This is a genomic window from Microbacterium sp. Leaf288 (assembly GCF_001422925.1).
In the GTDB taxonomy this organism is placed as follows: domain Bacteria; phylum Actinomycetota; class Actinomycetes; order Actinomycetales; family Microbacteriaceae; genus Microbacterium.
Genome location: NZ_LMNI01000012.1, coordinates 685,082 through 742,752, shown reverse-complemented (window position 1 = coordinate 742,752; position 57,671 = coordinate 685,082). Strand labels below are relative to the sequence as shown.

48 protein-coding genes (2 of these 48 running past the window's edge) are annotated in these 57,671 nt (G+C 70.1%); 36 read left to right on the top strand and 12 right to left on the bottom strand.

The genetic code is table 11. The features are described 5' to 3' along the window. Positions 1-1,054, bottom strand: the start of a protein-coding gene (locus ASF40_RS16900; RefSeq protein ID WP_056371108.1) for a S8 family peptidase. It extends 2,648 nt beyond the left edge of the window; 1,054 of the gene's 3,702 nt are visible here — the first part of the coding sequence; the start codon lies at positions 1,052-1,054; the stop codon falls past the left edge of the window. Positions 1,055-1,220: 166 nt separating this feature from the next. On the opposite strand from ASF40_RS16900, the gene ASF40_RS16895 reads away from it, so the two are divergent. Together ASF40_RS16895 and ASF40_RS16890 are read left to right on the top strand one after the other, a co-directional pair. Continuing rightward, positions 1,221-1,850, top strand: coding sequence for a ClpP family protease (locus ASF40_RS16895; RefSeq protein WP_056371106.1), 630 nt, complete (start codon positions 1,221-1,223; stop codon positions 1,848-1,850). Next, on the top strand, positions 1,847-2,449 hold the full coding sequence (locus ASF40_RS16890; RefSeq protein WP_056371105.1) for a ClpP family protease: 603 nt from the start codon (positions 1,847-1,849) through the stop codon (positions 2,447-2,449). The genes ASF40_RS16895 and ASF40_RS16890 overlap by 4 nt, the downstream gene beginning before the upstream one ends. A 25-nt stretch (positions 2,450-2,474) precedes the next feature. On the opposite strand, the gene ligD is transcribed toward ASF40_RS16890, so the two are convergent. Together ligD and ASF40_RS16880 are read right to left on the bottom strand one after the other, a co-directional pair. After that, on the bottom strand, positions 2,475-3,722 hold the full coding sequence (gene ligD, locus ASF40_RS16885) for a non-homologous end-joining DNA ligase (protein ID WP_056371103.1): 1,248 nt from the start codon (positions 3,720-3,722) through the stop codon (positions 2,475-2,477). Positions 3,723-3,768: 46 nt separating this feature from the next. Then, positions 3,769-4,107 (bottom strand): helix-turn-helix domain-containing protein, encoded by a 339-nt coding sequence (locus ASF40_RS16880; RefSeq protein WP_056371101.1) that lies wholly within the window; start codon positions 4,105-4,107, stop codon positions 3,769-3,771. 264 nt (positions 4,108-4,371) lie between these two features. Between ASF40_RS16880 and ASF40_RS16875 the strand changes: the two genes are divergently transcribed. After that, positions 4,372-7,494, top strand: a complete 3,123-nt coding sequence (locus ASF40_RS16875) for a S8 family peptidase (RefSeq protein WP_235560268.1) — start codon at positions 4,372-4,374, stop codon at positions 7,492-7,494. Positions 7,495-7,658: 164 nt separating this feature from the next. Here the strand turns inward: ASF40_RS16875 and ASF40_RS16870 are convergent, their stop codons facing one another. Next, entirely contained in the window at positions 7,659-8,087 is a 429-nt protein-coding gene (locus tag ASF40_RS16870) for a hypothetical protein (RefSeq protein WP_056371099.1), read from the bottom strand. 98 nt (positions 8,088-8,185) lie between these two features. Further along, positions 8,186-9,103 carry a Bax inhibitor-1/YccA family protein gene (locus tag ASF40_RS16865; protein ID WP_056371097.1) on the bottom strand — a complete coding sequence of 306 codons (918 nt, stop codon included), beginning with the start codon at positions 9,101-9,103 and terminating at the stop codon, positions 8,186-8,188. Positions 9,104-9,258: 155 nt separating this feature from the next. Here ASF40_RS16865 and ASF40_RS16860 point away from each other — a divergent pair, with 155 nt between their 5' ends. The 4 genes from ASF40_RS16860 to ASF40_RS16845 all read left to right on the top strand — a co-directional run bounded on the left by ASF40_RS16860 (position 9,259) and on the right by ASF40_RS16845 (position 13,853). Then, positions 9,259-10,269 (top strand): glycerophosphodiester phosphodiesterase family protein, encoded by a 1,011-nt coding sequence (locus tag ASF40_RS16860; protein ID WP_056371095.1) that lies wholly within the window; start codon positions 9,259-9,261, stop codon positions 10,267-10,269. Between the two features lie 96 nt (positions 10,270-10,365). Continuing rightward, on the top strand, positions 10,366-11,394 hold the full coding sequence (locus ASF40_RS16855) for an ABC transporter ATP-binding protein (RefSeq protein WP_056371606.1): 1,029 nt from the start codon (positions 10,366-10,368) through the stop codon (positions 11,392-11,394). Beyond that, complete coding sequence (locus ASF40_RS16850; protein WP_056371093.1) at positions 11,391-12,488, top strand: ABC transporter permease; 1,098 nt, start codon at positions 11,391-11,393, stop codon at positions 12,486-12,488. Before ASF40_RS16855 ends, ASF40_RS16850 begins: the two co-directional genes overlap by 4 nt. A gap of 141 nt (positions 12,489-12,629) precedes the next feature. After that, positions 12,630-13,853, top strand: coding sequence for a glycoside hydrolase family 26 protein (locus tag ASF40_RS16845; protein ID WP_056371091.1), 1,224 nt, complete (start codon positions 12,630-12,632; stop codon positions 13,851-13,853). A gap of 4 nt (positions 13,854-13,857) precedes the next feature. Here ASF40_RS16845 and opgC read toward each other — a convergent pair whose 3' ends face one another. Then, positions 13,858-16,275: an OpgC domain-containing protein gene (opgC, locus tag ASF40_RS16840; RefSeq protein ID WP_157549736.1), complete on the bottom strand. Its 2,418-nt coding sequence runs from the start codon at positions 16,273-16,275 to the stop codon at positions 13,858-13,860. 219 nt (positions 16,276-16,494) lie between these two features. On the opposite strand from opgC, the gene ASF40_RS16835 reads away from it, so the two are divergent. Both ASF40_RS16835 and ASF40_RS16830 read left to right on the top strand, forming a co-directional pair. Beyond that, entirely contained in the window at positions 16,495-16,980 is a 486-nt protein-coding gene (locus ASF40_RS16835; protein ID WP_056371087.1) for a MarR family winged helix-turn-helix transcriptional regulator, read from the top strand. A 368-nt stretch (positions 16,981-17,348) separates the two neighbouring features. Beyond that, the gene (locus ASF40_RS16830; RefSeq protein WP_056371604.1) at positions 17,349-18,539 is read left to right on the top strand and encodes a glycosyltransferase; all 1,191 of its coding nucleotides are present in this window, start codon (positions 17,349-17,351) and stop codon (positions 18,537-18,539) included. Between the two features lie 194 nt (positions 18,540-18,733). Here the strand turns inward: ASF40_RS16830 and ASF40_RS16825 are convergent, their stop codons facing one another. Next, positions 18,734-19,519, bottom strand: coding sequence for an alpha/beta fold hydrolase (locus tag ASF40_RS16825; RefSeq protein WP_056371085.1), 786 nt, complete (start codon positions 19,517-19,519; stop codon positions 18,734-18,736). A 341-nt stretch (positions 19,520-19,860) separates the two neighbouring features. After that, positions 19,861-20,904 carry a LacI family DNA-binding transcriptional regulator gene (locus ASF40_RS16820; RefSeq protein WP_056371083.1) on the bottom strand — a complete coding sequence of 348 codons (1,044 nt, stop codon included), beginning with the start codon at positions 20,902-20,904 and terminating at the stop codon, positions 19,861-19,863. A gap of 106 nt (positions 20,905-21,010) precedes the next feature. Here ASF40_RS16820 and ASF40_RS16815 point away from each other — a divergent pair, with 106 nt between their 5' ends. The 5 genes from ASF40_RS16815 (at position 21,011) to ASF40_RS16795 (ending at position 27,305) form a co-directional block, all read left to right on the top strand. Beyond that, a complete protein-coding gene (locus ASF40_RS16815; RefSeq protein WP_056371081.1) occupies positions 21,011-23,101 on the top strand; it encodes a beta-galactosidase in 2,091 nt (696 codons plus the stop codon). A 44-nt stretch (positions 23,102-23,145) separates the two neighbouring features. After that, positions 23,146-24,498 (top strand): ABC transporter substrate-binding protein, encoded by a 1,353-nt coding sequence (locus ASF40_RS16810; protein ID WP_056371079.1) that lies wholly within the window; start codon positions 23,146-23,148, stop codon positions 24,496-24,498. 110 nt (positions 24,499-24,608) lie between these two features. Beyond that, positions 24,609-25,568: a carbohydrate ABC transporter permease gene (locus tag ASF40_RS16805; protein ID WP_235560267.1), complete on the top strand. Its 960-nt coding sequence runs from the start codon at positions 24,609-24,611 to the stop codon at positions 25,566-25,568. After that, on the top strand, positions 25,565-26,491 hold the full coding sequence (locus ASF40_RS16800; RefSeq protein ID WP_056371077.1) for a carbohydrate ABC transporter permease: 927 nt from the start codon (positions 25,565-25,567) through the stop codon (positions 26,489-26,491). Before ASF40_RS16805 ends, ASF40_RS16800 begins: the two co-directional genes overlap by 4 nt. A 154-nt stretch (positions 26,492-26,645) precedes the next feature. Continuing rightward, on the top strand, positions 26,646-27,305 hold the full coding sequence (locus ASF40_RS16795) for a TetR/AcrR family transcriptional regulator (RefSeq protein ID WP_082497127.1): 660 nt from the start codon (positions 26,646-26,648) through the stop codon (positions 27,303-27,305). A 91-nt stretch (positions 27,306-27,396) separates the two neighbouring features. On the opposite strand, the gene ASF40_RS16790 is transcribed toward ASF40_RS16795, so the two are convergent. After that, on the bottom strand, positions 27,397-28,929 hold the full coding sequence (locus ASF40_RS16790) for an ABC transporter substrate-binding protein (RefSeq protein WP_056371073.1): 1,533 nt from the start codon (positions 28,927-28,929) through the stop codon (positions 27,397-27,399). A gap of 158 nt (positions 28,930-29,087) precedes the next feature. Between ASF40_RS16790 and ASF40_RS16785 the strand changes: the two genes are divergently transcribed. Genes ASF40_RS16785 through ASF40_RS16775 form a run of 3 tightly spaced genes read left to right on the top strand, consistent with a single transcriptional unit; the run spans position 29,088 to position 31,506 of the window. Continuing rightward, complete coding sequence (locus tag ASF40_RS16785; protein ID WP_056371599.1) at positions 29,088-30,119, top strand: Gfo/Idh/MocA family protein; 1,032 nt, start codon at positions 29,088-29,090, stop codon at positions 30,117-30,119. After that, on the top strand, positions 30,119-31,039 hold the full coding sequence (locus tag ASF40_RS16780) for a TolB family protein (protein ID WP_056371071.1): 921 nt from the start codon (positions 30,119-30,121) through the stop codon (positions 31,037-31,039). The genes ASF40_RS16785 and ASF40_RS16780 overlap by 1 nt, the downstream gene beginning before the upstream one ends. Continuing rightward, positions 31,039-31,506, top strand: coding sequence for a heme-degrading domain-containing protein (locus ASF40_RS16775; RefSeq protein WP_056371069.1), 468 nt, complete (start codon positions 31,039-31,041; stop codon positions 31,504-31,506). The genes ASF40_RS16780 and ASF40_RS16775 overlap by 1 nt, the downstream gene beginning before the upstream one ends. A gap of 42 nt (positions 31,507-31,548) precedes the next feature. On the opposite strand, the gene ASF40_RS16770 is transcribed toward ASF40_RS16775, so the two are convergent. Beyond that, a complete protein-coding gene (locus tag ASF40_RS16770; protein ID WP_056371068.1) occupies positions 31,549-32,511 on the bottom strand; it encodes a LacI family DNA-binding transcriptional regulator in 963 nt (320 codons plus the stop codon). Between the two features lie 162 nt (positions 32,512-32,673). On the opposite strand from ASF40_RS16770, the gene ASF40_RS16765 reads away from it, so the two are divergent. From ASF40_RS16765 to ASF40_RS16685, 17 genes are all read left to right on the top strand, one after another. After that, positions 32,674-34,197, top strand: a complete 1,524-nt coding sequence (locus ASF40_RS16765; protein ID WP_056371066.1) for a mannitol dehydrogenase family protein — start codon at positions 32,674-32,676, stop codon at positions 34,195-34,197. 29 nt (positions 34,198-34,226) lie between these two features. After that, a complete protein-coding gene (locus ASF40_RS16760; protein WP_056371065.1) occupies positions 34,227-35,231 on the top strand; it encodes an L-idonate 5-dehydrogenase in 1,005 nt (334 codons plus the stop codon). 43 nt (positions 35,232-35,274) lie between these two features. Beyond that, on the top strand, positions 35,275-36,675 hold the full coding sequence (locus ASF40_RS16755) for an MFS transporter (RefSeq protein WP_056371063.1): 1,401 nt from the start codon (positions 35,275-35,277) through the stop codon (positions 36,673-36,675). Between the two features lie 78 nt (positions 36,676-36,753). After that, positions 36,754-37,983: a D-mannonate dehydratase ManD gene (gene manD / locus ASF40_RS16750; protein ID WP_056371060.1), complete on the top strand. Its 1,230-nt coding sequence runs from the start codon at positions 36,754-36,756 to the stop codon at positions 37,981-37,983. After that, positions 37,973-38,632 (top strand): bifunctional 4-hydroxy-2-oxoglutarate aldolase/2-dehydro-3-deoxy-phosphogluconate aldolase, encoded by a 660-nt coding sequence (locus ASF40_RS16745; protein WP_056371058.1) that lies wholly within the window; start codon positions 37,973-37,975, stop codon positions 38,630-38,632. Before manD ends, ASF40_RS16745 begins: the two co-directional genes overlap by 11 nt. Beyond that, complete coding sequence (locus ASF40_RS16740) at positions 38,632-39,594, top strand: sugar kinase (protein WP_056371057.1); 963 nt, start codon at positions 38,632-38,634, stop codon at positions 39,592-39,594. Before ASF40_RS16745 ends, ASF40_RS16740 begins: the two co-directional genes overlap by 1 nt. A 46-nt stretch (positions 39,595-39,640) precedes the next feature. Continuing rightward, the gene (ppk2, locus tag ASF40_RS16735) at positions 39,641-40,459 is read left to right on the top strand and encodes a polyphosphate kinase 2 (protein WP_200919509.1); all 819 of its coding nucleotides are present in this window, start codon (positions 39,641-39,643) and stop codon (positions 40,457-40,459) included. Positions 40,460-40,576: 117 nt separating this feature from the next. Further along, on the top strand, positions 40,577-41,623 hold the full coding sequence (locus ASF40_RS16730; RefSeq protein WP_056371055.1) for a LacI family DNA-binding transcriptional regulator: 1,047 nt from the start codon (positions 40,577-40,579) through the stop codon (positions 41,621-41,623). A 131-nt stretch (positions 41,624-41,754) separates the two neighbouring features. After that, entirely contained in the window at positions 41,755-43,116 is a 1,362-nt protein-coding gene (locus ASF40_RS16725) for an ABC transporter substrate-binding protein (RefSeq protein WP_056371052.1), read from the top strand. A gap of 66 nt (positions 43,117-43,182) precedes the next feature. Beyond that, positions 43,183-44,217, top strand: coding sequence for a carbohydrate ABC transporter permease (locus ASF40_RS16720; protein ID WP_056371050.1), 1,035 nt, complete (start codon positions 43,183-43,185; stop codon positions 44,215-44,217). Further along, the gene (locus ASF40_RS16715; protein ID WP_235560266.1) at positions 44,214-45,104 is read left to right on the top strand and encodes a carbohydrate ABC transporter permease; all 891 of its coding nucleotides are present in this window, start codon (positions 44,214-44,216) and stop codon (positions 45,102-45,104) included. The genes ASF40_RS16720 and ASF40_RS16715 overlap by 4 nt, the downstream gene beginning before the upstream one ends. Next, complete coding sequence (locus tag ASF40_RS16710; protein WP_056371048.1) at positions 45,101-45,835, top strand: hypothetical protein; 735 nt, start codon at positions 45,101-45,103, stop codon at positions 45,833-45,835. Before ASF40_RS16715 ends, ASF40_RS16710 begins: the two co-directional genes overlap by 4 nt. Then, positions 45,832-47,955, top strand: a complete 2,124-nt coding sequence (locus ASF40_RS16705; RefSeq protein ID WP_235560265.1) for a glycoside hydrolase family 36 protein — start codon at positions 45,832-45,834, stop codon at positions 47,953-47,955. Before ASF40_RS16710 ends, ASF40_RS16705 begins: the two co-directional genes overlap by 4 nt. Continuing rightward, complete coding sequence (locus ASF40_RS16700) at positions 47,948-48,847, top strand: family 43 glycosylhydrolase (protein WP_056371046.1); 900 nt, start codon at positions 47,948-47,950, stop codon at positions 48,845-48,847. Before ASF40_RS16705 ends, ASF40_RS16700 begins: the two co-directional genes overlap by 8 nt. Beyond that, complete coding sequence (locus ASF40_RS16695) at positions 48,844-49,815, top strand: hydroxyacid dehydrogenase (RefSeq protein ID WP_056371044.1); 972 nt, start codon at positions 48,844-48,846, stop codon at positions 49,813-49,815. The genes ASF40_RS16700 and ASF40_RS16695 overlap by 4 nt, the downstream gene beginning before the upstream one ends. Before the next feature lie 25 nt (positions 49,816-49,840). Continuing rightward, complete coding sequence (locus tag ASF40_RS16690) at positions 49,841-51,421, top strand: glycoside hydrolase family 43 protein (RefSeq protein ID WP_056371042.1); 1,581 nt, start codon at positions 49,841-49,843, stop codon at positions 51,419-51,421. Positions 51,422-51,537: 116 nt separating this feature from the next. Then, positions 51,538-55,026, top strand: a complete 3,489-nt coding sequence (locus ASF40_RS16685; RefSeq protein ID WP_056371040.1) for an alginate lyase family protein — start codon at positions 51,538-51,540, stop codon at positions 55,024-55,026. Positions 55,027-55,123: 97 nt separating this feature from the next. On the opposite strand, the gene ASF40_RS16680 is transcribed toward ASF40_RS16685, so the two are convergent. Further along, on the bottom strand, positions 55,124-55,591 hold the full coding sequence (locus tag ASF40_RS16680; RefSeq protein ID WP_056371039.1) for an Hcp family type VI secretion system effector: 468 nt from the start codon (positions 55,589-55,591) through the stop codon (positions 55,124-55,126). A 107-nt stretch (positions 55,592-55,698) separates the two neighbouring features. Then, a complete protein-coding gene (locus tag ASF40_RS16675) occupies positions 55,699-56,559 on the bottom strand; it encodes an O-acetyl-ADP-ribose deacetylase (protein WP_056371037.1) in 861 nt (286 codons plus the stop codon). A gap of 56 nt (positions 56,560-56,615) precedes the next feature. Between ASF40_RS16675 and ASF40_RS16670 the strand changes: the two genes are divergently transcribed. Together ASF40_RS16670 and ASF40_RS16665 are read left to right on the top strand one after the other, a co-directional pair. Continuing rightward, a complete protein-coding gene (locus ASF40_RS16670) occupies positions 56,616-57,293 on the top strand; it encodes a response regulator transcription factor (RefSeq protein ID WP_056371034.1) in 678 nt (225 codons plus the stop codon). After that, positions 57,286-57,671, top strand: the start of a protein-coding gene (locus tag ASF40_RS16665; RefSeq protein ID WP_056371591.1) for a sensor histidine kinase. The gene runs 910 nt beyond the window's last position; 386 of the gene's 1,296 nt are visible here — the first part of the coding sequence; the start codon lies at positions 57,286-57,288; the stop codon falls past the right edge of the window. The genes ASF40_RS16670 and ASF40_RS16665 overlap by 8 nt, the downstream gene beginning before the upstream one ends.

The following is a 57,671-nucleotide window of genomic DNA, read 5'->3' as shown; positions in this document are numbered from 1 at the left end:
TCAGCGGGTCGGTGCCGTCGGTGGGGCCGCCGCCGAGGCTCATGTTGACGATGTCGGCGTTCTCGGCCGCCCACTCCATTCCCGCGATGATCCACGAGTCGTACCCCGACCCGCTGTCGTCGAGCACCTTGCCGATGATGAGGTCGGCCTCGGGGGCGACGCCAGGCCGCGTGCCGCCGGCACCTGCACCCGTGCCCGCGATCGTGGCCGCCACATGGGTGCCGTGGCCGACGCGGTCCGCGGTGCCCGACTCGCTGCCGGTGAAGTCGACGATCTCATCGAGCTGTCCGGTGAGGTCGGGGTGCTCGGCGTCCACGCCGGTGTCGAGCACCGCTACCGTGACACCGGTGCCGCGGTAGCCGGCATCCCACGCCGCAGGCGCGCCGATCTGCGGCACGCTGCGGTCCAGCGAAGCGCTCGCGCGCCCGTCGAGCCAGACCCGCTGGATGCCCCCGGCCATGCGCTGCTCGGCGCTGTGGCCGGGCATCTCGGCGACGGCGGCGCCCGGTGTGAGGGCATCCCAGACCGCGCCGAGCTCGTCGGCGTCGGCGGACAGCGCCGCTCCGTCGATGCTGGGCAGTGTGCGGACCTGTTCTGCGCCGGCGACCTCCATCGATGCGGCGCGCGTGCCGGGAGACCACGAGACGATGAGCGGCAGCGCGTCGAGGTCGGCGTAGCCGTCCTCGAGGAGGCTGCTCACCTCGAACAGGCGCTCGTCGACGAGACCGGAAGCGACGAAGGGAACCGCGTCACTGGGCAGCACCTTCAGCACGCCGTCGACCTGGAGGGTCTGGAAGGTGACCCGCTCGCGACCGGGACCGGGTGTCACCGTGGCGGCGTACCGGCCGCCGCCGGCATCGGTGACCTCGACGCGGTCGCCGGTGAGGAGCGTGACGGCGCGTGTGTCGCCGACCGGCGCGGTCGGCAGCGGGTTCGGGTTCGGGGAGGAGGGCTCCGCGCCGGAGGCGGCGGGAGCGACGAGGCCGGCGACGAGCGCGGTCGCCGACGCGATGGCCAGGACGGCCGGGACCAGAGCGCGATGTGGGGGACGCATGTGTCCGAGTCTGATGCGCAGACGCCGCGTGCGACCCCGCGCGGCCTGCCCAGAGTGCGACATGGCGCAACCGCGCCACGGCCTGCGCCGGCCCGCTCCGCCGTGGGCAGAGCCGCCGGGAGCGGAAACGGATGCTGCGCCCTCGGCGGGCGCGAAGGCTGGGGGCATGGCTGAAGACATCCGGGTTCCCCACTTCGGGACCGAGGCGCGACGCGAGCTGTTCCACCAGCGCGTGCTCGTGCTCGACGGCCCGCTCGACGACGACAACGGCACCCTGATCGCGACGCAGCTGCTGGCGCTCGCGGCTGAGGACGAGGCATCCGATATCGCCCTCTGGATCCACTCACCCGGCGGATCGGTGCCCTCGATGCTCGCGATCCGCGACGTCATGAACCTCATCCCCAACGACGTCGCGACCCTCGCGCTCGGCCTCGCGTGCAGTGCGGGGCAGTTCCTGCTGTCGGCGGGAGCGCGGGGCAAGCGCCGCGCGCTGCCGCACGCGCGCATCCTCATGCACCAGGGCTCGGCGGGTATCGGCGGGTCGGCCGTCGAGGTCGAGGTGCAGGCCGACGACCTGCGCCACATGCGCGACACCGTGCTCGGCCTCATCGCGGCAGACACCGGACAGAGCGTCGAGCGCATCTTCGAGGACTCGCTGCACGACCGCTGGTACACCGCCGCCGAGGCGCGGGACTACGGCTTCATCGACGGGATCGTCGATTCGTTCGCACAGGTGATGCCCCGGCGGCGACGGCCCGCAGGACTCGGACTCGGGCCAGCGGAGGTGGCGGCGTGAGCTCGTACACGATCCCCAACGTGGTTGCGCAGCATCCGCGCGGCGATCGCATCATGGACGTGTACTCGCACCTGCTCGCCGAGCGCGTCGTGTACCTCGGCACCGGCATCGACGCGGGCGTGGCGAACGCGCTCATCGCGCAGCTGCTGCACCTCGACGCCGACAGTCCTGACCGCGACATCCAGCTCTACATCAACTGCGAGGGCGGCGATCCCTCGGCGATGCTCGCGGTGTACGACACGATGCAGCACGTCCGACCCGACGTCGCAACGACCGTCGTGGGACAGGCGATCGGCGTCGGCGCCGTGATGCTCGCCGCCGGCGCGGCGGGGAAGCGCTCGGTGCTGCCGCACGCGCGCATCGTGCTGCATCAGCCGGCGGGCCAGGGGAGGGGCGCGATCCCCGACCTGATCCTGCAGGCCGACGAGCTCGTGCGCGTCCGCGGCGAGGTGGAGGAGATCCTCGCGAGGCATACGGGGCAGGATGCTGCGAAGCTGCGTGCCGACACCGACCGCGACCGCGTCTTCACCGCCGCCGACGCGGTCGTCTACGGCCTCGCCGACGCCGTCCTTGCACGGGCAGCGGCCCCCGTTCGCTGAGCGGAGGTCGCTCTGGCGCCCGGGATCAGCGGTCGAGGAGCGGGCCGGGCCAGGTCTTGCCCTCCCACGGGTCGTAGTCGGCGAGAAGCTCCTCCTGGGGCGGCCGGTCAGCCTCGGGCACGTGCTGGAGATTGACGCGAACGCGATACCAGAGCGAGCTCGAGCCGCGCATGCCGTCGATGAGCACGTCGGCGGGATGCAGCTGCTCCACCACGGCCGGGTGCGTGCTCTTCCACGCGTCGAGGGCCTGGACCGCCTCGGGCTTGGTCTTGGTCCGCGCGATCTCGATGAGCGGCATCGTCGACTGCCGCCGGCCCGAGCCGTCGCCGCCGCGCGGCGGCTTCTCGGCTGGTCCGAGTTCCTCGGCGAGCCGCAGCAGCCCATCGAGGGTGCCGACCGCGTCGTCGATGCCGACGTGGGGGTCGCCGATCTCGGCGTAGCGGCCGGGCACGGTGAGCACCGTGAACTCGGCCGGACGCCGTTCGCGCACCTCATCCCAGTCGAGCGGGGTGGAGACGCGTGCGTCGGGCAGCGGGCGGATCGAGTACGCGGATGCCACGGTGCGGTCTTTCGCGTTCTGGTTGAAGTCGACGAACACGCTCTCGCCGCGCTCCTCCTTCCACCATCGGGCGGTCGCGAGTCCGGGTGCGCGGTTCTCGACCTCGCGGGCGAGGGTCTCGGCGGCCAGGCGCACCTGCTTGTAGTCCCAGTGCGCAGCGATGCGGACGAGGATGTGCATGCCGCGCGAGCCGCTGGTCTTCGGCCAGCCGACGAGTCCGACGTCATCCAGCACCTCGCGGGCGACGAAGGCGACGTCGACGATCTGCGACCAGTCGACACCCGGCATCGGGTCGAGGTCGATGCGCAGCTCGTCGGGGTGGTCGAGGTCTTCGGCGCGGACGGGATGTGGGTTCAGGTCGAGACACCCGAGGTTGACGACCCACGCGAGGCCCGCAGCATCCCGGATCACCGCCTCTTCGGCAGACGTCCCGCGCGCGTACTGCAGAGTCGCCGTGTCGATGAACTCGGGGTGGTTCTCGGGGACGCGCTTCTGGAAGAACGGCTCCTGGTCGATGCCCCGCGGGAACCGCTTGAGCACCATGGGGCGGCCGCCCGCGCCGCGGAGCGCGCCGTCGGCGACCGCGAGGTAGTAGCGGACGACGTCGAGCTTGGTGATCCCCGGCTCGGGGAACACGATCTTCGTCGGGCTCGAGATGCGCACCTCGTGCCCGTCGATCTCGAGGATCTCGGCTTCCGACTTCGCGGGCGTCACTCGGCCAGGCTAGCGACGGCCCAGGACATCGACCAGAGGAGAGAAGTCACGCGGCGAGGGAGTAGGTGGCGCGGCATCCGACCGCCGCCCGCTCGGTCGCGCGCGAGCGGAGGTCGTCGACGACGCCCGCGGTCAGCTCGATCAGCGTCACCTCGAGGGCACCGGCGACGGCGGCGATCATCTCGCTCGACGGCTCCTTGAGGCCTCGCTCCATCTCGGACAGGTACTGCGGTGAGACCCCGGCGCGGTCAGCCGTGTCGGCGAGGCGCTCGCCGCGTTCATGGCGCAGAGTCCGCAAGCGCTCGCCCAGCGCGTCGCGCCAGAGCGGCTCGGGCTCGCGGGACGGACGCGGTGCCTTCGTCGGCAGCGGGATGATCTCGGCCATGCGCTCACGATAGAGCGCGAGCGCACCTGAAGCCGAGACGGTTCCGCTCTGAGCAGAATGCGATCGCCCCTCGACGGAGTGCTGTGCACGTTGTGCGCGTCGGGTGGCCGGATGTGCGTGATGCACGAAACGCCGATGGCTGAGGGCGGTGAATTGGGCGCTTTGCTCAACCTGGGAGAGCTCTGTTGATCTTTGAGGAGTTCGCGCATAGCGTGCCGCCGTACCCCTCGCTGTTCCCACACACACGAGAAGGCAGGCTCCCCCTTGTTGCGACGTTCTCTGGCGGTGGTCGGCGCGCTTGCGCTGGCGATCGCAACCCCCACTGCGGCGATGGCCGCCGCGCCCGACGACGACCCGTCGTCGCGCTTCGAGAAATCAGACACGAAAGGTCCGGTCGGCACGACCGCGCGTCCCCTGAGCGTCGGCGCCGATGGACGGGTCACCGTCATCGTCGAGATGGCCGGCGATCCGGTCGCCGTCGCCCAGGCGAAGAAGGGCAGCGATCTCAGTGCCGCCGAGCGCAAGGCCATCAAGGGCTCTCTGAAGAAGAACCAGGACGCCATCGTCGGCACGATCAAGGCGAAGGACGGCCGGATCGAGGCGACGATGCAGTCGGCCTACAACGGCATCCAGATGAACATCCCCGCCGACCAGGTCGACGCCGTGGCGGCTCTGCCCAACGTGGTCGCGGTCCACGCGGTGAAGACGTACACGCTCGACAACGCCGTGTCGGTGCCCTTCCTCGGGGTTCCGCAGGTGTGGGAGAACACCGGATTCACGGGCGAGAACATCAAGGTGGCGGTGATCGACACCGGCATCGACTACACGCACGCGAACTTCGGCGGCGTCGGCACGCCCGAGGCGTACACCGCCGCGAACGCGGCAGAGGCGCAGCCGGCCGACCCGGCGCAATTCGGCCCGGACGCGCCACGCGTGAAGGGCGGCTGGGACTTCGTCGGCGACGCGTACAACGCCGACCCCGCGTCGGAGGATTACGACCCTGTCCCGAAGCCCGACGCCAACCCGCTCGACTGCAACGGCCACGGCAGCCACGTCGCCGGCACCACCGCAGGCAGCGGCGTCACCGCCGCCGGAGACACCTATGAGGGGCCGTACGACGAGTCGACGGCGTCGGCCGAGTGGACGATCGGCCCGGGCGTCGCGCCGCAGGCCGACCTCTACGCGCTCCGCGTGTTCGGCTGCGGCGGCTCGACCGACGTGGTCGTGCCGGCCATCGACTGGGCCGTCGACAACGGCATGGACGTCATCAACATGTCGCTGGGCTCGCCCTTCGGCCGCGGTGACGACCCCGACGAGGTCGCCGCGGCGAACGCGATCGGCGCCGGTGTCGTCGTCGTGAAGTCCGCGGGCAACGAGGGCCCGAGCCCCTACCTCGCCGGCAACGGCGACGGCGTGGTCTCGGTCTCGGCCGTCGACAGCACGGCGACCTTCCCGGGTGCGCTGATCACCGTCGACGGCGTCCAGGTGCCGGCCATCAACGCGAACGGCGCGGTCCTGACCGGGCTTCCCGCGATGACGGTCAAGCGACTCGTCGACAACCCCGCCACGGCGAACGAGAACGAGGCGCTCGGCTGCTCGGTCGCGGCGTACAACTTCAACGGGGTCACGGTCGGCGGCAACCAGCTCGCGGTGTCCACCCGCGGTGTCTGCGCCCGCGTCGCGAAGGCGATCTTCGCGCAGCAGGCCGGCGCAGCGGCTGCCGTCATGGTCAACACCTCGAACGACTACCCGCCGTTCGAGGGCGAGATCACCGAGAACCCCGACAACGGCGACGACTACACGGTCACCATCCCGTTCCTCGGCGTCCGCTCGTCCGACGGCGCGACCTTCGTCACGAACAAGCCGGCGACCGTCGCGCCCGCCCCCCTCGACAACCCCGGATTCCGCGGCTACGCGTCGTTCAGCTCGAGCGGACCCCGCAGCGGTGACAGCGCCCTGGGCGTGGATGTCGCGGCACCGGGTGTCTCGATCGTCTCGACCGGCGTCGGCACCGGCAACGGCCCGGCGACCATCTCGGGAACGTCGATGGCCGCGCCGCACGTGGCAGGCGTCGCGGCGCTCGCCGTCGAGGCGCACCCGGCCTGGACGGCAGCGGAGGTCGCGTCGGTGCTCGTGTCGACCGCCGACCCCGACAAGGTCGTGGGCCAGAACCTGGTCCGCGGCGGCGTCGGGCTGGTCGATGCCGCGCAGGCGGTGTCGCAGCAGGTCACCGCGACGGGCGACTCGTTCCGGACGGACGACGGCAAGCTGCGCGAGACCGCGCTCAGCTTCGGCTTCCAGGAGACCGCCAAGACCTTCCAGGGCAAGAAGACGGTGACGCTGACGAACTACGGCAGCGAGCCGGTGACGTACAGCGTCAGCACGGAGGCATCCGCCCAGTCGGAGGCCGCGACGGTCACGGCGAGCCCGGCTCAGGTCACGGTGAAGCCCGGTCGCTCCGAGAAGGTCACCGTCGATCTCACCGCTCCGGCAACGGCGGTGGGCAGTTCCGGTGCGGGCGGGTTCGCCTTCTCCGAGTTCTCAGGCGACGTCGTGCTGACGTCGGCGAGCGACACGCTGCGGGTCCCGTACCTGCTGGTGCCGCGCGCCACGACTGATGTGTCGGCGTCGGGCGATCTCAAGGTGACGAAGAAGAACACTCCGGTCGACGGCGACGTCTCGCTCACCCTGAAGAACAACCGGGGCGCCTTCGCGGGCGACGCGGACTTCTACACGTGGGGCCTCGAAGACAAGAAGGACGCGCCCAAGTCGTTCACCGACACGGGCTACGACCTCAGGGCCGCCGGCGTGCAGTCGTTCCCCTGGGACGACAGCGGCGACCAGCTGCTCGTCTTCGCCGTGAACACGCACAACCGCTGGTCCAACGCGGCGGCGAACGAGTTCGACGTCGTCATCGACACGAACGGCGACGGCGAGCCCGACTGGATCGTGTTCTCGGCCGACGGCGGCCTCGTGACCGCGGGAGACGCCAACGGCATCTCGCAGGTGTTCGAGTACGAGATCGCGACGGGTGAGGTGTTCGCGGCCGGGTTCAACGCCGCGGCCCCCACCGACAGCAGCACGATCCTGCTGCCGGTGCTCGCGAGCGACCTCGGCATCACGTCGGGAGCGTTCAGCTACACCGTGGAGAGCTTCTCGTCGGTCAATGACGGCTCGGACGCGATCGACGGCATGGCGACCTACGACCCGTGGGCGCCCGCGTTGACGAACGGGCAGTTCGAGTCGGTCGCCATCGGCGGCACGGTCGACGTGCCGGTCACCGTGAACGGCGCCGCCTTCGGTGCGCAGAAGCCGCTCGGTGTCATGGTCGTCGTGATGGACAATGCGGCGGGACCGGGCGAAGCGCTCCTGGTGAAGGCCAAGTAAGCCGCACGACACGAGGTGGCGTCCCGTCGCAGGGCGGGGCGCCACCTCGTTGCGTGAACCGGGAAAGGATGCTGCTGCCCAGGCGCGCAGCTGGGCCCACGCGCCCGGAGGCTCCCGCCAACGCGCCAGCGTTGCCGGGAGGGGGCGTGGGGACCGTTCCCGGTTCAGCGCGTGCAGAGTTTGGGCGAGTCCGTCGTGCCGAACCGGTAGTCGTAGGTCGTGCCGTCGACCTCGACGACGACCCGCATGCCGTCGACGATCGCCTGCGTGTAGGAGACGCCCGGGGACGGGCAGCCGAGGGCGCCGTTGTTCCACGTGACGGCGTGGGCCGAGACGAGCTCGGGTGTCCCGGTGACGCCGCGCTCGGCGAGGTCGGCGACGATCGCGTCCCAGCGCGCGGCCGGCACCGCGACGGGTTCTCCTGTCGGTGCGATCGGGCCGCGGGTGGTCGCCTGGAAGGGTGCGCGCGTCGGTGTCGGCTGGGCGGGGGCCGGCTCGAACGGCGTGGGCTCGGTCATGGGGGCTCCTCCGCATCCGGTGAGGCAGACGAGCAGCAGCGCCCCCGCGCCGAAGGCCGTACGACGTCTGGCCATGCCACTCCTCGAATCGGCTTCAGCCTAGGCGTGACGCCGGCGGAACAGAACGGCCGCCCGGAGAACCGGGCGGCCGTTCGAAAGCGAAGCGCGGGGCGTCAGTTGCTGCCGCGCGCGATCGCGAGGATGCGCAGGATCTCGAGGTACAGCCAGACGACGGTCACCATGATGCCGAACGCGCCGAGCCAGCCGAACTGACGGGGAGCGCCGTTGCGCACGCCCTGCTGGATGCTGTCGAAGTCGAGCACGAGCGAGTACGCCGCCATGATGACGACGAGCACTCCGATGATGACGCCGAGCGGGATCCCCATGAACTTCTCGCTCAGCAGGCCGAACGCGCCACCGGCGATCGGGACGTTGAAGAGCATCAGGCCGATGTTGATCAGCGAGAACACCAGGTAGCCGATCATCGCGATCATGAAGACCTTGGTGGCCCGCTTCGACGCGCGGATCTTGCCGCTCGCGAACAGCGCGAGGGTGACGCCGACGACGGCGAAAGTGGCGAGCGTCGCCTGCACGACGATGCCGGGCCACAGGAACTCGAAGAACGCCGAGATCGCGCCGACGAAGAGACCCTCGAAGGCGGCGTAGCCGAAGATGAGTGCCGGGCGGATCTTCTTGCGCGACGTGAAGATCACCACGAGCGACAGCACGAAGCCGCCGAGCGCACCGATCATCCAGGGGAGGATCGACGGGTTCGGGTTGGTCGGCGTGACGCCCGCCATCGTCCACACCCAGCCGACGGCCGCGGTGACGAGGAGGATGGCGAAGAGGCCGACGGTCTTCCAGATGGTGTCTTCGTACGACATGCGGCCGGTCTCGACGGCACCTGCGGACGGTGCCGCGTACATGCCTTCGAGCTGCGCCTGGGCCGCAGCATCCGTTCCGGCACGCTGCGCCGTCGCGAACTGCGTCTGCCCGCCCAGGTTCGCCGCCTGCGAACCGCCGGGGTAGGTCTGAACGGCCTTCGGGTCCTGGAAGGCCGGGTTGTTGAACGCGGGGTTGTTGAGGGCCACTGCTCTCACACTCCAATGTCAAGGGAATCCCAGCACGATGCTGTTGATCAACACTATCCGACGGGCCGTGACCGGGCACGGGTCCGTGCTGTGAGAGGACTATGAACGGTCCCACGCCCCCGGGCGCCACGGGTGCTCGTGGTTACGCTGAAGCGGTGCCCCGTCGTCATCCCCTCGTGATCGGACACCGCGGCGCGCCCGGGTACCGACCCGAGCACTCGCGATCGTCGTACGCGCTGGCCTTCGAGATGGGCGTCGACGCGGTCGAACCGGATGTCGTGGTGTCGAAGGACGGCGTGCTCGTCGTGCGCCACGAGAACGAGATCTCGGGGACGACCGACGTGGCGACCCGCCCCGAGTTCGCCGACCGTCACACGACGAAGTACGTGGACGGCGCCGAGCTGACCGGCTGGTTCACCGAGGACTTCACGTGGGACGAGCTGTCGACCCTGCGCTGCCGCGAACGGATCTCGGACGTGCGGCCCACGAGTGCGAGCTTCGACGACGAACAGCCGGTGCTGCGGCTGCGCGACGTGCTCGACGCGGCGCGCGACGCCTCGCTCGAGTTCGGCCGCGAGATCGGCGTCGTGCTCGAGATCAAGCACGCGACGTACTTCGCGTCGATCGGGTGGGATGTCGCCGCGCTCGTCGACGCCGAGCTCCGCGAGGCGGGCTGGGCGTCGGGGGAGCTGCCGCTCACCATCGAGTCGTTCGAGTCGACGGTGCTGTTCGCGCTCCAGGAACGCGGCATCCGCGGGTCCTACGTGTATCTGCTGGAAGACGCGGGGCGCCCGTTCGACCTGTTCAGCGCACACGGCAAGGCGTCGTTGACGTACCGGCAGACCGCCGCACCCGAGGGGCTCGACGGGCTCGCCGGGCGCGTGGACGGGATCAGCGTCGACAAGCGCACCATCCTCCGCCCCGACCGGCTCGGTCGCACCGCCGGCCCGTCGCGCGTCGTCGCCGACGCGCACGACCGCGGGCTGCGCGTGTTCACGTGGACGTGCCGTCCCGAGAACCGGTTCCTGATCGGACAGTTCCGCACGCGCGGCGGCCCGGCCGCGTTCGGCGACTGGGAGTCCGAGTGGGCGGTCATCCGCGAGGCCGGCGTCGACGGCGTCTTCGTCGACCACCCCGACCTCGGCGTGGAGTTCTTCCGCTCCTGAGCTCGTCGCCGGTTCAGGTGGAGCGTGTCTTGACACTCGAAGTCTCTTCAAGGCGTGGCGGGCCGGCGCCGGGTCGCTAGGGTGGGGCGCGTGAGCATGCCGAGTCCGGCCCCTCAGGCCCCGGGAATCCCCGCCGAGCCCGGCATCGTCGTGCAGGGCGTGCGTCGCGCGTTCGGCGAGGTGCAGGCCGTCCGCAACGTCACGCTGAGGGCTCACGCCGGCCGGGTCACCGGTCTCGTCGGCCCGAACGGCTCGGGCAAGACCACGCTCCTGCTGATGCTCGCGTCCCTGCTGGCGCCCGACGCCGGCTCGATCCGCATCGACGGCGTCGACCCCGTCACCGACCCGCAGGCGGCCCGGGCGCTGCTCGGCTGGATGCCCGACGCGCTCGGCGCCTGGAACTCGCTCACGTCCCGCGAGACGCTGGCGGTCACCGCGAGGCTGTACGGGATGCCGCGGGCCGAGGCATCCGTCCGCGCCGACGCCCTGCTGGGCGAAGTCGGCCTGGTCGACCTCGCCGACGCCCCCGCCCGCGTGCTGTCCCGCGGGCAGAAGCAGCGCCTCGGACTCGCGAGAGCCCTCGTGCACGACCCCCGCGTGCTGCTGCTCGACGAGCCGGCCTCGGGTCTGGACCCGCAGGCCCGCATCGACCTGCGGCTGCTGCTGCGGCGGTTCGCCGCCGAGGGGCGCACCGTGCTGGTGTCGAGCCACATCCTGTCCGAGCTCGAGGAGGTCGTCGACGACGCCGTCTTCCTCATGGCCGGTGTGACCGTCGACCCCGCCCGCGTCGAGGCGGCCTCGCGCCGTGCGCGCCCCTGGCGGGTGCGGCTGGCGGGGGCCGAGGCATCCGTCGCCGTCGAGCAGGTGGCGGGCGCACTGCGGATCCCGGCCGAGAGCCTCGGTGTCGACCGCCGCGACGTCGTGGTGTCGTTCGAATCGGAGGATGCCGCGGCCGGGGCGCTGCGCGACCTCGTCGGCGCCGGACTCGACGTCGTGGAGTTCGCGGCGGCGCAGGGCGCACTCGAGCGCACCTTCCTCGACCTCGGCGACGGACGACCGCCCCAAGCCCCACCACCATCCGAACCCCCGGCACCGGGCGAGGACGAGAGCGAGGCGACGTCGTGAGCGGTCAGCGACTCGGCACCATCGTCGGCCTCGAGCTGACGCAGCGCACCCGCAGCATCGCCTGGTACGTGCTGCTCGGCGTCTTCGCCGTGCTGCTCGCGATCGTGACCGGGCTCTCGTTCCTCGCGTGGGGGTCGGCGTACCGGCCGGGCGGCGCGATCTACTCCACCATCGTCTACATCACGCTGCTGCTGGTGGTGCTCGTCTCGCCCACGCTGAGCGGCAACGCGATCAACGGCGACCGGGACGCCGCGACCCTCGCACCCGTTCAGGTCACACTGGCGAGCACCCTCGAGATCCTGATCGGCAAGTTCCTCGCCGCCTGGGTCACGGGCCTCGCGTTCGTCGCGGTGTCGGTGCCGTTCCTCGTGCTTGCGACGCTCGGGGGCGGGGGAGCGCCGGCGACGATCACGGTGTCGCTGCTGGTGCTCGTCTTCGAGGTCGGCATCATCTCGGCCATCGGGGTGGCGCTCAGCGGCATCCTGTCGCGTCCGCTGTTCTCGGTCGCGACGACGTACCTCGTGGTCGCGGCGCTCGTCGTCGGCACGCTCATCGCGTTCGCGCTCGTCGGCATGACGATGCGGTCCGAGGTGACGAGCCACTTCCGCTCGATCGAGTACGACCAATACACGGGTGACGGCTACCCGTGTCTGCCCGGCGAGACGCCCAGCGACGAGAATCCGTGTGACGACGACATCGAGGTGCGGTGCGGTGAGTGGGAGACGTCGACGCACGAAGTCCCGCGGTTCGACCAGGTGTGGTGGCTGCTCGCCGCGAATCCGTTCGTGATCCTCGCCGACGCGACGCCGACGCAGTACGACGAGTACGGCAACCCGAACGACCTGTTCGGCCAGATCAAGTTCGGCGTGCGGGCGGCTCAGCAGCCGCCCGAGCTCGAGCAGCGCTGGGACGACTGCACGCCCGGGTCGCAGGGCGACCAGCGCACGCCGGCGGAGGTCGTCGACCAGTCGACGCCGAGCTGGTTCGTCGGCATGACGCTGCAGCTGCTGCTCGCGGCGGGTCTGATGTGGTGGGCGTGGGCGCGGACGCGCACCCCCGTCGGCCGTCTGCCGGCGGGGACGCGCATCGCGTGACGCGCGGAATTCCTCAGGAAGCCCTCAGGCCATCGTCCCCGGCCGCCCCTCACGGCGGCCCGCGGGTACCCTGACCTGACGCGGCCCGGGGATCGTCCCCGCGAATCTGGGGGGGGGATGCACCGCGAGGAGGGGACTCCGATGTCTCGTATCCGTACCGGCGGAACGGCAGTGGCGGTGGCCTTCGGCCTCCTGCTCGGGGTGATCGCCGTGCCCGGGCCCGCGAGCGCAGCGACCGGAACGCTCGCGCTCTCACCCAGCGCCGGGCCGGTCGGCACCAGCGTGACGGTCACCGGCGCCGGCTTCGGCAAGAAGCGCGCCGGAACCGTGACGGCGGGCACCGCGACCGCGACGTTCACGACCAGCGCGTCGGGAACCTTCCGCGCCACGGTGATCATCCCGGCGACGACCACGCCGATGCTCGCGGTGTCGGCAACGGCGGGCGACGCAGCGGCGACGGCATCCTTCGCCGTGCCGCAGCCGGCGCCCGTCGCCCCGGCGATCAGCACCGCACGGCTGCGGTTCGGCGTCACGACACCGGGCGGCGCGAGTGCGAACGGCGAACTCGATGCGGTCGCCCGGCTCGTGGGCGAGAGCCCCGGCCTGGTGCTCTCGTACTACGACTTCGCGCAGTCGCCGCCGATCGCGGGGCTCGACAGCGTCGCGGCGAGGGGCGCCACGAGCATTCTCACGTGGGAGCCGTGGCGGTGGGGTGGTGGCGTCACGCAGCCGGCGTACTCCAACGCGCAGGTGATCGCCGGAGCCTACGACGCGTACCTGCAGCAGTGGGGCGCGGCGCTCGCCGCCTGGGGCAGGCCGCTGTACGTGCGCTACGCGCACGAGATGAACGGGAACTGGTACCCGTGGAGCGACGGCGTGAACGGGAACGCCCCCGGCTCATACGCGGCGGCGTGGCGGCACGTGCACGACGTCGTGACCGCTGCAGGAGCCACGAACGTGCAGTGGATGTGGAGCCCGAACGTGCCCTACACCGGTTCGACGCCGCTCGCGTCGCTCTATCCGGGCGCCGAGTACGTCGACGCCGTCGCGCTCGACGGCTACAACTGGGGCGTGTCACAGGCGTGGAGCAGCTGGATCACTCCGGCACCGCTGTTCGGTGACGGGCTCGCCCAGCTCCGTGCGCTGGCACCCGGAAAGCCGATCATCGTCGCCGAGACCGCGTCGGCCGAGGCGGGCGGGTCGAAGGCGACGTGGAACGCCGACCTCGTCGCCCACTTGGCGAACCAGCCCGACGTGACGGGCCTGGTCTGGTTCCACCACGACAAGGAGGTCGACTGGAGGATCGACAGCACGCCGGGTTCTGCATCCGCTCTCGCCTCCGCACTCGCCGCCCGACGCGGCTGAGCCGTCAGCGCGGGATGATGCGGAACAGGAAGCGCTTCTTCACCATGACCCACATCAGTCCGAGGATCACGATGTAGGCGATCGTGTTCACCAGCAGGTCGCCTTCGTGCAGGAGCGGGATGTTCGCCACGATCAGCACGAACACCAGCTGCATGATGAAGACGTACAGCGTGGTCTGCCCGAGCGGGATGAAGAACCACCCCACCGCACGGTTGATCGGCTTCCACAGCACGCTGAACAGGGCGTAGATCGTGACGGTGACCAGCAGCGCGTTGAGCACGCGGCCGGGGTCGAGGTAGGTCCGCTCGAACCACGCCCCGTACACCCCGGAGAACGTGTTCGGCGCAACGACCCCGAGCCTGACATCGAGCGTGCTGGACAGGTAGGGGTTGTTCCACGAGAACACCATCAGGCCCACGGTCGCCAGGACGCAGATGGCCAGGGCCGCGCGTCCCCACCGGGTGGTGAACCAGTCGACGATCGCGGTCCGGTGATAGCCGGCGACCATGCCGGTCACGAAGAGCGCCTGCCACGTCAGCAGCGGGAAGGAGTCCTCGAACTGCGACGGCAGCAGGCGGAGATGAAGGAACGATTGGATGCTGTACACCGCCCAGCTCGTGACCAGCACCACGATCCACCAGCGTCGTGACAGCGCCCACAGGATCAGCGGCGAGACGACCAGCATCACCACGTAGAAGCCCAGGACGTTGACCTGCCATGGCCCCATCCGCAGCAGCAGGATGTCCACGAACACGCTCGGGTCCACCGGGTACTCGAAAAGCCGGTCGAACCCGGAGTAGAGGTCGTACACGCGCCCCGTCGCCTCTGCACCCGCGGCGCCGGTGCCCTCGTCGATGAAGGTGGTGGCGGGTGTCGCGTTCAGGAAGGGAAGGAGGCTCAGCAGCCCGACCACCAGCACGACGCCGAGCGCCGCCACGTAGATCTTCCCGGCGCGGCGTTCGATCAGCGACGTAGTCTCGCCCATGCCGTCCCGCTCGATCTTCGGGCGATAGACCATGCCCAGCACGACACCCGAGAGCAGCACGAACAGCTCGGCGCCCGACACGATGCCGATCGCCTCCTGGGACACGTTCTGGAACAACGAGACCATCCCCAGGTGGTTGACGAGGACGAACACGATCGCGATGCCGCGCAGGAGGTCGATGCGCAGGTCCCGGCGCGAGGGTCCGTCGTACGCGAGACCGCTGCGGCTGCCCCTGGTGAAGCCCCACATCAGCAGTGCGACGGTCGCCGCGAAGATCGCGGCGGCGATGAGCCACCCGGCGAGCCCGCCGATCGTCGTGCCTGTCGCGAGACTCGCGGGCGCGCGCCCCGACGGCGAGTACACGGGCCCGAACACCAGGCCGCCGGCTTCGGCGTCCGCCAGGAACGCCTCGACGAGCTCCGGGGACGCGCTGATGCTCCAATCGATCGACGCTCGTCCGACGTCGCCGCGCGTCGAAGCGGCGTCACGCCAGACGACGGCGTCGAGCGCGGGGAAGTCATCGACCGCGGCGATGACCTGGCGCCACCACTGCTGCTTGATCTCGAGCTCGCCTCTACCGCCCGCGCCGGCAGCGAAGAAGGCGCCGGTCTCGAGCATGAGGGGGCGATCCCGCGACGCGAAGCGGTCGACGAATGCCAGGTTCCCGTCCCCCTGGAGGTGGCCGGCGAGAGCACCGGGCGGCGGTGCGGCGTTGACCGCCGCACCACCTTCGCTCGGGTCGTGGTAGGCCTGAAGCCCGACCCAGTCGGCGTACCGGTCCCCGGGGTAGTAGGGGCCGTAGGGGTCATCGGCGGAGGTCACCCGACCGTCGCGGTCGGTGTCGAGTTCGGCCGTCGCGGCAGGATCCGCACCGAAGGGGTATCCGACGCCTGAGGTCGGCGACCAGACCATCGCCGCGCCGGGGAGCCCGGAGTGCACGGCGTCGGCCAGCACACGGAAGGCGGCGACGTACGCGCTCGGCTGCTGCCCCCAGGAGACCCACGGGGCGTTCATGCCCGGCGCGAACCGGACGTACAGCGGCACGTCGGTGTCGACGCGCGCCCGCGCGACGGCCTCGACGATCTCGTTCGCATCGGTCTTGTCGAACTCGGCGAGCTCTCCGTCCGGTGCGATCGTGACAGTGGGCAGCGCCCCGACGCCCGCAGCCTGCGCGACGAACTGATCGAGGTACGAACGTTCGGCGGCCGAGAGCGGGTACCTCGTGACGTGCTCCAGAATGGCGGGCGTGCGGCCCAGGCGTTCGGCCTCCAGCGCGGCGGTGTCGACGCTCCAGTCGATCGTCGTGCCGAAGTAGGCGCCGCCCGAGGCGGGGCTGAGCGAGACGCCGGACGAGGGCGAAGGGTCGGGCGCGGCGGCTGCGGAGGCGGGAGCTGCGAGAAGACCGACCACGACTGCGGCTGCGGCTGCGGCTGCCATCCGGAGAGCGACCGCGCGGAAACCGTCGAGCATCGGGCGGTGGTCCTTTCGAGGAGGGCGTTTCCGGACGATGACGATGGCTTCGGGCTGCCTGGTCTCGATCGTAACGAACGAGACGCCGGCACCGAGCAGCGACAGGTGCGACAAGGGCTTCGCGCGCGAATACGAGGCGCGGGGGTTCAGCCCACTTGTCGCCACAAGTATTCCTAGAATCGGAGAATGAACAGGCCGCGGTTCTACACGGGCGACGAGCAGGACATGTGGGTGCCGTTCGCCGCACTCCTCGAACTGCTCCCACGCGAACTCGACGCCCAGCTCCTGCGTGACGAGGACCTCACGCACTTCGACTACTTCGCGCTGTCGATGCTGTCGAACGCCGACGACCACCGCCTCCAGATGAAGGAGCTCGCGTCGATGACGAATGCGACGCTCCCGCGCCTGTCGCACGTGATCTCGCGGCTCGAGGCGCGCGGCCTCGTTCGACGGGAGCGCAACGCCTCCGACGCACGCGCGACCGACGCCGTCATCACCGCGAACGGCCGCCGCAAGGTGCTCCAGGCGACACCGGGCCATGTCGAGACCGTGCGCTCCCTGCTGCTCGACGTGATCTCGCCCGAGCAGGCGGAGCAGCTGCGGGAGATCACCGCCGCCGTGCTCGCCCGGCTCGACCCCGACGGCCGGATGGCGGCGAGCCGCCCGCGCTGACCCGCCCGCGCTGAGCCGCCCGCGCTGAGCCGCCCGCGCTGGGGCGCCGCGCTGGGGCGCCGCGCTGCGCCGGGCCGCCGCCGCGAGCGTTCACATCGCGTGCTCTCACCGAGAGCACGCGTTGTTCGCGTTCGGATCTCGTGATCTCGGTGAGAGCACGCGATATGGACGAGGGGGAGCGCACAGACGCGCAATTCGAAGACCCCGCGTGCGTCGAGCGTTCACCCGATGCACCCCGGCTGTTCATCGACATCGAGGCGCGCGGCCCCGACGATGGATCGACCGGCACCGGCGCCGACAGTGACCGGCCGGAACGAAGGTTTCCGGCATCCGATCCGTCCGTCGTCCCTCCCCCCGAGAGGTGCCACATGACCCTTCGCGTGCTGTCCCTGTACGAAGGCTTCTTCGCCGGCGGGGCGAGGATCCTTCACTCCGACGTCGTCGCCGGGCTCCACGCCGGTGGCGAGCAGGCCCATGCGGTGCTGTCGCTGTCGGCGCAGGCGCGCCGGGACGCCACCGTCCAGTTCGCCCACGACGACCCTCGCTACCGGCGGCTCGCCGCGGCGGGCGTCGAGATCACTGCGCTGGGCGGCACGGCCGGCGCGGATCCGATGGATCCGTCCTCGTTCCGCGAGCTCGACCTGCACCGCGCCGCCGAGGCGATCGCGCAGGCGGATGTCGTGCTCTCGCTCAAGGAGCAGCCGCTCGGTCTGCTGCTGGCGTTGCGCGCCCACGGGCTGATGCCGTCGGTACCCGTCACCGCCTGCCTCCACCGCTCGGATCCGACCCACTCCGGACCGGCGCTCGGATGGCTCCGCGAGGCGGCCGAGACCGGGCTCCTCGCCGCCACGATCTCATGTGCACGCTCGACCGACGAGGTCTACGCACAGCACCTGCCCTTCGGCCTCGATCGTCGGGTCGTGCCGAACGGCATCGACATCGACGTGTTCGGTCCGGCCGCCGACGACTTCGAGTGCATCGCGCTGCGCGCAAGCATCGGCATCCCGCTCGATGCTCCCGTGGTACTCCTCGCCGCCCGGTTCGATTCGATGAAGGACCCGGGGCTGTTCCTCCGCGCGGCCGCGCGCCACGCCGCAGCGCGGCCGGATGCGCACTACGTGCTGTGCGGCGCGGGCATGACCCATGACAACGCGGGCTTCGCTTCGCTGATGATGGATGCTGCGGCCCCCGCAGATCGCGTGCACGCCCTGGGCATCCGCGGCGACATGCCGGCGCTGTACCGGATCGCCGACATCGTCGCGCTCACGAGTGCGTTCGGGGAAGCATCGCCGCTGTGCCTGCTCGAGGGGGCGGCGTCGGGCGCGACGCCGGTCACCACCGACGTCGGCGACGCGGCGCAGAGCGTCGAAGGGTTCGGGCTCGTGACACCGCGCGATCCCGACGCCATCGCCGCCGCCTGGGAGGCCGTGCTGCACGATCGGGCGAGCTACCGCGATGCCGCGCTCGCCGCCCGTCCGAGCCTGTCGCGCGGCCGGATGATCGACGAGTACCGCCTGGCGATCGAGAGCCTGGCCGAGCGGCGCCGCCTCGCGGCCTGACGGTCGTGGCGTGCGGGGCGGGGTCGACGTCTGCGCCGCGCTCGGGGCGTTTGGCCTCTGCGTTTCGACTCGCACGCTCGCTCAACGACCGCGTCCCTCGCTCGCTCAACGACCGGGAGGCGGCGCCCGCGACACGAGAGGGTCGCTCGCTCAACGAGGGGAGGCGGCGTCCGCGACAGGTGAGGCTCGCTCGCTCAACGCCCGGGAAGGAGGCGCTCGGCCAGGACACGCGCCGTCGCACCCGGGTCGGGGCGGTGCATGACCGACTCGGGGACGACGACGAGCTCGGCCCCGTCGATCTCGTCGGCCAGGCGGTCGGCGGCGGTGATCAGCAGCGGAAAGGTCTGGGCTCCGCGCAGCACGGTGACCGGGGCCGAGACCGAGAGCGTCTCTGCGCTCGGCGTCGACGCGACGCGCACGAGGTTGGTGTCGTACACCGTGGACTGCGCGAGCGGGACGAGCGCGGCGAACTGGTCGCTCGCCCGGATCTGCTCGACCATCTCGCGCGGCAGGCCGACGCCCTCGAGCTGGAAGGTCACGATCGCCTCGTCGGCGCGGCCGTCGTCGACGAGGGCCTGCAGGCGCTCGGCGAGGTCGTCGGCCGGCTCGTCGACGCCGAACCGCAGCGGCGGCTCCGACAGGAACAGCGCCTGCACCGGAACCCCGCGGGATGCGGCGAACAGCGCCAGCACTGCGCCCGACGAGTGCCCGAGCACGGCCGCATCGCCCCCGACCCCGTCGATCACCGCGGCCAGGTCTTCGACCTCTTGCTCGGGCGCGGAGTCCCGCGCGTCTCCGCTCGAGCCGCGCGCGCGGCGGTCCCACGTGATCGCCCGGAAGCCGGCATCCGCCAGGGCCGTCGCGAGTCCCGCCGCATCGGCGGCCGTCGACATGGCGCCGTTCACGATCACGACGGTCGGTCCGTCACCGCTCTCGTCGTAGGCGATGGGGGTTCCGTCGGCAGAGGTCACGATCTTCATGGGCGCCAGCCAACCACCGGCGTCCGACATGCGACAGGGGCGCAGCATCCGCCGCCCGTCCGATTCAGCGCGACCGGATCGCGAGGAACCGGATCGGCACCTCGATGAGCTCGACGGGCCCGTGCGCGGCCTCGCCGTCGAGATCTCTCGCAGCATTCCCGCGACGCCACTCTTCTGCTCCGCAGTCACCTTCGGCGGTCGGAGCGCCCGAAAGGCCGCCGAAAGCGACTGCGGAACATCAGGAGAGTCCGGCGCGGGTGCACAGAGTCGGAGGATTTCGGCGACACGCCGGCGACGGATGCCTCGCCGCGGCGTGTCGCGCATTCTCTCCGATTCTGTGCTCAGCGGGCCGGGGCCGGGCCGGAGGATTCTCGCACCACGACGTGCGGGATGTCGATGGGCACGGGGCGCGCCGGAACCCCCTCGATCTGGCCGATGAGGGAGGCGACCGCTTCGCGGCCGCGCGCGACGTGGTCGACCCGCAGGGTGGTGAGCGGTGGGTCGATGTAGGCCGACTCGGGGAGGTCGTCGACGCCCACGACGCTGACGTCGGCGGGAACACGGAGACCGCGTCGCTTGAGGGCGAGGATGGTGCCGATGGCCATCTGATCGTTCGCCACGACGTACGCGGTCGCGTCGGGCAGATCCGAGAGGCCGGCGATGGCGTCGTAGCCCGATCGGGCGGACCAGTCGCCGGTGAGCTCGCCGGCGTGGACGAGGCCGAGGTCCTCGACCGCCGCGGCGAACGCGCGCGCCCGATTGCGGCCCGCGGACCAGTTCGCCGGGCCGGCCACGTGGGCGAGCCTGCGGTGCCCGAGGTCGCGGAGGTAAGCGATGAGGGCCGGCATGCCGACGCGGGAGACGTCGGTCTTCGCCAGGCGGGTGTCGTCGGCCTCGCTGTGGACGTAGGTGGGCATCGTGAAGTGCGCGGCCTCGAACGCGTGGACCATCTCGTCGGTCGACGCGAGGGCGAGGACCCCGGCGAGGGTGTTCGGCCCGATCAGTGCGAGGGACTTCGCGATCGAGTCGCGGTCGTGGGCGTCGAGCGAGATGACGTCGAGCACGTAGCCCGCCTCGCGTGCTTCCATGGTCGCGCCGTGGGCCGTGAGACTGGGGCCCGTCTCGGACTCGTCGTGGACGAGGGCGCCGATCCGGTGGGACCGCCCGGACTTCAGGCTGCGGGCGGACAGGTTCGGCTGGTAGTCGAGCTCGACGAGTGCTGCCTCGACGCGCGCCTTGGTCTCGGGGCGGATGCCGGGGTAGCCCGTGAGGAAACGGCTGACCGTCTGGTGCGACACTCCGGCCACCTGCGCGACGTCGTAGATCGTCGCGGCGCGCGCCGACGCCGAAGGCGTCCCCAGTTGCGGTTGGGTCTCTTTGCTCACGATTCCCGATTGTCCCTTGACAACTCGATGTTATCGAAAACATACTAGCTCCGCCCTGATGTTTCCGAAAACATCCACCCCGCTCTCGACGACAACGGAGTCCCTGATGCACCTCGACCGATCCGGCATCCTCTTCGGCGCCGCGTACTACGCGGAGTACCACCAGAGCGACCGCGTCGATCAAGACCTCGACCTGATGAAGCAGGCCGAGTTCACGGTCATCCGGGTGGGCGAGTCGGTGTGGTCGACGTGGGAGCCGCGCGACGGCGAGTTCGATCTGGAGTGGCTGCAGCCGGTGCTCGACGGCGCGCACGCCCGTGGCATCGCGGTGGTGCTCGGCACCCCGACGTACGCCGTTCCGCCGTGGCTGCAGACCGCGTACCCCGAGATCGCTGCCGACGTCCGCACCGGCGAGCCGATGCCCTGGGGCGCCCGCCAGGAGGTCGACTACTCGCACCCGGCCTTCCGCTTCCACGCCGAGCGCGTCATCCGCGCCGTCGTCGGCAGGTACGCGTCGCACCCTGCGGTCATCGGCTACCAGGTCGACAACGAGCCCGGCATGGTGCTCTTCCACAACCGCGGCTCGTTCCAGCGGTTCGTGCGGCGGCTCGCGGCCCGGTACGGCGACGTCGAGACGCTCAACCGCGAGTGGGGGCTCACCTACTGGTCCCACCGTCTGTCGGACTGGTCCGACCTGTGGACGCCCGACGGCAACTCGCTGCCGCAGTACGACCTCGCGTGGCGCCGCTACCAGGCCGAGCTCACGACGGAGTTCATCGCCTGGCAGGCCGAGATCGTGCGCGAGTACTCGAGCCCCGAGCAGTTCGTGACGACGTGCATCGCGTATCCGCGCCCGGCGCTCGACGACGAGAAGCTCGTCGAGGCGCTCGACGTCACGGCGGGCAACCCGTATTACGCGATGCAGGACCACCTCGACGCGACGAAGGATCTGGCCGCGGTCACGCCGTGGACGACGAGCGGCGTCCCCGCGATGTTCCGCCAGGCCGACCGGCTGTTCTCGTCGAACCAGGCCCGCTTCCTCGTGACCGAGACCGACGCGCAGTCCATCGGCGGGTCTGAGTTCAACCTCCCTCCCTATCCCGGGCAGCTGGCGCAGGCGGCGTTCGCGTTCGTCTCCCGTGGCGCGGCGATGATCGAGTACTGGCACTGGCACACGCTGCCGTACGGCACGGAGACCTACTGGGGAGGCATCCTTCCCCACAGTCTCGAGCCGGGCCGCGTCTACCGTGAGCTCGCGGCCGTCGGTGCGGACTTCGCGGCCATCGGCGACCTCCTCGACGGCTACGAGCCCGATGCCGACGTGGCGATCCTGTGGTCGAACGACTCGCGCTTCGCCCTGGAGTTCTTCCCGACGTTCCCCACGGCGACGGGGCAGCCCGATCGCACCAGCTACACGCGCATCTTCGACGCGTACTACCGCGGAGTCATCGACGGCGGCGCACAGGCGCGGGTGCTGCATCCCGATCAGGCGCTCTCCTGGGGCGCGAAGGACCTGGCGGCACGGTTCCCCGTGCTCATCGCGGCCGGCATCTACGTCGCGACCGACTCCCAGCTCGACCTGCTGCGCGAGTACGCCGCCGCCGGCGGCCACCTCATCGTCGGCATCCGCACCGGTTACGGCGACGAGGAGGCACGGGCGCGCGTGAGCATGGCTCCGGCGCGGCTGACGGATGCTGCGGGCGTGAGCTATGAGGAGTTCTCGAACCTGCGCGACCCGCTGCCGGTCACGTCCGAGCAAGGCCTCGCCCTGACCGACGGCGCTGCGGCGACCCTGTGGGCGGATGGGCTTGTCACATCCGATGCCGACACCCTCGTGCGTTACGTGCACCCGCGATTCGGCGACTTCGCGGCGGTGACGAGCCGGGCGCACGGCGATGGACGCATCACCGTGGTCGGCACCGTCCCCTCGGCCGAACTGGCGGCCGACCTCGTGCGCTGGGCCGCGCCGGCGACCGTCGCCGACGCGATCGCGCCGGAGCGGGCGCTTCCGGTCACGGTGAGCTCGGGCTCGCTCCCGGACGGCCGCCGTGCGTGGTTCGTCTTCAACTGGAGCGGCGAGCCGCAGGCGTTCACGCCCGCCGTCGACCTCGCGGACGCCGTCACGGCGGAGGAGCTCTCCGCCGGCACCGAGATCTCCCTTCCGGCGTGGTCGACACGCTGTCTCGTCGGAAGGTGAGCACCCAAGGGGTCACGCGACCCCACCGAGAAGAAAGAGCAATCATGAAGAAGGCACGCAGAACAGCAGCGACGCTGACCGTCGGCGCGGCCACGGTCGCGGTGCTCCTCACGGGGTGCGCCCCGAGCGGCAACGACGGCGGCGGCGCGCAGGGCCCGATCACGCAGGATCAGATCGACGAGGCGATGAGCACCCCGACGGAGCTCACCTTCTGGACCTGGGTTCCCGACATCCAGAACGAGGTCGATCTCTTCGAGGAGAAGTACCCCGACATCTCGGTGAAGGTCGAGAACGTCGGCCAGGGCCTGCCCCACTACCAGAAGCTCCGCAGCGCGATCGAAGCGGGCGAGGGTGCCCCGGATGTCGCGCAGATCGAGTACCAGTACATCCCGTCGTTCGTGCTTCCCGAGTCGCTCCTCGACCTCACCCCGTACGGCGCGGACGACCTCGCCGACGACTACGTCGGATGGGCGTGGAACCAGGTGTCGCCGGGCGACGAGGTGTGGGCGATCCCGCAGGACGTCGGCCCGATGGGCAACCTGTACCGCGAGGACATCCTCTCGGCGGCGGGCATCACCGAGGCCCCGGCCACGTGGGACGACTACGCGACCGCCGCGAAGGCCGTCAAGGACAGCACGGGCTCGTACATCTCGAATCTCGGCGCGACGCAGGCCGGGCAGATGATCGGGTTCTTCTGGCAGGCGGGCGTCAAGCCGTTCGGCTACGACGGCAAGGAGACCGTGACGATCGACGTCAACAGCGACGAGGCGAAGAAGGTCGCCGACTACTGGACCGGCCTGATCCAGGACGACCTCATCTCGACCGACGTCGACTTCAACGACAACTGGTACCAGGGCCTGGCCAGCGGCAAGTACGCCGGATGGCTGACCGCCGCGTGGGGGCCGATCTTCCTCCAGGGCACCGCCAAGGACACGTCGGGGCTGTGGCGCGCCGCGCCGCTGCCGCAGTGGAACGCCGGTGACGAGGTCTCGGGCAACTGGGGCGGATCGTCGGATGCCGTGCTGGCGTCGAGTGAGAACCCGATCGCCGCGTACGAGCTCGCGAAGTTCATCAACAACGACCAGGAGTCGGCGATGATGCTCGCGACCGAGCAGTTCCTCTACCCGCCGCAGGTGTCGGTGCTCGAGGACCCGGCCTTCGTCGACCAGGAGTCGGAGTTCTACGGCGGCCAGCAGGTCAACAAGCTGTTCGCGGAGATCTCCACGACCGTCGACACCGACTTCCAGTGGCTCCCCTTCATGGACTACGTGTACTCCACCTATGAAGAGACCATGGGCACGGTGATCGCGGCCAAGGGCGACATCAGCGGCGCCCTCGACGCCTGGCAGGACCAGCTCGTCTCGTACGCAGAGGACCAGGGCTTCACCGTCAAGTGAGCCCGAAGGGTGCCCGCCTGCCCTGCGCGGGCACCCTTCGCCTCGGCCGATCGCACCGCAGCCGTGACGCGATCGGGCGGTCCGCAGCATCCATTCGAAAGGAGACTCCCGTGGCGAACGCAACAGCATTGCCGGCCGCGCGTCCCGCAGCGCCCGCGAAGAAGCGGCGCACCAGCCCCACCAAGCGCAAGCAGTACCGCGCGGCCTACCTGTTCCTGCTGCCCTTCTTCATCGTGTTCATCACGATGCTCGTCGTCCCGCTCGTCTACGCGGGGTACCTGAGCCTGTTCGAGAGCAAGCTCATCGGCGGCGAGGTGTTCGCGGGCCTGAACAACTACGTCCGTGCGCTGACCGACCCGCAGTTCTGGGGCGGCCTCGGCAGGGTGGCGCTGTTCTTCGTCGTGCAGGTGCCGATCATGCTCGGCCTCGCACTGTTCTTCGCGCTCGCGCTGGACACGTTCCTGGCGCGGGGGTCGAAGGGCATCCGCCTCTTGATCTTCATGCCGTACGCCGTTCCGGCGGTCGTGGCGACGCTGATGTGGGGCTACCTGTACGGTCCGGACTTCGGTCCGATCGCCCAGATGGCGCGGGCGCTCGGATTCGGAACCCCCGACTTCCTCTCGCCGGGGAACATCCTCGGCTCGATGATGAACATCGTCACGTGGGAGTTCGTGGGCTACAACATGATCATCATGTACGCGGCGCTGCGTGCGATCCCGGGGGAGCTCTATGAAGCGGCCGAGATCGACGGGGCCGGCCAGTTCCGGCTGGCGTGGAGCATCAAGATCCCCGCCATCCGCCCGGCGATCCTGCTGACCGTCATCTTCTCGGTGATCGGGTCGTTCCAGCTGTTCGCCGAGCCGAGTCTGCTGAACACCATCGCCCCCGACGCGATCACCAACGGCTTCACGCCGAACTACTACGCGTTCAACGTCGCGTTCATCAACCAGGAGCTGAACTACGGCGCGGCTCTCGCGTTCCTGCTCGGAATCGTGATCGCGATCGTCTCGTACTTCGTGCAGCTCGGATCCGAGCGATCCGCGCGCCGTGAGCGGAAGGGGCTCGCATGACCTCCACCGAGACCCGCACGCTGCTGACCGGCGAAGGGCTGCGCTTCCCCGACCGGCCGCTGACGTCGTACAGCCGCTCCCGCCGGCGCAGCTGGCTGCTGACGGTCCTGCTGTGGCTGTGCGTGCTGTACTTCGTGCTGCCGCTGTGGTGGCTGCTCGTGTCGTCGACGAAGGACAACTCCGCGCTGTTCTCCACCTTCGGGCTGTGGTTCGGCGGCGAGCTGTCGCTGTGGGACAACCTGCAGACGCTGTTCACGATCCGCGGCGGACTGTTCACCCGGTGGCTCATCAACACGGTGGTGTACTCCGTGACCGCGGCGGTCGGCGCCACGCTGCTGTCGGCGATGGCGGGCTACGCCTTCGCGAAGTACGAGTTCCCCGGCAAGAAGGTGCTCTTCAGCGCGACCCTCGGCGCGATCATGATCCCGCTGACGGCTCTCGCCCTGCCGACGTACCTGCTGTTCGCGCGAGCCGGGCTGACCGACACCCCGTGGGCCATCATCATCCCTTCGCTCGTCAGTCCGTTCGGGGTGTACCTGATGCGGGTGTACGCGGCCGACGCGATCCCCGACACGCTCATCGAGTCGGCGCGCGTCGACGGGGCGGGCGAGTTCCGCACGTTCTGGCAGGTCGGCTTCCGGCTGCTCGGGCCGGGGCTCGTGACGGTGTTCCTCTTCTCGCTCGTCGCGACGTGGAACAACTACTTCCTGCCCCTGGTCATGCTGAACTCGTCCGAGCTGTATCCGATCACCGTCGGCCTCGCCCAGCTCCAGGCGGCGGCGTCCGCGGGCGGCGGCACGCAGGCGCTGTTCTCGACCGTGATCACCGGCTCGTTCGTGTCGATCCTGCCGCTGATCATCGCGTTCCTGTTCCTGCAGCGGTACTGGCAGTCGGGCCTCGCCACGGGAAGCGTGAAGGGCTGATCGCGCGCGGATGACGGATGCTGCGCCGCAACGCCGTGCGGGAGGCTGGATGCGCCGGCCTCCCGCACCCCTCGCCCCGATCGCACGACCCTCGGGGCCGGTCTTCCCGCCCGCGCAGACGCACACGGCCGCGCTCCGCCCGTAGGGTGGGCACATGAGGCAACCGTCGTATGCGAAGGGCATGGCGCGGCGCGACGAGATGCTCGCGGCGGCGATGCACGCCATCGCGGGGGCCGGTTTCCGGCGGCTCAGCCTGCGCGAGATCGCGCGCGAGAGCGGCGTCGAGGCCGCGCACCTCGTCTACTACTTCGGCTCGCGCGACGGACTGCTCCAGGCCGTCATCGAGAGATGGGATGCCGACACCCAGGCTGCGCGCGCCGTCGAGGCCGTGCCCGACCGGCCCCTCGACTTCCTCGTCGAGCATGTGCGTCTCAATCTGTATGTGCCCGGGTTCGTGCACCTGCTGCACTCGTTCGCCGCCGAGGCCGTCGCGCCCGACCACGAGGCGCACGCGTTCTTCCGCGAGCGCTACGAGCGCGTCGCGCAGCAGATCGCGGAGGGGATCACCGCGGAGCAGGATGCCGGCTTGATCCCGCCCGATCTCGATCCGGCGGACGAGGCGCAGCGGCTCATCGCCGTGTCGGACGGCGTGCAGCTGCAGGCGCTGCTCGACGAGCGGATCGATGCCGTCGCCCTGCTCGCCGGCGCCGTCGAGGCGCTGCGGTCGCTGGCCGACGACCCGGCCGTGCGGTTGAGCGACGAGTCCGTGCCGCAGCTGGCCTCGCTCCGCAAGGGCATCGCCGCGTCCGCCTGACCCCCCCCGAACCGTGTGCGGAGAACCGCGGAGTCGAGAGTGCACACGACGGCCCCGGCGCGATGTCGCGCCGGGGCCGTCGTGCCGCTGATCAGTTCGCAGGGGAGAACCCGAACAGCGACGGGTAGGAGTTGGTCGGCCACATCGCCACGGCCGTGCCGGTGTCGTGCGCGAAGCTGCCCTGCTTGCGGTACCAGGGCGCGAACCACGCCTGGTCCGTGATGTAGGCGTTGAGGTCCTTCGTAGCCTGTTCCGCCTCCTCCGGCGTGCCCAGCTGGATGGTCGAGATGTAGTCGTCGACCTGCGGGTCCTGGGAGTGGAAGGGGTTGAAGGTCGCCTCGGGGGCGATCATGAAGTTGATCAGCTGCCAGTCGGGGTTCTGCTCGAGTGACATCCAGGTGGCGGGGTATTTCGGGGCGAGCATGTCGGTGATGAAGTTGCCTGTGCCGGGGTCGGTGTAGTCGACGGTGATCCCGATGTCGGCCAGCTGCTGTGCGACGAGGTCGAAGGTCGTCTGGAACGCCGGAGTCGACATCATGGCGAGGGTGAAGCCGTCGGGGTAGCCCGCTTCGGCCAGGAGCTTCTTGGCGCCTTCGGGGTCGTACTCGTAGGTGCTGTCGAGGGCCTCGTCGTAGCCGACGGATGTCGTCGGGAAGACCTGCTGCGTGAGGGTTCCGTAGCCGGCCTGCAGGACGTCCAGCAGCGCCTCGCGGTCGAAGGCCATGTTGATGGCCTGCCGCACCCTCACGTCGGCGAGCTCCGGTGCCATCGCCCCGGACCGATCGAGCAGGATGAGTCCGTGGAAGTCGAGTTCGTTGGACGCGACCTCCCAGCCTGACGCCGACACCTCGTCGATCGCGTCGTTGTTGACCAGCGGCAGCCCGTTGGCTTCGCCGGCCTTCATCGCGTTGAGGGCGGCGGTCGGGTCGTCGATGACGTTGATCGTCAGGCTGTCGTAGTGGACGGCGTCGGGGTTCCAGTAGTCCGGATTCGCCGTGTAGACGTAGGTCGTTCCCGTGACCGACGCCGCGCTGTCGAGCACGTACGGGCCCGAGCCGACGGGGGAGGTCGCCGACGACGGGTCGTCGAAACTGGACGGGGCTTGGATCAGGCCTGGGGCGATCGACAGCAGATTGATGAGGGAGGGGTCGGGTGCGGGCTGGGTGATGGTGACCGTCGTCGCGTCGACGGCTTCGAACTCCTTGCCGGCGAAGGTCGCCGCCTGCGGTGCCGTCCCGTCACGGAAGCGCTCGAGGCTGGCAGCCACGGCGACGGCATCCAGTGCGGTGCCGTCGCTGAACACGACGTCGTCGCGCAGGGTGAGCGTGAGCACCGTGCTGTCGTCGTTGTACTCCCAGTCCGTCGCCAGCCAGGGAATGATCTCTCCGGCGGCGTCCTTCTGCAGCAGCGTGTCGTACACCGCCTGGAAGAACACGCTCCGGTTGCCGTACTCGGCGCCCTGGCCGACGTCGTAGCTCGTGGGCGACGCGATCGCGATCAGCGTGAGTCTTTCCGCGCGCCCTGAGTCGCTCGTGCCCCCGCCGTCGCCATCTCCGCCGGCGCAGCCGGCGAGGGTGAGCGAAGCGACGATCGCGAGGGCTGCTGTGGCCTTCCAACGGAACATCCTTGGTCCCTTCTCGTGGAGGTGATCCGTCATTGGACCGCCATCGCCGGAGAAGCTATCAGCTTGTTTTGAACATTGTCAAAGATTAGTTCGCTGATTGCCGAGAAATCTTTTACGATGCTAAAGTCATCGCGTCGCCGATGACCGAAGGAGTGTCGATGCTGCCCAGATCCCTGCCCGAACCGGAGCTTTTCCTTCCCGAGAGGGGCGAACCCGCGCTGCGCTGGGGTGTCCTCGGTGCCGGCTGGATCGCGGGGTTCTTCGTCGCCGCCGTGCAGAAGCACACCGCGCAGAAGGTGGTCGCCGTCGCCGCGCGCGCCCAGGCCAAGGCCGAGAGCTTCGCCGAGGCGCACAGCATCCCGACCGGTCATTCGAGCGTCGACGCGCTGCTCGACGATCCGGGCGTCGACGTGATCTACGTCGCGGCACCGCAGAGCGAGCACCTGTCGCTCGGACTGCGCGCGATCGCCGCCGGCAAGCACGTGCTCATGGAGAAGCCGCTCGCCACAAGCGCCGCCGACGCGCAGCAGCTGGTCGACGCGGCGCGTGCCGCCGGCGTCTTCCTCATGGAGGCGATGTGGACGCGGTACCTGCCGCAGACGCGGATGATCCGTCGCGTGATCGACGAGGGGATCCTCGGCGACGTCCGCAGTGTCATCGCCGACCACGGCCAGCCGCTCGCCGACGACCCGGGTCACCGGCTGCTCCGGCCTGGCACGGGCGGCGGAGCACTGCTGGATCTCGGCATCTATCCGATCCAGCTCGACTCGATGGTGCTGGGCGAGCCGACGTCGATCACGGCCGTCGGCTCGCTGACCCCATCAGGGGTGGACGCGACCTCGACGGTGGTGCTCGGGCACGGCGAGGAGCAGTCCACGCTGATGACCTCGATCCTCACGCGCACGCCGACCGTCGCATCGATCTGCGGCACGACCGCGCGGATCGACATCGAGGGGCCGTTCCACATCCCGACCGCGATCACCCTGCGCTCGCACGATCTCTTCGAAGAGCCCGTCGTCTGGCGTGACCCGACCGGGGTGGGGCTCATGGACGGGCTGGCCTGGGAGGCGACCGCCCTGGCCCGCTACGTCGGGGAAGGCCGCGCGGAGTCCCCGCTGCACACGCACGCCGAGACCGTGTCGATCCTCGCGACGATCGACGAAGCGCGCCGGCAGCTGGGCGCGCGCTGATGGGCTGGGCACGTACGCTCGCCGACGGGCAGGTCGCCCGCGTCCACGTGTACGACCTCGCGACGGGGGAGAGCACGGTGGTCCACGTCGACCGCGAGGTTCTCGTCGAGGCGCCGAACTGGACGGCCGGCGGCGACCTGATCCTCAACGGCGACGGGATCCTCTGGCGCATGCCCGCCGACGGCTCTGCACCGCCGGCTCCGGTGCCGATCGAGAAGCTGCCGGAGCTCAACAACGACCATGTGCTCGCACCTGACGGCGACACGATCTATGTGTCGGCGAACGACGGCCACCTCTATGCGGCGTCCCTCACGACCGGTGCGGTGCGGAAGGTGACGCCGGACGGCAGTCCGCACTGGCATTTCCTCCACGGGGTCAGCCCCGACGGCGAGCAGCTGGCATACGTGGCGCTGAACCCCGCGAACGGCTGGGACAGCGGCACCATCCGCGTGATCGATGCATCCGGGTCGTGGGATGCGGCGCTCACCGAAGGTCGCGGGCCCGACGACGGCTCGGAGTATGCGCCCGACGGCGAGTGGGTCTTCTTCAACACCGAGCGGTTCACCGAAGCCCCCGGGCATGCGCAGATCGCCCGCATCCGTCCGGATGGCACTGGGCTCGAGCAGCTGACCTTCGACGAACGGGTCAACTGGTTCCCGCACATCGATCCCACGGGCACCCGAGCGGTGTTCCTCAGCTTCCCCGTCGGCACGGAAGGCCACCCCGCCGACCTGCCCGTACAGCTGCGGGTGGTCGATGACATCTCGCAGACGGATGCGTGGACCCGGGCTCGCGTCGCCGTCGAGCTGTTCGGAGGCCAGGGAACCATCAACGTCAACAGCTGGTCACCCGACGGCACGCGCTTCGCTTATGTGGACTACCCGATCGCCAGCGCCGGCGACGGCGAGAAGGAGGAGTGATGGAACAGGATCTCGTCGCAGCGCTGGAAGCGGGGGAGGCCGAGCTCACCTGGGATCGGTTCGGCACGGACGAAGCGTGGCGGCTGGGCAGCGCGGTGCGCGCGCTCGCGGAGGAACGCGGGCACGGGGTCGCCATCGACATCCGCCGCGTGAACGGGATGATCCTGTTCCGCAGCGCGCTGCCCGTCGTCACGGTGGATCAGGACGACTGGATCCGGCGCAAGAGCGCGGTGGTGTTCCGCTTCGAGACGAGCTCGGCGCTGTTCGCCGCGCGGATGGCGGCCGCGGGCTACGACCCCACCGCCGTCGGGTGGCTGGCGGCCGGCGACTACGCGGTGACCGGCGGCTCGGTGCCCATCCGGGTTCGCGGAGCCGGCGTCGTCGCCGCGCTGACGCTGTCGGGGCTGTCGTCCGAGGGGGACCACGCGCTCGCCGTGGAGGGGATCCGCGCGACGCTCACGACGTGACGCGCACCCGCGCGGCGCGCGGGCGCGGCGCCGTCGGGGACCTCACGCGGCCGGCGCGCCCGTCGAGCCGCGAACGATCAGCTGCGAGTTGAGGACCGCTGCCTCCTCGGGTGGGGTGCCGGCCATCGCCTGCAGCAGGAGGTCGACGGCGAGGGCCCCGCTTCTGCCGATCGGCATCCGCACCGTCGTCAGACCCGGCGTCACGGCTCCCGCCATCTCGATGTCGTCGATGCCGACGATGCTGATGTCTTCGGGGCACGAGCGGCCGAGGTCCGACATGCCGGCTTCGACACCGAGCGCCACGAGGTCGTTGTATGCGATCACGGCTGTCGCGCCGCTCGCGGCCGCGGGCGCCGCCGCGGCGCGTCCGCCCTGGATGGACGCGGCGTGGTGGCTGAGCCGCGTGAGACGGATGCCGAAGCTCTCGCACGCGCGCGCGACCGTGTCGGATCGCCGGCTGTCGGCCCACGATCCGAGAGGCCCGGCGGCATAGGCGATGTGCCGGTGGCCGAGCGCCGCCAGGTGCTCGACCGCCTGCCGAGGTCCGTGCTCGGCGTCCATCAGCACGCACGGAGCACCCGCGAGGAGCCGGTTGATCACGACGTACGGCGTCTCGCCGACGAGGGCCAGCACGTCTTCGTCGGGCAGGCGAGGAGAGCACAGCAGCATGCCGTCGAGCTTGCGCGCGCGCTCGATCTGCTCGCGCTCGCGCCGCAGGTCCTCATCCGCGTCGAACAGCACGATCCGATGGCGGCCGTGCCAGGCCTGACCCTCGATCGCCTTGAGAAGTGTGGCGTACACGGGGTTCGCCACATCGGGGACGATGACGCCGATCGTGCGCGTGGTCGTCGCGGCCTGCGGAGTCGCGTACCCGAGGTCGCTCGCGGCGCGGAGCACGCGATCCCGCGTCGCGACCGCGAGGCGGTCGGGCTCCCCGAATGCGCGCGAGGCCGTCGCGACAGAAACGCCCGCGCGCCGAGCCACGTCGGTCAATGTCGCCGTCATCCCGCGTTCCGATCTCGAGCCCAGCCAGCGTTCCCATCATGGCTCATGCCGATGTGATGCAACGCCTTGACAAACATTGTACAAACCCTGCACACTCTTTTCCATGACGATCACCGAGGATCCCTCGACTCGACGGACGAGCGCCCCCGCAGGAGCGACGGCATGACCGCCGCCCGGCTCGGCCGGAGCCTTCCGACGACGGTCGCCGTTGCCGATGCGCCCCGCTCGGCGGGAATCCTCCACCTCGGTCTCGGCAGCTTCCACCGTGCGCACCAGGCCGTGTACACGGCCGCTGCGCTCGCCGCAGGAAGCGGCGATGATTGGGGGATCGTGGGAGTCGCGTCGCGATCGCGATCTGTCGTCGACGCGATGCGCGTGCAGGACATGCTCTACGCCGTCGCCGAGATCTCGCCGGCGGGAACCCGACTCGCCGTTCCCGCCGTCCACACCGACGCGTTCGTCGCCGCGGATGAACCCGACCGGGTCGTGCAGGCCATCGCTGATCCGGCGATCCGCATCGTCACGCTCACCGTGACCGAGAACGGCTACAGCTACTCGCCCGCGACCGGCCACCTCGACGTCGCCTCTCCGGTCATCGCGGCCGACCTGCAAGGCGGCAGTCCGGCATCGACGATCGGTCAGCTCGCACGTGGCATCCAGCGGCGGGCCGCGGCATCCGGTGCTCCGCTCACGGTGCTCAGCTGCGACAACCTGGCGGCGAACGGATCGCACACCCGCCGGCTCGTGCAGGAGTTCCTGCAGAGCCTGCCGGGAGCCGAAGGGGCCGAGGCGCTGGCGTTCCTCGACGAGCGCGTGTCGTTCCCGTCGAGCATGGTCGACCGCATCGTCCCCTCGACGACCCCCGAGCTGCGGACCCGCGTGTCCGGGCTGCTGGGTGCGCGCGATGACATCCCCGTCCCCGCGGAGCCCTTCACGATGTGGGCGATCGAGGACGACTTCCGCGCCGGCCGCCCGGCGTGGGAGGCCGGGGGAGCCGTTTTCACCGATGAGGTCGGCAGGTACGAGCAGATGAAGGTGCGGCTGCTCAACGGCACGCACTCGCTCATCGCCTACCTCGGCGCGCTCCGCGGGGTCGAGACCATCCCCGAGGCGATCGGCCTCGCCGACATCGACGCCGCCGCCCGGATCGTCCTCGCGGACGAGTACGCGCCGTCGATCGAGATGCCGTCGGGCGTCGACTTCGACGACTACCAGCGCGAGCTGTTCGAGCGCTGGGGCAACACCGCTCTCGGCCACCGCACGACGCAGGTCGGCACCGATGGATCGGTGAAGCTCCGCCAGCGCATCCCCGAGCCCGCCGTGCGGGCCCTCGAGAACGGGACGATGCCGCACCTGATCGCGCTCACGGTCGCGTCGTACCTGTCGTGCCTCGCCCCGCTTCCGGGCTTCCAGCCGGGTCGGTTCGCCGATGCGATGACGGATGCTGCGCGCCCTCGTCTCGCGGAAGCCGCCGCGGGCGCGCGCAACGGCGAGGGCGTCGCCGACGCCGCGATCGCAGGGCTGCAGCTGTTCGGCGAGGAGCTCGCGGGTCGTCCGGCGTTCATCACCCGCGTCGGCGAGCTCATCGACACGATCACCGGCGGTGGTGTGGAGGCGGCGGTGGCCGACAGTGTGGCCGCCGCGCAGGCCGAAGCATCCGGCATCCGTCACGAGGTCTCGGCATGACCGCGGCACAGCACCAGGAAGGAGGCGCCATGAAGGCGCTCGCGATCCACGGCAAGGAAGACATCCGCTGGGAGGACCGCCCGCTTCCCGAGCCCGGTGAGGGCGAGGTGCGCCTGCGCGTCCGGTTCGTCGGCATCTGCGGGTCCGACCTGCACTACTACTTCCACGGCGTCAACGGCGAGTACGCGATCAAGGAGCCGCTCATCCCGGGGCACGAGCTGTCGGCAGTCGTCGACCTCGACCCGTCCGGGCGGCTCGAGCCCGGCACCCCGGTCACCGTGCATCCCGCCCGCTACGGCGCGCCGGTCCCGGGACTCGAGGACCACCCGCATCTGCGGCCCGGGGGCGACTACTTCGGCAGCGCCGCGACCACGCCGCATCGTCAGGGCGGCGCCGCGGAGTACCTCGTCGTCGAGGATCACATGATCCGCGTACTGCCCGAGGCGCTTCCGCTGGAGCGTGCGGCGCTGGCGGAACCGCTCGCCGTGGCGCTGCACGCCGTGAACCTCGCCGGCGACATCACCGGCACGCGCGTTCTCGTCATCGGCGCGGGTCCGATCGGCCTCCTCGTCGTCGCCGCTGCCGCGCACGCCGGGGCCGCGGTCATCGGCGCGAGCGACGTGCGCACCGAGCCGCTCGACCGCGCCGCAGCCCTGGGGGCGAGCGAGCTGGTGCTCGTCGGCCGCGACACGATCGCCGACGAATCGTACGACGTCGTGTTCGAGTGCTCCGGCGTCGCCGTCTCGCTGACGCAGTCGGTGCGTGCCGCGCGCCGCACCGGAACGATCGTGCAGGTCGGCATGCTCGCGAACGCCGAGATCGGCGTGAACCTGGCGCCGATGCTCGCGAAGGAGCTCACCCTGCGCGGGGCGTTCCGCTTCTCGACCGAGATCGACGACGCCGTGGCGATGCTCGCCGAATCCGACGCACTCGATGCGGTCGTCTCGCACACGATCGAGGCATCCCGTGCCGTCGAGGCGTTCACGATCGCGCGCGACTCGTCCGCCTCGGCCAAGGTCCTGCTCGAACTCTGACTTCTCATCCCCTGACCGCTCACTCATCTACGAAGGAGTACTCATGAGCACCCCCCAGGTCCCCGGCGTCGACGCACCCGCGCCGCCGCCCACCGTCACCCGTTCGACGGGCGACCTCGTCCGCGCCGCCGTCTCCGGCTGGCTCGGCACCGCGCTGGAGTTCATGGACTTCCAGCTGTACTCGCTGGCCGCTGCCCTGGTCTTCAGCCAGCTGTTCTTCGCCGGCGAGGAGCCCGGCATGGCGGTCGTGCTCGCCATGGCCACCTACGGCGTCGGCTACCTCGCCCGTCCGCTCGGCGCGTGGTACTTCGGGCGCATGGGCGACAAGATCGGCCGCCGCAAGGTCCTCTTCTACACGATCCTGCTCATGGGCCTGGCGACCACGCTCATCGGCTTCCTGCCGACCTACGAGCAGGCCGGCATCATCGCCCCGATCATGCTGGTGCTGCTGCGCCTCGCGCAGGGCTTCGGCGCCGGCGCCGAGATCTCGGGTGCGGGCGTCATGCTCGCCGAGTACGCGCCGGCCAAGCGCCGTGGCATCATCGCGTCGCTCGTCGCGCTCGGCACCAACTGCGGGACGCTCTTCGCCTCCGCGATCTGGGCGATCCTGCTGGCCGTCATGGTCGAAGAGGACGTCCTGGCCTGGGGCTGGCGCATCCCGTTCATCGCCTCCGCCGTGATCATGGTGTTCGCCGTCTGGGTGCGCCTGAACCTCAAGGAGAGCCCGGTCTTCGAGGAGCGCACCGACGTCGTCGACGGTCAGGCGCTGTCGCGCGACGAGATGGTCGACCTCGCGACGCAGACCAACGACATCCGCACGCTCGAGTCGCTGCAGCGCAAGCCGATCAAGGCGACGCTCGTCTCGTTCTTCCTCCGTTTCGGGCAGGCCGGCAACTCGGGTCTCATCCAGACGTACCTGATCTCCTTCATCACGATCACCCTCGCCGTGCAGAAGGGCGTCGGCCCCGAGATCGTCATCGTCTCGTCGCTCATCGGCTTCGGCACGATCCCCTTCGTGGGCTGGCTCGGCGACAAGTTCGGCCGCCGCCGCATGTACATCATCATGACGTCGCTCGCGCTGGTGCTCATCGTGCCGACGATGCTCGCGATCAACACGAAGGAGGTCGCCTGGATCTTCGTCGGCTACGTCGTGATCCACAACGTGGCGGTCCTGGGCCTCGCCTCGATGGAGAACATCGCCATCCCCGAGATCTTCGGTTCGCGCAACCGCTACACGCTCACGGCCATCGTGCGCGAGATCGCGGCGATCATCGCGACCGGCATCGGCCCCGTACTGGCCGCCGCCTGGGTGGCCGCGGCCACGGGCAGCATCATCCCGGTGATCGTGCTCCTCGCGCTGTACACCCTGTCGGCGCTCATCGCGGCGGTCGTCGCGCCCGAGTGGACCGGTCGCGATCTGACCGATCCGCGTCCCGCGATGTAGACCGCCGGGGCACCCGATCCCAACCCTGGTGCGGCCGCCCTGCGCGGCGGCCGCACCGACACTTCCTAGGAGACACAGATGGCGATCGAGAACGTCACCGTCAACATCACCAGCCCCGGTCGCAACTTCGTGACGCTCAAGATCGTGACCTCCGACGGCATCGTCGGGTGGGGTGACGCGACGCTCAACGGCCGGGAGCTCTCGGTCGCGTCGTACCTCGCGGACCACGTCGCCTCGATGCTCATCGGGCGCGACGAGGATCGCATCGAGGACACCTGGCAGTACCTCTACCGGGGCCCGTACTGGCGCCGGGGACCCGTCACGATGGCGGCGATCGCCGCGGTCGACATGGCCCTGTGGGACATCAAGGCGAAGAAGGCAGGGATGCCGCTGTACCAGCTCCTCGGCGGCGCCAGCCGCTCGGGCATCCGCGTCTACGCCCACGCCTCGGGCACCGACTACCAGGCTCTCGCGAACGCGATCACCGGGTACGAGGAGCTCGGCTTCACCGCCGTGCGCGTGCAGACGGGGGTGCCGGGCCTCGGCCAGATCTACGGCGTCTCGTCGGCGGGCCCGGGCGTCCGCTACGACTACGAGCCCGCCAAGCGCGCCGCCGACGGCCGGCCGAGCGAGGAGACGTGGGACACCCGCACGTACCTCGCGCACATGCCCGACGTGTTCGCCAAGATCCGCGAGGACTTCGGCACGGGCCTGCGCATCCTGCACGACGGCCACCACCGGATGTCGCCCATCGAGGCCGCGCGGTTCGCCAAGGAGATCGAGCCCTACGACCTCTTCTGGCTCGAGGACTGCACGCCGGGGGAGGACCAGTCGGCGCTGCGCCTGGTGCGCCAGCACTCCACGACGCCGCTCGCGATCGGCGAGGTCTTCAACACCGTGTTTGATTACCAGACGCTCATCACCGAGCGGCTCATCGACTACGTGCGCTCGGCGGTCACGCACACCGGCGGCATCACGGCGATGAAGAAGCTGCTGGACTTCGCGGCGATCTACGGCATCAAGTCGGGCATCCACGGCCCCACCGACATCTCGCCCGTCGGCATGGCAGCGGCACTGCACCTCGACCTCGCGATCCACAACTTCGGGATCCAGGAGTACATGCCCCACAACGAGCAGACGCTCGAGGTGTTCCGGACGTCGTTCACGTTCGACCGCGGGTTCCTGCACCCGGGCGAAGCGCCCGGCCTCGGGGTCGAGCTCGACGAGGACGCCGCCGCGGCGTTCGAGTACACGAAGGCCTACCTCCCGGTGAACCGCCTGCTCGACGGGACCGTCCATGACTGGTGAGGCCGCGCGCGGGCGCCTCGCACTCCCGGCACGCACGGTCGAGTCCCGGGTCGTCGTCGTCGCACGAGCTCAGCGGGCAGAGGACTACGACGCTGTTCTCGACGTGCTGCTCGAGGCCGGCATCCGCAGTGTCGAGCTGACCCTCACCACGCCGGGAACGTTCGACCGACTTCCCGAGCTGATCGAGCGCTACGGTGATGCCGTCGACCTCGGTGTCGGCACGGTCACCGACGGAGATCAGCTCGCCCGGGCGATCGACGCCGGCGCCCATTATGCGGTCACTCCCATCACCTCGCCGGCACTCGTCGCGCAGGCGACCGATGCCGGCGTGCCCATCATCCCCGGCGGCCTCACCCCGACCGAGCTCTTCGCGTCCTGGTCGGCCGGCGCGTCGGCCGTGAAGGTCTTCCCGGCGGGTGTGGTCGGGCCGTCGTATCTCAAGGATCTGCGGGGGCCGTTCCCCGACATCGTCGCGGTGCCGTCGGGCGGCATCGACCTCGATTCGGCCGGCGCCTGGCTCGCGGCCGGCGCCGTCGCGGTGAGCGTCGGCGGACCGCTGCTGGGCGACGCCTTCCGCGGCGGCGACCTCCGGGCTCTGCGGGATCGCGCTGCCGCGTTCGTCGCCGCTGCCGTGCCGGAAGCGGCCTGATGGCTCACGCCCGCGACCCCCGCGTCGTCACCCTCGGCGAGACGATGGCGCTCATGCGCGCGACCGAGATCGGGTCACTCAGGCACGTGCCCGCGGTGGCGCTGGGCATCGGCGGCGCAGAGAGCAATGTCGCCATCGGCCTACGTCGGCTGGGCGTCGATTCGTCGTGGCTCGGCCGCGTCGGCGACGACTCGCTGGGCGAGCGCGTGGCGCGCGAGATCCGCGCGGAAGGGGTCGACGTGCGCGCGGTGGTCGATCGAGGGGCTCCGACGGGGCTGATGGTGAAAGAACGCCCGGACGCAGCATCCACTGCCGTCTTCTACTATCGCGCGGGTTCCGCAGGATCCCGGGTGGCGCCGGGGGACGTGCCCGCCGGATGGATCGAAGAGGCCGACCTGCTGCACGTCTCGGGGATCACTGCCCTGATCTCCGAGTCGGGTCGCGCGACTCTGCACGCGGCCATCGACCGTGCTCGCGCCGCCGGCGTGCGCGTGAGCTTCGATGTCAACTACCGGTCGGCCCTCGCGGACCCGGATGCTGCGGGGCCGATGCTGCGCGCGCTCGCAGAACGGGCCGACGTCGTGTTCGGCGGCGCCGAGGAACTGGTGCTGATGTTCCCCGAGGACGATCCGCACGCGGCCGCGCGGCGGCTGCTCGATACGGGGTGCTCGCAGGTCGTTCTGAAGCTCGGAGCCGATGGCGCGACGGTGTTCCAGCCCGGAACCGTCGTCGAGGGTCGAGGCTTCCGCATCGACGCCGTCGACACCGTCGGCGCCGGGGACGCGTTCGTCGCCGGCTACCTGAGCGGCATGCTCGCCGGCCTCGAGGTCGCCGACGCCCTCGGTCGCGCGAACACGTGCGGCGCGATGGCGTGCCTGACGCCGGGGGACTGGGAAGCCGGACCCTCGCTGCGCGATGTCGAGGCTTTCCAGCGCGGCGACGCGGATCCCGTGCGCCGCTGAGCGACCCACTCCTCGCTGCGCGGGCGTCGGGTGTACTGTCACCGAGATGAGCCAGTCGCGCCTGCCGAAGAAGATCTACGAACGCGAATTGCGGCGCCTGCAGGCGCAGCTCGTCGACATGCAGGCCTGGGTTCAGGCATCCGGTGCGCGGGTCGTCGTGATCTTCGAGGGACGGGATGCCGCGGGCAAAGGCTCGACCATCAAGCGGGTCGGCGAGTACCTGAACCCGCGGGTCACCCGCACCGTCGCCCTGCCGACGCCGACGGAGCGGGAGAAGACCCAGTGGTACTTCCAGCGCTACGTGCCGTACCTGCCGGCGGCGGGCGAGATCGTCCTCATGGACCGGTCCTGGTACAACCGCGCCGGCGTCGAGCACGTGATGGGCTACTGCACGAATGCGGAGTACCACCGCTTCCTCCACCAGGCGCCGATCTTCGAGCGCATGCTGGTGGAGGACGGTGTCATCCTCCTCAAGTACTGGTTCAGCGTCTCTCCCGATGAGCAGGAGGCGAGATTCCGCTCGCGGGCCGACGACCCGATGCGGCGCTGGAAGCTCAGCCCGAACGACGTGCTGTCGATCACCCGCTGGGAGGACTACTCCCGCGCGAAAGACACGATGTTCGTGCACACCGACATCCCTGAGGCGCCGTGGTTCGAGGTGCCGTCGGTCGACAAGCGCCGCAGCCGGATCAACATGATCTCCCACCTGCTGGCGAGCATCCCCTACGAGCTCGTCCCGCGGGAGGAGGTCGCGATTCCGGTCCGCCCCGGCTCCCGGGGATACGAGCGCCCGCCCCGCAACCTCGAGAACTACGTCCCCGATGTCGCCGCCGAGATGGAGCGCGCGGCTCACGGCGACGACTGAGCGGGTCAGAGACGGAGCACGGCGTCGGCGCCGACCCGTATCCTCGGCGCCGGTCTGCCTCGAAGTCATTGTTGGATAGCGTTATCTAGTCACGCTCGCCCGTGTGAGAGGAAGTCGATGCCGAAGCCCGCGAAGCCCCCCACCCTCACCGACGTGGCACGCCTGGCCGGTGTGTCGGTGCCGGCGGCGTCGCGTGCGCTCAACGGCGGGGTGCGCGGCAAGAAGAGCGGGTCGCCGGAGCTCCGCGAGCGCGTCGAAGCGGCGGCCCGCACGCTCGGCTATGCCGTGAGCCCGGCGGCTCAGGCCATCAAGGGCGGCCGGGCGCGCACGGTGGCGTTCATCGTGGCCGACATCGACGACTTCGGCTCGGCGACCATGATCTCGGGCATCATGCACGCCGCCGAGGAGCGCGGGATCTCGGTCGCCGTGCGCACGACGCGCGACGACCCCATGCGCGAGCTCGACCTCTTGACGCAGCTGCGCGGCGAGCGCCATCTCGCGGTGGTGATGGCGACGAGCCGGACGACGGATGCAGCGCGCGAGGCGTCGGTGAAAGAGCAGCTCACGGTGCTGCGGGACCACGGAGCGAAGATCGTCGTGATCGGCGACAACGAGCTCGGCTTCCCGACCGTGACCGTCGACAACCGGCACGCCGCCCGCCTGCTGGCCGAAGGGCTGGTGGGTGCGGGGCGCCGGCGGTTCGCACTCGTGTCCGGTCCCGCCGGTCAGATCACGGCGCTCGAACGCGTCGGCGGCTTCGTGGAAGGCCTCGCCCACCGGGGCGTCGCCGTGGACGAGCGCGACATCGTGCACACCGAGTTCTCCCGGGACGGCGGCCACCGTGCGGTGGACCAGCTGCGAGACCGGCTCGGCGAGTTCGACGTCATCGCGGCCATGAGCGACGCGATGGCAGTCGGTGTGATCGCCCGCCTGCGCGAGTTCGGCGTCTCGGTTCCCGTGGACATCGAGGTGACCGGATTCGACCACGTCCCCATGCTGGGGGATGTCCTGCCGGGCTTCAGCACGGTCGAGGTGCCGCTCGAGCAGTTCGGCGAAGCGGCGCTCGCCCTGGTGCTGGACGAGCACGCCGACGGGGTCGACACGGTCGGTCTGAGCGGCACGCCGATCATCCATGGCGAGGCGATCGCAGCCTTCGATCGCTGAGGCCGACGTGTGTGCCGCGGCGCTCCAGCAGACATCTGGAAAGCGTCTTCCTCAAAGGGTGGCAAACGTTGTCCACTTTGGGGTACTCTCTCGATGACGGAATCATTCCGGCACGAATCAAGGGAGATCACATGCACGACGCAACGACGCGGGCAGGGGCGCAGCGGCGCCGTTCTGCCTGGCTCGCGGGCGCAGCGGGTGTCGCCGTCGCGGCTCTCGCGCTCACCGGCTGCACCAGCTCGGGAGGCGACGGCGATGACGCCGGCACCGCTCCGAAGACCACCATCCGCTTCCTCTACGCAACCGGCGACGAGACCTGGAACTCGGTCGTCGACGCAGTGGTCGAAGCCTTCAACGAGCAGAGCGAGACGACGACCGTTCAGCTCGACCCGCTCCCGGCGGGAAGCGACTATGCGACAGCGCTGAAGACGATGGATGCCACGGGCAACTGGCCGGCGGTCGTCGACATGCGGGACACGCTCACCTACATCAATGCCGGCAAGCTCGCGCCGATCCCCGAGTCGGTCACCGAGCTCATCGAGCCGGAGGCGGTCGGGTCGGCCGAAGACGGCAACGTCTACACCGTGCCGTACAGCGCGCTCAACGGGGAGATCGGCCTGAACATCGTCTACAACAAGGACTACTTCGAAGAGAACGACCTCGAGGTCCCCGAGACGTACGACGACTTCACGGACCTCCTCGCGGACATCAAGGCCAACGGCGACGAGCCGCTGGCCACCGCGGCGGCCGAGGTCTGGCCCAGCGACCAGCTGTGGAAGCAGCTCGCCTCGCCGTACTTCGCCGAGTGGGGCGACGAGGGTGGGTTCTGGACGGCTGCTCAGAACGGCGATGCCACGATCGAAGACCTGCGCGAGCCGCTGCAGGAGCTCCTCGACATCACGAACGAGTACGTCCTCGAGGGCTGGCAGTCCACTGCGGACGCGCAGACCACGACGCTGCTGGTGAACGACATGGCTGTGATGGCGACGTCGTCCGCCGGCATCGGGCGCCTGAACGACATCAACAAGGTCGATCAGGACTTCAACGCCGGCCTGTTCATCGTCCCGGGTGAGGACGGCTCGATCAATGTGCTGAAGAACGCCGTCAACGGCGACACCGCCGGTGGCCTGGCCATCTCGTCGCAGGCCGCGGAGGACGACGACCAGTACGCATCGGCGACCGAGTTCCTCGAGTTCTTCTACCAGGTCGACACCGCCAACCTCATGGAGGCGAACGGCTGGCTCGCACCGAACATCGTCGCGGCCGACGAGATCGAGCGGAACACGTCGATCCCCGGCGCCGAGGACTACTTCGCCCTGCTCGAGAGCCCGAACCTCGTCTGGTACGAGAACGTCTCCGACCTCTCGACGTTCAGCGCGTTCAACACCTTCTTCCGCCAGGCGCGGATCGAGATGCAGGACGGGCAGTCGTCGATCGACGACACCATCGCCAAGGTGCAGGCCGAGTTCGACAAGACGGTCGCCGCAGGCTGATCCACACCGGATGTCGCGGTGCCCGGGTCCGCCCGGGCACCGCGACCGGGAGCCGAGGAGGTCTCCATGACAGATCAAAGTGCCTCGCAAGGGCAGACCCAGGTCGTCGGCGCCGCCGTCCGCCTCAGCGGCGGAGGTCCGCTCGACGGAGCGCCGGAGGGTGCCCCCGACGACGTGTCGTTCGTCCCGGTCGGGCCCGAACGCGAGCAGCGCCGCACGCGGCGGTTCCGCTCCGCGCGGTGGGTCATGCTGGGCTTCGTCGCTCCGGCGCTCGTCATCTACCTGCTCATGGTGATCGTGCCGTCGATCCAGTCCCTCCAGCTGAGCTTCACGAACTGGGACGGCATCAGCCCCGACTACGAGTACGTCGGCGTCCGGAACTACGAAGAGATCCTGACGAGCGGGCGGTTCTGGAACGCGGTCAAGAACACGTTGATCCTGGGGCTCGGCTCGGCCGTCATCATCAACGCGATCTCGCTCGGTGTCGCGCTCATGCTCGACAAAGTCGGTCGCTGGCAGGGCTTCTTCCGCACCGCCGTCTATCTGCCGGCGCTGGTGAGCGGCTTCATCCTCGCGACCGTGTGGAAGTACCTCCTCAACTTCAACTTCGGCGCGGTGAACACGTTCCTCCGCGACGCCGGCTTCCCCGAGTGGGCTCGCGACTGGCTGGGCGACAGCTCGATCGTGGTGGGCGTCATCCTCTTCATCACGTGCTTCACGCTCGGCGGCAACACGACGCTCATCTACCTCGCGAATCTGCAGTCCGTGCCGCAGGAGCTCACCGAGGCGGCGCGCATCGACGGAGCCAACAGCCGCCAGGTGTTCCGGCACGTCACGTGGCCGATGCTGGCCGGAGCCGTCACCGTCAACATGACCCTCGCGATGATCGCGGGCTGGACCATCTTCGATCAGGTCATGGTCCTCACCGCCGGCGGGCCGGGGTTCGTCAGCGAGACCATGGCGTTCTTCATCTACAAGGTCGGGTTCGGCGAGTACCGCGCCGGCTTCGGCAGCGCCGCCGCCATCGTGCTGTTCCTCGTCGTCATCGTCAGCACCGTCGCGGCGAACGCCTACATGCGCAAGAGGGAGATCCAGGCATGAGCACTGAAACGGAACTGCTCGTCGCCCCCGCGCGCAAGCCGCGCCGGCAGAAGGCCACGCCGAAGAAGCTCACCGCGGGCCAGATCGCCGTCATGGCCGTGCTCGCCGTGCTCGTGCTGATCGTGGCGAGCCCCGTGATCTACGCGTTCCTGAACTCGTTCCGGTCGTACGCCGAGATCACGGTGGACCCGATGGGCCTGCCCACCCAGTTCACGCTCGACAACTACATTCAGCTGTTCCAGCAGACCGACTACGGCGAGGCGCTCCTCAACACCCTCATCATCACCGTCGCCACCGTCGTGCTCCTGGTCGCGATCGTGCCCATGGCGGCCTACGGCATCGAACGGGTCGGCGGACGCACCTCGCGGTTCCTGTACATCCTGTTCATCGCGGGTCTGATGATCCCGTTCCAGGTGCGCATGATCCCGCTCGTGAAGGGCTTCGACGAGGTCGGGCTGTACAGCACGCTCACGAGCGTCATCCTGGTCCACCTCGGCGGGGCGGCGAGCTTCGGCATCCTGCTGTACTGCAGCTTCATCAAGGGCATCCCGATCGAGGTGGAGGAGGCGGCGCACGTCGACGGCGCCGGCCGTCTGCGGACGTTCTGGTCGATCGTCTTCCCGATGCTGCTTCCGGTGACCTCGGCGTTCGTGATCATTCAGGCGCTCGGTCTGTGGAACGACTTCTTCATCCCGTTGGTGTTCCTCGACTCGTCGTCGGCCGGCACGATCAACGTCGCCATCAACCGGATGGTGGGCCTGCTCACGTCGCAATGGCAGCTGATCTACACCGGCGCGATCCTCGCCATCATCCCCTCGGTCGCGATCTTCGCGGCGTTCCAGCGCTACTTCATCAAGGGCATGTCGGTGGGGGCGGTGAAGGGATGACCCTATCTCACACGTCGTCGCGCACGGCCGGCGTCGGTGCGCGGATGCGGGCGATCCTCGCACCCGACGGCCCCGTCGCCGGGATGGCGCTCACGGTCTTCCAGTACTTCGTGGTGTCGGTGTCGTTCCTCGCATGCCTCGGCCCGGCGCTCGCGTTCGCGGCGCTGGTCGGCTGGCAGCCGACGCACCTGGCCATCTGGCTCGGCGCAGCCTCCCTCCTGCCTCTCGTGCCCGCCACGTACGCGCTGCTGCGGAGCACGCGACGCCTGCTCGCCGAACGTGGCGAGGCGCGGGCCGGCCGTCTGTTCTGGAGATCGTTCGCGAGCGGATGCCGCACCCTGGCGTGGGCCGCGATCGCAGCGAGTGCGGTGGTGCTGCTGCTCGCGTACGACTTCGCGCTGTTCGGCGGGTCCGACGCGATGCTGCTGTTCGTCGCGGCCTCCGCTGCAGCATCCCTCGCCTTCTTCATCGCGGTGTCGCTCGCTGCCGAGGTGAGAGACGAACACGGCGCTGTCGCACTGGCGACCGCGGCGGCCAAGGTCATCGCCCGGCGGCCGCACATCGTCCTCAGCTGGCTGCTGCTGACCGGCCTCGGCATCGCGGCGCTCGCGCTGCCGGTCGTCGGACCTCCGCTCGCTCTGTTCCTTCCTGCGCTCCTGGGCGTCGGCATCCACATCTGCAATGACGCGCTGCGTCTTCCCCTGATCGACGAGACGAGACACACTCCGTGACTGACGCCGCCTCCTCCACCATCGCCTCGGTCCTCGCCGCGGACCGGGAGTCCGTGCCCACCGGCTTCCGCGCCCGGGTCGGCGCGTTCGAGCTGCGCTGGTCGGCCGACGCACCGGCTTCGCTGAGCGTTCCGACGTCGACGCACGCGGGCCGCCCGGGTGTCGGGCTCGTCCAGGTGTTCACCGCCGTCGAGCAGCGCGCCCGCACGAGTCAGGCGTATTGGCGATCGGCGCTGGGCGAGCGTCTGCGTGTCCAGGGCTCGGACGTCACGACCGACGCGGAGGCATCGCGCGCCGTCGTCGTGCAGACGGATGCGGTCAGCGGGATCGAGGTTCGCACCACGGTCACCGCCCCGATGGGGGCGAGCGCCGTCCGCGTCGAGCACGAGGTGCGCAACGGCGGGCGCGACACGGTCGTGCTGACCGCGGTGTCGTCGGCGACGATCGGTTTCGGCCGTTCGCAGGACGACCTCGACGACGTCGTGTGGGGCACGGCGGCGAGTGAGTGGCTCGCCGAGAACCGCTGGCGCGAGACATCGCTTCGGACGCTGCTTCCCGACATCTCGCTGCCGTTCCACGGGCAGGATGCGCGCGGCCACGCGGCGATCACCAGCCACGGCGCCTGGTCCAGCGGTGAGCATGTGCCGTGCGGGTACCTCACCCGCGGAGACGGTGAGGCTCTGGCATGGCAGATCGAGACGAGCGCCGGGTGGCATGCCGATCTCAGCCAGACGCGCGACGGGGGAGTGCTGTCGCTGCTCGGCCCGACCGACCTCGAGCACCAGTTCGCACACGAGCTCCTGCCGGGCGAGGCCTTCACCGTCGTACCCGTCGCGATCACGGCGTCGCCCGCCGGACGCGACGGTGTGATCGCCGAGTTGACCCGGTACCGACGGTGGCTGCGTGGCCCCGCGCGTGACCAGGCCCTCCCGGTCGTCTACAACGACTTCATGAACACGCTCATGGGACAGCCGACGACCGAGCAGCTCCTGCCGCTGATCCGGCGCGCGGCCGACGCGGGTGTCGAGGTCTTCTGCATCGACGCGGGCTGGTTCGCCGACCCTGCCATCGGTGACTGGTGGACGACGGTCGGCGAGTGGCGCGAGGCGTCCAGCCGGTTCGCCGAGGGGGGCCTGCTCCGCGTGATCGACGAGATACGCGCGCTCGGCATGGAGGCAGGACTCTGGCTCGAGCCGGAGGTGGTCGGCATCGACAGCCCGGCCGCGGCGCAGCTGCCCGACGAGGCGTTCTTCCAGCGGTTCGGCCGACGGGTGCAGGAGGATCGCCGCTACCACCTCGACTTCCGGCATCCGTCTGCTCGTGGCCATCTCGACGCGACCGTCGATCATCTCGTCGCCGAGTACGGCATCAGCTATCTCAAGCTGGACTACAACATCAATCCCGGTGCCGGCACCGACCATCACGCGACGACCGCAGCGGACGGCCTGCTGGCGCATACCCGCGCGTTCCGCGACTGGCTGGAGCGCGTGCAGCAGCGGCATCCCTCCCTGCGCCTCGAGAACTGCAGTTCGGGGGCGATGCGCGCCGACTACGCGCTGCTCGCGGTGACACACCTGCAGTCGACCAGCGACCAGCAGGACTTCCGGCTCTACCCGCCGGTTGCCGCGTCCGCGCCGATGTCGATCCTTCCCGAGCAGTGCGGCAACTGGGCGTACCCGGCGCGGGGCATGAGCGACGAGGAGACGGTGTTCACGCTCGTCAGCGGACTGAGCGGGCGACTGTACCTGTCGGGCTTCCTCGACGAGCTGCGACCTGAGCAGAGGGCGCGCATCGCCGAGGCGGTGGCGCTGCACAAGGTTCTCCGCGAGCAACTCGTCGACGCGGTGCCGTTCTGGCCTCTGGGGCTGCCCGCGTGGGACGCTCCGACCATATGCCTCGGGCTGCATACGACGGACGGTGACCTGCTGTTCGTCTGGGATCGGAATGCCGCGCCCGCCGCGATCGAGCTTGCCGGCGTGCACGGCGAGGTCGATGTGCTCTTCCCCGCAGGCGACTCGGTGAACGGTCGCGAATGGCGGCTGCAGCCCGCCGGAGGCGGCCTGTCACTGGCGACGCCGGCGGGGCTCGGCGCGCGCGTGCTTCGGGTGCGCCGTGGCTGAGCCTGCGGTGATCCGGCCCGGCCGCACGTTCACCGACGACCGTGGACGCACCGCGCAGCTGCACGGCATCGGTCTGCGGCGCGTCGGCGACCGCTGGTACGCGTGGGGTGAGGACAAGACGGCCGGCGACCGGTTCACGGCCGTCGCGTGCTACTCCTCGCCCGACCTGGCCACGTGGACGTTCGAGGGCGACGCTCTCACCGCCGGCGCCGGCGACATCGGCTCGGACCGCATCGTCGAGCGCCCGAAGGTGCTGCAGCGGCCCGACGAACGGTGGGTGATGCTCCTGCACGTCGACACGGGCGACTACGCGTACGCCCGGGTGGGATACGCGATCGCCGATCGCCCGGAGGGGCCGTACGAGTACGTACGCAGCGAGCGGCCTCTCGGCAACCTCAGCCGCGACATCGGCGTGTTCCAGGAGGACGGCGTCGGCTACCTGCTGTCGGAGGACCGCGATCACGGCCTTCACATCTACCGCCTGCGCGAGGACCATCTCGGTGTCGACAGCATCGTGGCGACGCTGCGGCAGCAGGCGAACCCTGCCGTCGGCTACGAGTCGCCGACCCTCGTGCACCACGATGGCCGGTACTGGCTCTTCGGTTCCGACCTCACCGGGTGGAGCATGAACGACAACACGTACACGAGCGCAGCGCGCCTGTCGGGGCCGTGGGAGGACTGGCGCCCCATCGCGCCTCCCGGCACGAACACCTTCGAGTCCCAGGTGAGTGTCGTCGTCCCGGTCGGCGACGGGTTCGTCTACGTCGGCGACCGCTGGACGCCCGACGACCTCGCGGAGTCCGCCGCGGTCTGGCTCCCGCTTCGCATCGACGACGGGCAGGTGCGCCTCGAGTGGCGCGACGCCTGGAGCATCGAGGAGCTGGGAGCATGAAGGCCGCGCTGCTGATGGACCCCACCTTGGTGCCGTTCGTCTTCGGCGAGCAGGAGACGCGGCGCCTGGCCGGGATCCTCGACATCGACATGACGGATGCCGCGACCTCCCTCGACGAGCTTCGCGACGCCGCCCACATCGAGCTGCTCCTCACCGGCTGGGGCGTGGTGCGCCTCGGCCGAGCGCAGCTCGACGCGCTGCCGGCGCTGCGCGCCATCGTGCACTGGGGCGGCGGGATCGGATTCCTGGACGAGGCGGCATCGGCGCGCGGCATCCCTGTCTCCACCGCCCGTGCTGCCAACGCGATCCCCGTGGCGGAGTTCACCCAGGCGATGATCACGCTCGCCGCCAAGGATGTGTTCTGGCTCTCGCGCCGCTACAGTGCCGAGCAGCAGTTCATCCCCCGTGAGGTGGCCGCCCCTCGGTCCGGCCTGTATCGCACCACGGTCGGGATCGTCGGCGCTTCGGCGATCGGCACGCTCGTGATCGAGAAACTCGCCGCGAGCGACGTGACCGTGCTGCTGTACGACCCGTATGCCACGCCGGCGACCGCAGCGGCGCTCGGCGTCGAGCTCGTCGACGACCTCGCGGAGCTCGCGCGGCGCAGCGACATCCTCTCGATCCACGCCCCCGAGGCGCCCGCGACCATCGGGATGATCTCGCGCGATGTGCTCGCGGCGCTGCGCGACGGCGCCACGGTGATCAACACCGCGCGGGGCGCGCTCATCGACCAGGACGCGCTGGTCGCCGAACTGCAGGCCGGCCGGCTGCGGGCGGTGCTCGACGTGACCGAGCCTGAGGTGCTCGAGCCTGGGCACCCGTTGTACTCGCTGCCCAACGTGTTCCTCACGCCGCACCTGGCCGGCTCGATGGGCGTCGAGCTGCGACGCCTCGGCGAGGCGGCGACCGCCGAGGTCGAACGGTTCGTCGCGGGCGAGCCGTTCGCCCACCCCGCACCCCCGTCCTGAGTCGTCTCGCGAGGAGCACCTGGTCATGGCCGTGATCCACAACCCCGTGCTGCGGGGATTCAACCCCGACCCGTCGATCCTCCGTGTGGGCGACGATTACTACATCGCGACGAGCACGTTCGAGTTCCACCCTGCCGTCCGCCTGCACCACTCGACCGATCTCGCCACCTGGTCCACGATCGGGCACGCGCTCGACGACGGCTTCGACCTGCGGGGCATCCCCGATTCCGGCGGAGTGTGGGCGCCGAGCCTGTCGTACGCCGAGGGGAAGTTCTGGCTCGCCTACTCGATCGTCCGGACGATGGACGGCGACGACAAGGACATCGACAACTACCTCGTGACCGCCGATGCCGTGACGGGGCCGTGGAGCGCGCCGGTCCATCTCGGCTCTCGCGGCTTCGACTTCTCGTTCTTCCACGACCCCGACGGCACTCACTGGATCGTCGGTGTGCAATGGGACCAGCGCCCCGAGCACCCGTCGTTCTCGGGGCTCGTCGTCGAGCAGTACCTGCCCGACGAGCGCCGCACGACGGGCGACGCCACCGTGATCCACCGCGAAGACGGACTCGTCGAGGGACCCAACCTGTATCGCCTCGGCGACTGGTACTACCTGCTCATCGCGGCGGGCGGCACCGGCTGGAACCACGGCATCACGCTCGCACGCTCGCGCGATCTGCTCGGGCCGTACGAGCGCGACGCGCGCGAGGCCGTGCTTACGACGAGAGATGCGCCGGGGCATCCGCTGCAGAAGGCCGGTCACGGTGAACTCGTGCAGACTCCGGAGGGCGACTGGCTGCTCGTGCACCTGGCGAGCCGCCCGACGCTGCACCTCGGCGAGCGTTACAGCACGCTCGGGCGCGAAACGTGCCTGCAGCGCGTCGAGTTCGACGCCGACGGCTGGCTGCGGCTCGCCGACGGCGGGCATCACGCGGCGGTCGAGGTGGTGCTCGGCTCCCCACCGGACGATGGTCTGGATGCCTCTCCCGGCGCTCGCGAGTGGGTCGACGAGTTCGACGGGACCGCGCTCGACTCGCGACGGTGGACGACCCTGCGCGCGCCGTTGCCGCACGACGTGGCGGACCTCGCGGTGCGCCCCGGATGGCTGAGGCTGCGGGGCGGGCACTCCACCGCATCCGTGTTCGATCAGTCCATGCTCCTCACCCGCGTCGAGGAGCACCGCGCCGAGTTCGAGGTCGTCGTCGACGCCGAGCCCCGCTCGCCGCGGGAGGCTGCTGGGCCCATCGCCTGGTACGGCAGGTCGGGCTGGATCTGGCTGCAGGTCACGCACGATCGGGATAACGGCCGCCACCTGCGCGTCGTGCGGCGCGATGGCTCGACCACGACGCGATCGGCTGCTGTGGCGGTGCCGGACGGCGCGCTGAGGCTGCGGACCGTGCTGGACGGGCCGGAACTCCGATTCGCCTGGTCCGGTGTCGGGGAGGAGTGGACGGCCGTTCCCGGCGTGCATCCGGCGTGGACGCTGTCGGACGACCACGGCCCGCGCCTGCGGTTCACGGGACTCTTCCTCGGCGTACGCGCCGATGACCTCGACGGGCGCGGCTGGACCGCCGACATCGCGTCCGTGCGCCTGCGCTTCACACCGTGAACCGCTCCTGATCAGGGGTTGACGCAACCCCGTCTTTGTGGCATTCGTTAAATGGCAAACGCTATCCATCCACCCGCGTCGTCATCTCGTACGGCGCAGACACAGAAGAGAGATCGATGAAGATCGCACGACGACGTCGTTTCCACCAGGTGGTCGGGGCCCTCACAGCAGGGCTGCTGGTGCTCGGCGGAGCCCTCGTGGCCGCTCAGCCGGCAGCCGCGCACGCGGCGCCACCACCACCCGAGATCGTCCGCACCGTCAGCGACGCCGGGTTCTCTCACCCGGGCCTCGGCTTCACCGCGGACCACCTCGAGAACATGCGCACGCAGGTGCTCGCCGGGGTCGACCCGTGGGCGAGCTACTACGAGGCGATGTCGCAGACCCGGTACGCGGCGCGCGACTTCCGGGCGGAGAATGCAAGGCCGGGTACCGACACCCCGAAGAACGACGCGTACGCGAGCGCGGGCATGCGCTCCAGCGCGCTGCGCGACAGCCTGGGGGCGATGGCCCAGGCGCTCGAGTACGTGGTGACCGGCGATGAGCAGTACCGGGCCAACGCGCTCCACGTGCTGCGCACCTGGAGCAGCCTCGACCCGGCGAAGTACGCGTACTTCGCCGACGCCCACATCCACACCGGCGTGCCGCTGTACTACATGCTGATCGCGGCGGAAGTGCTGCGTGGCACCGAGCCGGTGAGCGACTCGCTCGGCGGGTACGACCTGCGGTGGACCGCCCAGGACCAGCAGCGCATCGAGGACAACCTCGTGCACCCGGTGCTCGACACGTTCCTGTACTCTCCGAACCGGCTGTGGAACCAGCATCTGTACGGCGTGATCGGCATGGTCGCCGCGGCGATCTTCCTCGACGACGCCGATCTGTACGCCGAGCGCGTCGAATGGTTCACGGTCAACGCGGGCTACCAGAGCGAGCACGACCTGTATGGCGGAAACGTCAACGGGGCGCTCGCCTCGATCTTCCGAGAGGTCCCCGCAGACGCCCCCGGCAACACCACCGGGCAGTCCTTCGTCCAGCACATGGAGATGCTGCGTGACCAGGCCCACGGGCAGGGCGACGTGGATCTGCTCGTCGCCCTCGCGCGCCTCGTCGACAACCAGGGCACGACGCTCGACCCCGTGGCCGGCACCGTCTCGGACGCCCCGGACGCGGTCTCGCCGTACCGGTTCCTCGACAACCGCATCCTCGCCGGCGCCGACACGTTCGACGCCTTCATGATGGGCGAAGAGGTGCCGTACATCCCCGCGAACGAGGGCGGCGCGATCTCGCAGGCGTATCGCGGCCGACTGCAGGATCCACTCAGTGAGGCGTACCTGCAGTACCGCTACGTCGCCGGCGTCGACGTGGAGACCGAGGCGCCCCACGTCGCCGAACTCTACGAGCACCGCGATGGACCGCTGTACTACTACGGCTCGGGAGTTCAGAACTTCTGGAACGACCGTGGTTCGGACTACACCGGCGCCGAGTACTGGGTGGCGTTCCCGCCGCAGCTCGCCGGGGTGGAGGGCGCGGCCGCGCCACTGGCACCGAGCGCGGAGCTGTCGGTGGGAACCTTCGGCAAGGCGCTGGGTGCGGGAGCGCACGCCGACGAGGATGCCGACGGCACCGCCTTCGTGAGGCTCGACGCCGCCTCAGCCGACGCCCAGGTGGCCGTCCGGCGCGCGGTGTGGTCGGATCGCAGCAAGACCGCTCTCGTGGGGATCCGGGTGCGCAGCGACGGCGTGGCGCGCCTCGAGCTCGCACGCACGGGCGGCGAGGCGCCGTTCGCCGAGGTGGTCGTCCCCGATACCGGCGGGCAGTGGCGCTCCGTGTGGGTCGATCTGCACCTCGACAAGACGCCGGGCGCCGTCGGCGACAACATCGTCTTCGTGAAGGCGACCGGCGGCGACGGTTCGGTCGATGTCGCGGGTGTGCTCGCGCAGGCGAACGGCGTGCTGACCCCGCCGATCTTCGAGGACGCGCCGGCGGTCGACGTCATGGCAGTGGCAGGCGAGCCGTGGACGCGCTCCTTCGCGACGACCGACGCGTCCGGAGGCGAGACCCGCATCGAGCTGCAGAACGCCCCGGCGGGTGCGTCGATCTCCGGGAACACGGCCAGCTGGACGCCCGCGCGTTCGGGGAGCGCGCAGCTGGTGCTCGTCGCGTCCGACGACGCGGCGGTCACGGCACTTCCGGTGGCGGTGACCGTCGCCCCGAACCGCGCCTCCGCGATCGGCAAGCTGCTCGACCGCATCGAGGGAACGCGCGAGCTCTACACCGCCGCATCCTGGCAGCGGGTGGAAGAGGTACACGCGCAGGCGAAGACGGCGCGCAAGACCGCGGATTCGGCGACCTTCGCCACCCTGCTCCAGCAGCTGGGGGACGCGGTCGAGGGGCTCGAGGTGCTCAGCCCTCGCCTGGCGGACGGCACGCTCGACTTCTCGGGCATCGCCAGCGCACCGGGACTCACGTCGGCGCAGGTGCGTGCGCTCGTGGACGGCGACAACCAGACGTCCTGGGGCGACCAGCGCGTGGCGGGGATCGTCTTCGACTTCGGCCCGGGCTTCCGGGTCACGTCGTCGGCGTTCGGATTCCAGGCGCGAGACACCTTCCCCAACCGGGCAGAGGGCACGAACGTGTACGGCTCCGACGACGGAGCGACCTGGACGCTGCTCACCGAGCGTCCCAATGCGGGACAGGATGCCGCGATCGAATGGATTCCCGTGCGCGCGGACGTGCGCGACCAGCGGTTCCGGTTCCTCAAGTTCCAGGTCGACGAGCCGGGCGTGCCGTCCGACCCTGCGTACCCGGGCATCTGGAGCATCGCCGACATCCGGATCGACGGCGTGCGCAGCGAGGCGACCGGTGCCATGGACACCGTCTCGCTCCGGTCGCCGGACGGCGTGGCCGGCCGGGTCGTGCCCGGCGACCGCGTCGAAGTGCGGATGACGGGGCCGGCGGGCAACACCGACGTGGCGGTCACCGTGCTGGGCGAACCGGCCGAGGTGACGTCGCCGGCGGCAGGCGAATGGGTCGCGACGGCGGTGATCCCCTCGAGTGCACCAGCCGGCGGGTCGGTCACGTTCGACATCCGCTTCACCACGCCGGACGGCAGGTCGGCGGATGCGATCGCCGCGACGTCGGACGGGTCCAAGCTCTTCCTCTCGACCGACGCCGGGCTGGTGGACGACGCATTCCGCGCCGCGCGGGTGCTCCGCCCGGACGGCGTAGTCGACACAGCGTGGACCCAGTACACCGCGAAGATGTTCGACGGCGACGCGGCGACCCACTCCGACACCCGTCTGAACTCCGGCACGTATGGCAATGTGTGGGACCTCGGCGCTGACAAGCGCGTCAGGGTGACCGGCGCCGAGATCCTCGTCCGGCAGGACGGGTACGGCACGTCCCGCATCGCGGACATGCGGCTGGAAGGCTCGAACGACCTCCAGTCGTGGACCCGTCTCACGCCGGCGGCGCCCGCGAAGACGCTCGAATGGCAGCGGTGGGCGGTGCAGGGCGCCACGGGGTACCGGTATGTCCGCATCGTCAACGGCCAGATCCTCGGCGTCGCCGAGCTGCACCTGTTCGGGAGCGTGAGCCCCGCGCAGTGAGCCATCGACGGGTGGGGGCCGCGCCTCGTGCGGGGCTCCCACCCGTTGCCGCGTGTTACATCTCCCGACGCGAGCGACGCGAACGCCACGGCGCCGATCACCTCTGGGCGCGTCCGAGCGTGACCGTGACCGGATCGCCGAGCGAGCCGTCCGGCAGTGTCGTCTGGTAGGTCATGGTCACGGTGGCGAACCCCAGGGTGATCTGCACGGCGGGTTCCTCGCCCGCGGACGCGGTGGTCGCCGAGGTCACGACGGCGTCCTGCAGGCGCATCGTGAAGTAGTCGCCGATCATGCCCACGCGTCGTGCCGACAGCAGCGCTTCCGGCAGACGGATGCTGCGGGCACAGGCGTCGAAGAGACGCGGGGTTGCAGCATCCCATCGCAGCGAGACCGCGATATCGGTGAGCGTCGGCTTGCCGACACGACCTCCGCCCGCGCCGCCGCCGGCCGGAGCCGCGTTCGACACCGCCCAGCTCCAGCTGAGGACCTCGATGGCGCCCGGGTGCCGGTCGTCGACGACCTCGCCGGGGATCGACGAGATGGTGAGGAACTGCTCATCGGCCATCGCACACGCTCCCCGCCTGTATCCGCGCTTGCCCCGCATCGCGCGGTCGCTCGCACGACCACCTCACAGATACTCCCGGCAAGCCGCCCCCGCAAGAGGGTCGGCGGTCAGCCCTCGGCGGGTTCCGAGCTGTTCGTCTGCTGCGCCGCCTCGAACCGGTCGATGAGGATCGGGATGCCCGTGTGGTGCCACCACGACGGCAGCACGTTGCCGGCCGACATGCCGTGACCGGGATCGAACTCGGGCACGTGGATGGGGTCATCGGTGTGAGCGAGAGGAGCGCCGATGATCCCTTCCGCTGCCTGGACGACCATCGGGCGAAGCTCGAACCACGTGGACGGCAGGGGAGTCGCGGCGAACTCCGCGCGGAGAGCGAGCCACAGGTAGGCGTCGCCCCGCATGCCCATCTGTGCGGGCGCCCGTTCGAACAGCCGGCCGACCGAGCCCGGCTCTGTCGGCGGCGGGAATCGGCGATACACCTGTGGCTGGACCCGCCGATGCGTGTCTTCGCTGAACGAGACCAGTGCGACCTCTTCGACGAGGGTCGGGGTCTTCGCGATCGTGCTGACCGCCGCATCGATGGCGTCGTTGAGCGGCCACGCGTACACCCCCGCGCTGATGAGGGGGAAGCCGACGCTGCGGGCGCCGATCTCGTCGGCGACCTCCAGCGCTCGTCGGTAGCAGGACTCGAGGAGCTCCCGGTCCCGCTCACCGGCCGCGTAGTTGGGGCCGACCGTGTGGATCACCCAGGTCGCCGGGAGGTCGCCGGCCGTGGTCCATCCGGCGTCCCCCGTGCGGAGTCCATTCGGGAACCGGGCGATGCAGTCATCGAGGACGGCGCGACCGCCCGCGCGGTGGATCGCGCCGTCGACGCCTCCTCCGCCCCGCATCGCGTTGTTGGCGGCGTTCACGATCGCATCGACGCGCTGCCGGGTGATGTCGCCGTGAACGGCGGTGACCGTGACCATGTGCCCAGTCTCGCGCTTCAGGGTGGATTCAGGCGCAGCGGGCCAGACTGGACCCGATGCGGATTCTGGTGGTGGATGACGAGGTGCGCCTGGCCGACGGCATCCGTCGGGGGCTCGAGGCCGAGGGTTTCGGCGTGGATGTCGCGCACAACGGCGTGGACGGATTGTGGCGGGCCCGCGAGACGACGTACGACGCCATCGTGCTCGACCTGATGATGCCGGGCATGAGCGGCTGGAAGGTCTGCGAGGCGCTGCGTGCCGAGGAGAACTGGACGCCCGTGCTCATGCTCACGGCCAAGGACGGGGAGTGGGACCAGGTCGAGGCGCTCGAGACCGGGGCCGACGACTACGTCACCAAGCCGTTCTCGTTCGCCGTGCTCGTCGCGCGGCTGCGTGCGCTGATCCGCCGCGGCGGGATCGAGCGGCCGACCGTGCTCGAAGCGGGGGACCTTCGGCTCGACCCGGGAGCGCGAAGGGTCTGGCGTGGCGACACCGAGATCGCCCTCACGTCGCGGGAGTTCTCGGTGCTCGAGCACCTCATCCGCCATCGCGGGCAGGTCCTTTCGAAGCGCGACCTCATCGCCGGTGTGTGGAACGACGACTTCGAGGGGGATCCGAACATCGTCGAGGTGTACGTCGGGCATCTGCGGCGCAAGGTCGACCGGCCATACGGCCGCGACGCGATCGAGACCGTCCGCGGTGCGGGCTACCGGCTGGCGGCCGACGGTGGCTGAGCCGCGGCGCCGCTCGCTGCGCAGGCGCATCACCGCTTCCGCGACCGCGGTGGTCGCCGCAGCGCTGTTCATCGGGGCACTGGCCTTCTACGGCATCCTGTCGGTCAGCATCCATGACGCCACCGCCCGCGCGGCCGAGTCGCGCGCCGAGCAGCTCGCCACCCGGATCGAGGCCGAGGGCGCTTCGGCGGTGGCTGAGCTCGACGACGACATCGTGCAGGTGCTCGACGACGAGGGGCGTGTCGTCGCCGCGTCCGAGGAAGCCGACAGCGGCGACCTGCCGCACGCGGAGGGAACCGTCATCTACGATGACGAGCCGATGCTGGTCGTGCGCGAAGAGCTGGACGACGGCACGCTCCTCCTCGCGGTGCCGGTGGA

Excerpts from the sequence above, each read along its gene's own strand:
- ASF40_RS16740 (WP_056371057.1), top strand. The coding sequence starts at position 38,632 with ATGGCTCACGCCCGCGACCCCCGCGTCGTCACCCTCGGCGAGACGATG.
- ASF40_RS16830 (WP_056371604.1), top strand. The coding sequence starts at position 17,349 with ATGACCCTTCGCGTGCTGTCCCTGTACGAAGGCTTCTTCGCCGGCGGG.
- ASF40_RS16675 (WP_056371037.1), bottom strand. The coding sequence starts at position 56,559 with ATGGTCACGGTCACCGCCGTTCACGGCGACATCACCCGGCAGCGCGTC.
- ASF40_RS16895 (WP_056371106.1), top strand. The coding sequence starts at position 1,221 with ATGGCTGAAGACATCCGGGTTCCCCACTTCGGGACCGAGGCGCGACGC.
- ASF40_RS16690 (WP_056371042.1), top strand. The coding sequence starts at position 49,841 with ATGGCCGTGATCCACAACCCCGTGCTGCGGGGATTCAACCCCGACCCG.
- ASF40_RS16770 (WP_056371068.1), bottom strand. The coding sequence starts at position 32,511 with ATGACGGCGACATTGACCGACGTGGCTCGGCGCGCGGGCGTTTCTGTC.
- ASF40_RS16720 (WP_056371050.1), top strand. The coding sequence starts at position 43,183 with ATGACAGATCAAAGTGCCTCGCAAGGGCAGACCCAGGTCGTCGGCGCC.
- ASF40_RS16670 (WP_056371034.1), top strand. The coding sequence starts at position 56,616 with ATGCGGATTCTGGTGGTGGATGACGAGGTGCGCCTGGCCGACGGCATC.
- ASF40_RS16790 (WP_056371073.1), bottom strand. The coding sequence starts at position 28,929 with ATGTTCCGTTGGAAGGCCACAGCAGCCCTCGCGATCGTCGCTTCGCTC.
- ASF40_RS16880 (WP_056371101.1), bottom strand. The coding sequence starts at position 4,107 with ATGGCCGAGATCATCCCGCTGCCGACGAAGGCACCGCGTCCGTCCCGC.
- ASF40_RS16755 (WP_056371063.1), top strand. The coding sequence starts at position 35,275 with ATGAGCACCCCCCAGGTCCCCGGCGTCGACGCACCCGCGCCGCCGCCC.
- ASF40_RS16775 (WP_056371069.1), top strand. The coding sequence starts at position 31,039 with ATGGAACAGGATCTCGTCGCAGCGCTGGAAGCGGGGGAGGCCGAGCTC.
- ASF40_RS16715 (WP_235560266.1), top strand. The coding sequence starts at position 44,214 with ATGAGCACTGAAACGGAACTGCTCGTCGCCCCCGCGCGCAAGCCGCGC.
- ASF40_RS16780 (WP_056371071.1), top strand. The coding sequence starts at position 30,119 with ATGGGCTGGGCACGTACGCTCGCCGACGGGCAGGTCGCCCGCGTCCAC.
- ASF40_RS16800 (WP_056371077.1), top strand. The coding sequence starts at position 25,565 with ATGACCTCCACCGAGACCCGCACGCTGCTGACCGGCGAAGGGCTGCGC.
- ASF40_RS16685 (WP_056371040.1), top strand. The coding sequence starts at position 51,538 with ATGAAGATCGCACGACGACGTCGTTTCCACCAGGTGGTCGGGGCCCTC.
- ASF40_RS16845 (WP_056371091.1), top strand. The coding sequence starts at position 12,630 with ATGTCTCGTATCCGTACCGGCGGAACGGCAGTGGCGGTGGCCTTCGGC.
- ASF40_RS16835 (WP_056371087.1), top strand. The coding sequence starts at position 16,495 with ATGAACAGGCCGCGGTTCTACACGGGCGACGAGCAGGACATGTGGGTG.
- ASF40_RS16815 (WP_056371081.1), top strand. The coding sequence starts at position 21,011 with ATGCACCTCGACCGATCCGGCATCCTCTTCGGCGCCGCGTACTACGCG.
- ASF40_RS16725 (WP_056371052.1), top strand. The coding sequence starts at position 41,755 with ATGCACGACGCAACGACGCGGGCAGGGGCGCAGCGGCGCCGTTCTGCC.
- ASF40_RS16695 (WP_056371044.1), top strand. The coding sequence starts at position 48,844 with ATGAAGGCCGCGCTGCTGATGGACCCCACCTTGGTGCCGTTCGTCTTC.
- ASF40_RS16870 (WP_056371099.1), bottom strand. The coding sequence starts at position 8,087 with ATGGCCAGACGTCGTACGGCCTTCGGCGCGGGGGCGCTGCTGCTCGTC.
- ASF40_RS16710 (WP_056371048.1), top strand. The coding sequence starts at position 45,101 with ATGACCCTATCTCACACGTCGTCGCGCACGGCCGGCGTCGGTGCGCGG.
- ASF40_RS16745 (WP_056371058.1), top strand. The coding sequence starts at position 37,973 with ATGACTGGTGAGGCCGCGCGCGGGCGCCTCGCACTCCCGGCACGCACG.
- ASF40_RS16760 (WP_056371065.1), top strand. The coding sequence starts at position 34,227 with ATGAAGGCGCTCGCGATCCACGGCAAGGAAGACATCCGCTGGGAGGAC.
- ASF40_RS16795 (WP_082497127.1), top strand. The coding sequence starts at position 26,646 with ATGAGGCAACCGTCGTATGCGAAGGGCATGGCGCGGCGCGACGAGATG.
- ppk2 (WP_200919509.1), top strand. The coding sequence starts at position 39,641 with ATGAGCCAGTCGCGCCTGCCGAAGAAGATCTACGAACGCGAATTGCGG.
- ASF40_RS16810 (WP_056371079.1), top strand. The coding sequence starts at position 23,146 with ATGAAGAAGGCACGCAGAACAGCAGCGACGCTGACCGTCGGCGCGGCC.
- ASF40_RS16730 (WP_056371055.1), top strand. The coding sequence starts at position 40,577 with ATGCCGAAGCCCGCGAAGCCCCCCACCCTCACCGACGTGGCACGCCTG.
- manD (WP_056371060.1), top strand. The coding sequence starts at position 36,754 with ATGGCGATCGAGAACGTCACCGTCAACATCACCAGCCCCGGTCGCAAC.
- ASF40_RS16765 (WP_056371066.1), top strand. The coding sequence starts at position 32,674 with ATGACCGCCGCCCGGCTCGGCCGGAGCCTTCCGACGACGGTCGCCGTT.
- opgC (WP_157549736.1), bottom strand. The coding sequence starts at position 16,275 with ATGGCAGCCGCAGCCGCAGCCGCAGTCGTGGTCGGTCTTCTCGCAGCT.
- ASF40_RS16855 (WP_056371606.1), top strand. The coding sequence starts at position 10,366 with ATGCCGAGTCCGGCCCCTCAGGCCCCGGGAATCCCCGCCGAGCCCGGC.
- ASF40_RS16785 (WP_056371599.1), top strand. The coding sequence starts at position 29,088 with ATGCTGCCCAGATCCCTGCCCGAACCGGAGCTTTTCCTTCCCGAGAGG.
- ASF40_RS16680 (WP_056371039.1), bottom strand. The coding sequence starts at position 55,591 with ATGGCCGATGAGCAGTTCCTCACCATCTCGTCGATCCCCGGCGAGGTC.
- ASF40_RS16825 (WP_056371085.1), bottom strand. The coding sequence starts at position 19,519 with ATGAAGATCGTGACCTCTGCCGACGGAACCCCCATCGCCTACGACGAG.